Genomic DNA, 57,142 nt, shown 5'->3' on the forward strand with positions numbered 1-57,142 from the left:
AACGATCTCTTATAGGAACTCTATCGTAAAGTTTTGGTTCCTCACATGGTACGATCGTCGGTTGGTGTTATAACTATCGATAAGTATCTCTTATCGGAAGTTATTGTTTTTCGGCCGCAAATCATCGAGACTCCGCCCAACAGTCGCTGTGGGCGCCGCTCAGACCGCCGTCCGCAGAACGGAAAATGATGCCAAAACAATTATTCGCTGCGTGGCGTCGCCCGGTGCCGTTGGGCTTTTGCCAGCTCGACAAACCGCCGCTTGACCTCAGCGAACAGTGCCGGCGGCAAAGGGCCATAATAGCCGCTGTCACTGTCGACCGGCCGCATGTCTGGGCCCGGCCACACAAACCGGTTGCTTTCCGTCAACACGATCCACGAGCGCTCGTCATTGAGCCCCAGGCGCCGCTTGGTCGCCGGCGGGATCTCGATCGCATCGTCCGGATTTTTGGGCGGGCTATGAGTGATCGGCAAGACGCGCACCGCCGGCGTGCCGTCGTCGAGATGGGCCACGATCGCCAGCACCAGTGCCGGGCGATCCTTGTCACCCTCCTCGCGGCCTTCAACGAACTGCCAGTGCCAGAGATAGGAATAGCGAAACACCCAGCCAACTTTTGGCTCAGTCGGCAGCATGTTTGCCCGTCAGCAATTCGGCATTGAGATGATCGAGCGACCCGTCCATGTCCGAAGCCTCGATCGCGGCAAGATCGTCCTCTCCCAGCGCGGATGTCAGCTCAACGCGCCGGTCGCGCTTTGTCAGCCGCAGATAATCCTCATAGGCGATCAGCACCGTGCGCGGCCGGCCGTTCTTGGTAATGATCACCGGATCTCGGACGGCGGCATCCTGGTAGGCGCCAAAATTTTTGGAGACGGTTGCCGCCGTAACTGTGGAGGTCATGTCAAAACTCCTTTTTACGGAATATACGGAAATTACGGAAGTTTTGCAACGGCAGCCTGCCGTCGGCATATGCGTCGCCAGTCTGTGCCACGGTCGAACGCTCGTTATTGCGAGCACGTGTAGCGACCAACGTGGATTAGGAGAAGAGAATGCGTGTTTTCGTTGATGTCGATGAAGCAGCCGAGCGGCTTGAGGAATTGATCGAGCTTGCGCTCCGCGGTGACGCGGTCCTGATTTGCCGCTCGGGAAAGCCGGTCGCGGAGTTGACAGCAATTTCGAAGCCTGCTGACACTCTGGATGACGTCTGGGCGCTGGCAGCCGCAGGGCGCGCGAACGTACCGGCCGGCGCCACCTCCAACCACGACGAGTTCTACGACGAACAAGGACTGCCAAAATGAGTGCCGTCGATCGCCGCGCCCACGAACTGGATACGATCGCTGCCGTGCTACCGATAGAGCGGCGCGACGAACTCGCCGAGCTGTTGACTGACCAGGACGTCGAAACGCTTCGGCATCTGGTGAATGAAGGCATGGGCGAAAACACTCTTCGCGCCCTCACCTCCGATCTCGCCTATCTGCAGGCGTGGTCGCTGGCGGCCACGAAAAAGGCGCTGCCCTGGCCGGCGCCCGAGGCGCTGCTGCTAAAGTTCGTCGCGCATCATCTGTGGGATCCGCAAAAGCGCGAAACAGATTCCGAGCATGGGATGCCGGCAGAGATGGAGCAGAACCTTCGGGGCCAAGGGTTTTTGAAGGTGGTCGGCCCACATGCGCCTGACACCGTGCGGCGGCGGATGGCCACTTGGTCTACCTTGACGAAATGGCGCGGTCTGACCGGTGCGTTCGCCTCCCCTGCCCTCAAGTCGGCGATCCGCCTCGCCGTGCGGGCCACGCCGCGGCCGCGAAAACGCAAGAGCGCCAAGGCGGTCACCGGTGACGTGCTGGCCAAAATGCTGGCGACATGTTCAAGCGGTAGCCTGCGGGACATCCGCGACCGGGCGATCCTGATGGTGGCGTTTGCGTCTGGTGGACGCCGGCGCAGCGAGATCGCCGGATTGCGTCGCGAGCAGCTGACGGACGAGCCGCCGATCGTTGTCGAGAACGGCCCTCCCCTCCCCTCTCTCGCCATTCATCTCGGACGCACGAAAACGTCCGGTGCCGATCACGACGAGGTCGTTTATCTCACCGGCCGGCCGGTCGAGGCATTGAACGCCTGGATGGCCGCTGCCGGGATCAAGACAGGCTCCGTGTTCCGAAAAGTGGATCGCTGGGGCAATGTGTCGAAGCGGACGCTCGATCCGAAATCGGTCAACGATATCGTCAAGCAGCGGGCGGAGATGGCGGGGTTGGATCCTGGGGAGTATTCGGCGCACGGATTACGGTCGGGCTATCTGACCGAGGCTGCCAATCGTGGTATCCCCCTCCCCGAAGCGATGGAGCAGTCAAGGCATCGCTCGGTGCAGCAGGCGTCGAGCTATTATAACAACGCAAGCCGGCGCAGCGGCCGGGCGGCGCGGCTGCTTTGAAACTTTGCGGGAGCCTGAAAGTGCTGTCCTGCAAAATAGCAGGCGACGTCCAGCCCGCCCTTAAGGCTCTACAATTTGCCGCCTCTTAAACACATGCCATGGATGCCTCGTGTGCGAGGCCTGTCACGGGTAAGGACTGTGAGACGTCTCGATCGACTTCCCTTCTTGTATCCTCATCGAGAGGTGTTGGATCGATCCGATCGAAGAACAGCGCATTCCATCACGCCCGGAAATTAGACGCGTTCAGCCGCATATTGCCCACTTGTGATGATCCGTGACCTGCAAGGATCATTCCCTCTCCGGCACAAAAAAGCTATCCAAAACGTTTTGGAGTTGACTACCAAAACGTTTTGGATGATGTTTTCGACATCTCGGGAGGAGATATGGCCAATCTGAAGCAACTTGCCCAGTCTTTGGGACTGTCGATTACCACCGTGTCTCGGGCGCTGGATGGTTACGCCGATGTTTCGGCTGCGACCCGCGAACGTGTTCGGCAGGCAGCGGATCAGGCTGGTTATCGTCCCAATGCCTCGGCACGCCGGCTGCGAAAGCAGCGCGCCGAGCTTGTGGCCGTGACATTGCCAAGCGAACCTGGACATATCGGTCCTGCGCACTTTCTCGAAATGCTTTCCGGCTGCGCCGAGCATCTCGCTGCTGCCGGCCTAAACCTTGTTATCGCCCCGGTTCCGAGCGGAGAAAGCGAACTGGACATGTGCCGTCGCTTCGTCGACGGACAGAGGGTGGATGCCATGCTCCTGGTGCGCACCAAACGCCACGACGAGCGCGTCGAATTTCTGCAGTCGCGCGGCATACCCTTCGTTACCAATGGCCGTACGGAAGCTGCCATTCAGCACCCGTTTATCGATGGTGACGGCCTCTCCGGCTTTCACCGGGCAACCGTGCGTTTTTATGATGACGGCCATCGGCGCATCGGCCATATCGCCGGCCCGCAGGACTATTTTTTTGCGCATGAACGCAAGAAGGGTTGGGAAGCCGCAATGCACGACTGTGGCCTGTCGACGGATCTCTGCGTTGAACAAGCACCGACCGAGCAGGGTGGCTATGAGGCTGCTCTAACGCTGCTCAAACACACCGATCGACCAACCGCGCTGGTTTGCGCCACCGATGAAATGGCGATCGGCGCTCTGCAGGCGCTGCGGGAGGTCGATGGCGGCAACACAATCAGCCTTGTCGGCCACGATGATCTGCCGATCGGGTCGTTCACAAGCCCGACGCTTTCGACCATGCGCATGACCGGCGGCAATCTGGGCCGCAGCTTTGCATCGCTTCTGCTGCGCACCATTGCCGGTGAACCAGCCGAAACGCTTCAGGAACTGCACGCGATCGAATTCGTCGACCGCGAAAGCCATCGCCGTTCAGTGCCGGCGAAATAAGCAAGAACCACGACTGAGAAGAATAAGGAGGAGAGAAAATGAAGAACCTGTTGTCACTTGCGATCCTGGCGTCGACAGCCATCGGCATCGCCGCACCGGCTATGGCCCAGACCGTGTTCCTGTCCACCCAGTTGCGCCCGATCGAGGAAGCAACGGCCGTGCGCGAAGAGCTGCTGAGCGGCCTCGAAAAGCCGGCCGACTACGTTGTTGAAGAACCGCCGCAGTTTGCCGTGCGCATGGAGGCCGAGCGGCAGGCCGGCAAGCATACGATCAGCCTCGTCGGTGCCCTGCATGGTGAATTGTCGCCGCTCGCCGACAAGCAGGTTCTGGAGCCGCTCGATGATCTGGCAAAAAAGCTCGCCAGCGCGGGCATGCCGCAATCGCTGCTCGACCTCGGCAAGCTCGGCAAGGCCGAACAGCAATATATCCCTTGGATGCAGGCAACCTATGTGATGGCCGCAAACAAGGATGCACTACAATACCTTCCAGAAGGCGCCGACATCAACAAGCTCGACTACGATCAGCTGATTGCCTGGGGCAAGAAGATGGAGGAAGCCACCGGCGCGCCGCAGATCGGTTTTCCGGCCGGCCCCAAGGGGCTGATGGCCCGTTATTTCCAGGGGTATTTCTACCCGTCCTTTACAGGTGGCGTGGTGCGGACCTTCAAGAATGCAGATGCAGCTGCCGGTTGGCAGAAGCTCAAGGATCTTTGGGCCGTTGTCGCCCCGACCTCGACCAATTACGATTTCATGCAGGAGCCGCTCGCTTCGGGTGAAGTCATGGTCGCATGGGATCACGTCGCCCGTCTGAAGAATGCCATCTCCGCGTCACCGGATCAGTATGTCGTCTTCCCCGCGCCGGCCGGTCCGAAGGGACGCGGTTATATGCCCGTCGTTGCCGGGCTTGCCATTCCGAAGGGCGCGCCCGACAAGGCAAATGCCACTGCGATCATCGAGCATCTGGCCACCCAGGACGTACAGCTGAAGACCGCATCATTGGTCGGTTTCTTTCCGACGATCAACGTGCAGCTGCCGCCGGATCTCGATCCGGGCGTTGCCCTGCTCGCCGGTGCCGTCACCGCCACACAGAGTGCTCCGGATGCAGTGATCTCACTGCTGCCGGTCGGTCTTGGCGACAAGGGTGGTGAGTTCAACAAGGTCTATATGGACGCCTTCCAGCGCATCATCCTTCAGAACGAGCCGATCGAAGAGGTCTTGAAGGCGCAGGGTGACACCATGGCCAAGCTGATGGCCGATACCAACGCTCCATGCTGGGCACCCGACGCCAAGAGCGACGGCGCCTGCCCAGTCGAATAAGCCCAGTTCCTGCCAAGGCCGAAGGTGACCGGGCGTGAATGTCCGGTCACGCCGACACCACAGTCTCGTCTGTCCGAGCGGCTTACGGCCGACGGATTGCTGCGACGCCTGTCCCGCCATTCCCTTCCAATGACCGAGGTCTGCTTTTGGAAAGCGAGAGCCGATGACCCAAAACCGATCCTGGATCCCCTACCTTCTGATCCTTCCGACCGTTGTCTTTCTAGGCCTGCTGTTCGTCGTACCGCTGGTTCAGACGCTGTGGCTTGCCGTGTCCGACAATGGCGTGCCGTCGCTTGCCAACATGCAGACGATGGTGAGCGACATCAATTTCGGCCGCTCGATCCTCAACACGTTCCTGCTGACGCTAGCCGTCGTGCCGGTGCAGATCGCCATGGCGCTGGCCATGGGTACCATGGTGTCGAAGGTCAACGGCGGCCGCGAAACCATCTTATGGATCTGGACGATCCCGCTCGGCATTTCCGACCTTGCTGCAGGCATGGTCTGGCTGTCCATCCTGCAGAATACCGGTTACCTCAACACGTTACTGTTCAGCATGGGCCTGATCGAACGACAGACGGCCTGGCTCACCTATCAGACACCCGTTGCCTTGTTCATCGGCATTGCCATTGCCGAAATTTGGCGCGGCACCGCCATCGTGATGATCATCATCGTCGCTGGCCTCAATCAGGTGCCGAAGGAATACAAGGAAGCTGCCGAAATATTTGGCGCAAGCCCGTGGACGCGGTTTACCCGCATTACTCTGCCGCTGATCCGCCCTGCCCTGCAGTCGGCGCTGATCCTGCGCACGGTGCTGGCCTTCGAGGTGTTTGCCGTCGTCTATGCACTCGGCGGACGCAATTTCCCGGTCCTCGTCGGTGAAGCCTACAACTGGCAGAACCAGAACCAGAACTATGGCGTGGCTGCAGCCTATGCGGTGCTGATCATGGTGATCTCGCTGGCTGCCACACTGTTCTATCTCAAAGTCGTCAAGGTCGACCCGGAGCGCCTACCATGAGCACAGTCAGCAATACGGGCTTCATCTCTGCCCGCCGCCTCCTTCTGTGGAGCGGTATAGTGGCGCTCTGCGCTTGGGTTCTGGTGCCGATCTATCTGGTCGCGCTCGGTGCACTCGGCGGGCGCTCCGGCGTTTACCAATGGCCGAAGACGGTGTTGCCGACCGGTATTTCGCTGGAGCCGTTCCTCCTGTTCCTGAAGACGGAAGGCGTATTCCAGTCATTCCTCAACTCGCTCGGTGCCGCCGGCATTACGGTTGCTCTGTCTATCGCACTCGGCGCGCCGGCCGGTTACGCGCTGGCTCGCTACAATTTTCGCGGCAAGGACAGTTTTCGCCTTCTGGTGCTTCTCACTCGGGCCTTCCCCCTGGCGATCCTGGCACTTCCATTGACGGTGTCGTTCATTCGTCTCGGACTTTACGATACGGTCGTCGGCGTCGGTCTGATCCACACCGTCCTGGCGCTGCCGTTTGCAGCCTTGGTCACGCAGGGGATTTTTCTCGGCGTCCCGCGGGAACTCGAAGAGGCTGCCTGGGTGTTCGGTTGCACCCGTATCCAGGCGTTTTTCAAGATCGTCGCGCCGCTTGCCCTGCCGGGTCTGGTAGCCACTGCGGTCTTTGCCTTCGTCATCTCATGGAACGAGGTGTTTGCAGCTTCGGTGCTGACAGTGCGTCACCGCACCCTCACCGCCTATTTGCTGACGGTGCTGTCGGAAAGCCCGATGCACTATCGTTTTGCCGGTGGTCTGCTGCTCATCCTTCCTTCTGTTGTCTTCATCTTCGCGGTCAGGCGCTACCTCTTCGCGATCTGGGGCATTTCCTCCAAGTAACGGAAAAAAATCATGGCCAACATTGTCATCGACAATATCCGCAAGAGTTTCGGCGCCTTCCGGGCCCTCAAGGAAGTCTCGTTGACGATCAACGACGGCGAGTTCGTATCGCTGCTGGGACCATCCGGCTGCGGCAAGACCACACTTCTGCGCATCATCGCCGGTCTGGAAACCGCGACATCCGGCGACATCAGCATCGGTGGTCGCTCCGTCGTCAATCTTCCGCCCAAGGACCGTGGCCTTGCCATGGTATTTCAGAACTACGCGGTGTTCCCGCATATGACGGTTTATGAAAACGTTGCCTTCGGCCTGCGCATGCAGAAGGCCGACGATGCGCGCGTCAAGAGACAGGTCGAAAAAGCCGCGGGTCTGTTGCATATCGAGCCTTATCTCGACCGTTATCCGAACAAGCTGTCGGGTGGTCAGCGTCAGCGCGTGGCGGTTGCCCGTGCGCTGGCGGTCGAACCCGGGGTCCTTTTGATGGACGAGCCACTCTCCAACCTCGACGCGCTGCTGCGCCTTGAAATGCGGACCGAGTTGAAGACAGTTCTGCAGTCGGCAGGCACAACCACGATATATGTTACCCACGACCAGACCGAGGCTATGGGTCTGTCTGATCGCATCGCCGTCGTCCATGACGGTCGCATCGAGCAGGTCGGCACACCTGTGGAAGTATACAACCACCCGGCTACCCGTTTCGTCGGCGGGTTCATCGGCAATCCACCAATGAATTTCATCACCATGCCGGTCCTCGACGGGCACGTCTTGATCGGCAATGATCAGTTTGCGGTTCCAGCCAGCGGTCACGATATCGTACTCGGCCTGCGTGGTGAGACAGTGGAGCGTGCTGCCATCGGACAGGGACTGGAGATGCAGGTCCGGGTGGCCGAACCGATGGGCTCTCATCTGCTTCTAACCGGCAGCATCCTCGACCAGCCCGCCCGCGTCATCCTGCCCGCCACGGAAATAGTCAAGAACGGCGAGACGATCGGCCTCACCCTTGATGCCAAACGTTTGACCTGGTTGTCCCCACAGGACGGCATTTCCTATCCGGTAGCAGCCTGAAAGATCTGGAGTTTTGACAATGACCAAGCACTTTGACGAGGCCCTGCGCATCCTCGCGACGAATGACCGTGGCGGCTACACGGTTCCAACCGACAGGCTCTATCCATTCCAGTGGAATTGGGATTCAGCCTTTGTCGCCATGGGATTTGCCACCTATGACGTCGATCGCGCCTATCGCGAACTGGAACGCTTGATCGAAGGCCAATGGGCCGACGGTATGATCCCGCATATCGTCTTCCACCAGCCGAGCGACACCTATTTTCCAGGCCCGGACGTCTGGCGCACGAACCACACAATTCCGACATCCGGCATCACCCAGCCACCGGTCTTCGGCATGGCGCTTCGCGTCGTCCACGAAGCAGCGGAAAAGGCGGGCTCCGACCGCGCCCATGCCCGAACCACCGCGCTTTTCGAAGCGGCGCTGAAATGGCACCGCTGGTGGTATGCGGCACGCGATCCTGAAGGCACTGGCATCGTCGCACTGCTGCACCCATGGGAGAGCGGCAGCGACAACTCGCCGGCCTGGGACATCGCACTCGCTCGCGTGCCGACAACGACCGACACCGCGGTTGTGCGTAAGGATACCGGCCATGTCAACGCAGACATGCGCCCGACCGACGAGGACTATCGTCGTTTCATACACCTGGTCGACACCTATGCGGCCTGCGGCTGGAGCCCGGAAAAGCAGTGGGAAAAAGCGCCGTTCAAGGTGGCGGAAGTGCAGACCACCGCTATCCTGCTCAAGGCCGGGGAAGACCTCGAGCGTCTGGCCGGCCTTCTTGGCCTCGCAGAGGCGGCAAAGGAACTCGCCGTCTACAATGATCGCACGCGCCACGCGCTGCTGGCGCAATGGCGACCAAAGCTTTCCCGTTTCGTATCGCGTGACCTGATTTCCGGCGAGGATATCGAAGCGCCAACCCAGGCCGGTTTCATTCCGCTGTTGGCGCTTGATTTGAACGCCGGCATGGCCGATGCGGCGGCTGCCGAAATGAGTAGCTGGTCGGACGGCATGAAAGTGGCTTTCCCGACGACAAAACCGTTTGTCGAGAGTTTCGAAGCCAAGCGTTACTGGCGCGGGCCTTCCTGGGCAATCATCAACTGGCTGCTGATCGAAGGGTTAGCCCGCAACGTCAAGGTGGATATGGCCGACGCCCTGCGTTCAAGCACGGTCAGAGCCATCGAAACGGAAGGGTTTGCCGAATATTTTGATCCGATCACCGGTGAAGGATGTGGCGGTCTCGGTTTCTCGTGGACCGCAGCCGCTTATCTCTCGATGGCCGCCTGAACACCGGACTGACCGGCTGCACAACCGCGTAGCGGAGTGTGGCTGGTCAGACAATTGATAGACCGTGGTTCAATGACAGCGCCACCTATTTGGCGGGTAAGCCTGTCGTACCGGAAAACCATGACGGAAATATCGACCATGTTATGGAATGACCAGACTGTTCGAACCCTGCTGCGTCAGATGTTCGATGCGGGCGTCGAGAGCGCCGCTCCGTCTGCAGCTGTATTACGCAACCTGCCACCAAAGCCGACCGGCAGATGCATCGTCGTTGGTGCAGGCAAGGCATCGGCCGCCATGGCAGCCGCACTCGATGCCGCCTGGCCGGACGTCGATGTGTCCGGCGTCGTTGTCACACGATATGGACATAGCGTTCCGGTTAGCCGCATCCGGATCATCGAGGCGTCGCATCCGGTGCCGGACGAAATGAGCCTCGAAGCCGGCCGCGTCATATTGCAGGCCGTGCAGGGTCTTTCGAAAGAAGACCTTGTCATCGCCATGATCTCGGGCGGCGGCTCGTCCCTGCTTGTGGCCCCGGCCGGAGACATGACGCTCGCCGACAAACAGGCGGTCAACATGGCATTGCTCAAAAGCGGGGCGACCATCCGCGAGATGAACACGGTGCGCAAACACCTGTCTCGGATCAAAGGTGGACGGCTGGCGATCGCGGCGCAACCGGCGCGTGTCGTAACACTGGTGATATCCGACGTACCGGGCGACGAGCCGTCCGAAATTGCATCCGGCCCCACGGTTGCAGACGATACCACCATCCAATCCGTCCGTGAAATCGTTCAGCGGCGGCATATCCAGTTGCCTGCGCGCGCGCAGTCGGTACTCGAGGCTGGTCTCGAAACCCCGCGGCGTGAAGATTTCATCAGTGATGTCCGGGTTATCGCAGCCCCATCCCTGGCTCTTTCGGCTGCCGCACGTGTAGCAGCAGATGCCGGCGTCAAAGCCCTGATCCTTGGTGACGCTCTGGAAGGCGAGGCCCGGGAAATGGGCGCGGTCATGGGTGGGATTGCGCTTTCCGCACGAACCAAAGGCCAACCTGTCGAGGGGCCGGCGGTGATATTGTCGGGGGGCGAGGGAACCGTATCCATCGGCGCTGTTGCGCCCGGGCGCGGCGGACGCAACACCGAATTCCTGCTCGGGCTTGCCGTCGCACTCGCCGGCCGCGACGGAGTATGGGCAATCGCCGGCGATACGGATGGCATAGATGGTACCGAGGACGCAGCCGGCGCGATTATAACCCCGGACACTTTGACGAGATCAGGCCGGGCAGGCCTTGATGCGAGAATGTTTCTGGCAACACATGACAGCTATTCGTTCTTCGAGAGGATCGGCGATCTGGTCAAAACCGGCCCTACCCTCACCAACGTCAATGACTTTCGAGCGATTTTCGTTCTGTGAAGCTCGAATGAACGCCGCGATTGTCATCCGCCAAGATGATGACGGTGAGCTGGTCACATTCACGTTCGCTACCCAAGGTGAGGCGGACGCCTTTAATGGGTCAATCTAAACGCCTTGCGAGCGGCTGAGCGGAAATCCGGAGTGCATCCGGATTTTTTCGACGGAGCTAAGCAACCGAAAATCCCTCTATAAATCCGGCCCCGCAATTCGCGGCGATGCTTAGGATTTATGTGATCATGCCGACAAGATCACGTTCGCTCCCTCGCGTCGATAAATCCAAGCAGCAGGGCAATGGTCAATGCAGCCAGATATGACGTGGCACCGGTCTTGACGTCCAGCGGCGGATTGACTTCCACCAGGTCGAAACCAGCGATATCGAAACGCTCGGCAATCAATTCAAGCAGCGAACGCATTTCGGTAAACGACGGGCCATCCGGCTCTGCCGAGACACAGCCGGGGACAAGCGGTCCGTCATACGCGTCGATATCGATGCTCAAATAGATCTTGGCGCCCGCGGGAATATGTGCGATGGCAGCCGCCAGACCGTTCTGGCGTAATTCCGGCATTGTGACGATACGGCTGCCATCCACCTTGGCCTTGTGGAAATCTGAGGGATTGGTGCGATAACTGCGGATGCCGATCTGGGTCAGGCTTCTGACGTTCGGCTGTTCGTTGATCTGGCGAAATCCCTGCCCGTTTCCGTAGCGGAATTCGTCGTCATAGACACCGTAATCGATGTGGGAATCAAGCTGGATGACATGGATGTCTTCCTCGAAGGCCCGCACTGCCGGAAAGCTGACAGCGTGATCGCCACCCAGCATCACCGGGATGGCTCCCCTCGCCCGCAGTTTCTTCACCCTTTCGGTCAGGCCGAAAAATGTCCGCGACGGACTGCTGGGAACGATGTCGACATCGCCGGTATCGACCAGTCTTCCTTCTCGAACCAACCCTTTCAGGTACGATGTCTCCGTTGCGGGATCGAATATCCCGTCGACGCTGAAGCGCAGCGAATGTTCGCGGATCGCACGCGGTCCGAAGCGGGACCCCGGCAGGAACGGAGAACCCTCGTCATATGGAACACCGAACACTGCGAACCGGGCATCGACTTGATTGAGATCCGCGCAATAATTGCTGCGCAGAAAGGTGGGAATGCCCACATAACCGCGATTGAGGCGGCCATCTTCACCCAGCATGCTCATATTGTTCTCCTGCAATTGTCTCAGTTGCCGATCATACCGAGAAGGCTCTGCAGCCTTTCCGTTGTTGGCGCGCTCATCACATCCTTGGGCGGCCCGGCCTCGACGATCTCGCCCTTGTCCATGAAGATCAGGTGGTTGCCGAAATTGCGGATGAAACCCATCTCGTGGGTAACGCAGATCATCGTCATGCCGGCTGCGACCAGATCCTGAAGAACCGTCAGGACCTCCCGCACCAGCTCGGGATCGAGCGCCGATGTCGGCTCGTCGAGCAGCATCAGTTCCGGCTTCATCACCAGCGCCCGAGCGATCGACACACGCTGCTGCTGCCCGCCGGAAAGCTCGTTTGGATAGGAACCGGTCTTGGTACCGAGGCCGAGTTTTTCCAGCATCTCGGCTGCGGCCGCGCGCGCTTCCGCCCAGGATTTCCCCTGCACCCGCACCAGCGGCAGGGCGACATTGTCGAGCGCCGTCTTGTTGAGCCAGAGATTGAACTGTTGGAAAACGAAGCCGATGCGTGCCCGCAGCTGCGTCATCTCCCGTTCCGACTGCCGGCGCCAGCGACCCTCCCCTTGCGGCACGCGGCCGATGAACTCTCCACGCAGGTTGACCGAGCCGCTATCGATCGTCTCAAGTCCGTTGATGCAGCGCAGAAGCGAGCTCTTGCCGCAACCGCTGCGGCCGATGATGCCGACCACATCGCCCGGCCGGACTTCAACGCTCACGCCGTTCAGAACACGGGTTGGACCATAAGATTTGACCAGCGTGTCGATCGTCAGGATCGGGGCTTTCATATGCGCCTCCCGGCGTCGAGCGTCAGATATTTGCGGGCAACCGGGCTGCGATGGGCGGCCGCCAGCTCGGAGGAACCGAGCTTGTGTTCGGCCCGACGGAAGAGCTGGGCGATGATGGCCGTATAGATCCAGTAGAGACCGGCAACCGCGAAGAACACTTCGAAGGGTGCAAAGGTCATGCCCTGCACGATCAGGCCCTGATAGGTCAGTTCGGCCACCGTGATCGTGCTGAGGATCGAGGATTCCTTGATCGCCATCGTCGTCGTGCCGGCCATCGGCGGCAGCGCGAACTTCCACATCTGCGGAATGATGATGTCTCTCAGCGTCTGCCCCCAGGTAAAGCCCATGGCACGCGCCGCTTCCACCTGACCCCGCGGCACGGCAGCCATGGCGCCGCGAATGATCTCGCCATAATAGGCCGAGGCAAACAGCGAAAGCGCGATGGTCCCGGCAAATTGAGCCGGCAGCCTGATCCCGGCAAAGGGAAGCCCATAAAAAAATATGAAGAGCAGGATGACGAAGGGAATGTTGCGCAGGATCTCGACATAAACGGTCGCGGCGATCCGAAGCGCGCGGAACCGGCTTGTCCTGACCAGCGCAATGCCGAAGGCGATGACGAAGCCGATAAGGATGGCGGCGAGCGAGATCTGGATTGTCATCCAGATGCCTTTGGCGAATAGCGGCCAGTTGTTGGTAACGACGGTATAATCCATATCGTTCTCCTCAAACGCCGCGGCGCAGCGCGAAGCGGCGCTCGAGCCAGAGCCCGGTCTGACTGATGACAAGGCTCATGGCCAGGAAGACGAGACCTGCGGCAACGAACGTCTCGAACGGGCGAAAGCTGCTGGAACCGATCTGCTGGGCGGTACGAAACACTTCGACGACGGTGATAACGGCGAGCAAGGCCGTGCCTTTGACGACGATCGTGCATTCGTTGATGATCGCCGGCAGCGAGCGCATGTAGAGCTGCGGCAGGATCACCTTGATCCAGATCGCCCGCGATCTCAGCCCGAGCGATGCTGCCGCCTCGATCTGGCCGGGCGGTATGCTTGCCAGCGAACCACGGAATATTTCGGTCATGAAGGCGGCGTTGTTGGCGGTGATGGCAAGCACGCCCGCCGTGACCGGCCCAAGCTTGATGCCGATTGCCGGAAGCGCATAAAAGGCAAGGAAGATCTGGACGAGAAGCGGCGTGCCGCGGATGAAGCTGATGTAAAGCCCGATGACCATGTTGAGCGGCCTGACCTTGAAGGCCCGGATAATGGTCAGAAGCGTGCCGACGGTGATCGAAAGAAGGATTGTAAGCGCCGCCACTCGGATCGTTACGCCCGCCGCTGAGAGCAATGCCGGTATGGTTGAAAACATGAACTCAAAACTGAATTCCATGGCGTTGCTCCGCGATAGGCAAAAAGATGCAGGGGGCGAATGTGCAATCCGTCCCCTGCCCGAAAACTCACATCAGGATCACAGAGCGCCTTCCGGCAGATAACCGCTGTCGGGCGTATCCATCTTGAAGCCGAACCACTTTTCCTGCAGCTCGCCCATCTTGCCGCTTTTGTTGAGGTCGATGAAGAATTTGCTGACGAAATCGCGGAAATCACCATCTTCCGGACGCGCCACCCAGGCGAGATAGCTCTTCTGGTCGGTGAGCGGCCCCATCAGCTTGAAGATGCCCTGACGTTCCTTCACGAGGACGGCAAGCGCCGGTCCGGACTGGACGACGGCGTCGATGGAGCCGTTGGCGAGCGCCACGTAGGTTTCCGGATAGGAGGTGAACAGCTTGAGTTCAGCGAGACCTGGCTTGCCGGCAGCCTTCATCTTCTCGTCGAAACCGCGGGCGATAGGCTCGCTGGCGGATGCCATCTGCGTGCCGATGACCTTGCCGTTCAGGTCTTCCGGGGTCTTCAGCTTGTCTGCATCACCGACGCGGATCATCACCGTCTGAGCGGAGGTGGCGATCGGGCGGGTATAAGCGTAACGCTTGGCGCGTTCCGCATTGATGCCGACCGACGTCGCGACGAAATCGAACTGGCCGGCGCTGAGGCCAGGCAGAATGCCCTGGAACGGCAGGTCGAGCTGTTCCAGCGTGACCTCCTTGCCGACTTCCTTCGACAGTGCCTGGATCAGCAGGTCGAGCAGATCCTTGCCGTATCCGGTGATCTTGCCGTCCTTGACGAATTCGAAGGGAGGATAGGATGCCTCGGTGGCGACCGTGATCTTGCCGGTCTCCTTGATCTTGTCCAGCACCGGGCCGGCCAACGCGGTGACCGGCAGGGCCAAGAGAGCAGCCGCGACACCGGCCGCCTTCATGAATTTCGCAAATGCCATGATGTTCTCCTATGGTGGTTTGTCTTATCTTTTTTTCTTGAAGTATTCCGCCCGAACGGCCGTGCCGATCAGATTGAAGATGAACCGGCCGGCGGCGATCAGCGTGCGGCGGTTGTGGTCGCGGTCCGGTGCGATCTCGACAATATCCATGCCGACCAGGGTGCCCTTGTGGACCAAGCCCTTGATCAGCGTTAGCATCTGCGGATAGAGCAGGCCGCCGAAAGCCGGGCCGAGAACCGCCGGCATCAATGATGGATCCATGCCGTCCGCATCGACCGTCAGATAATAGTTCCCGCCGTCGGGGATGCGATCGAGAATGGCCTTCATCCCGAGGTCGTGCACTTCCTGCGCAGTGATCAGATTGGCGCCGTACTCGAGGGCTGCCTCATACTCTTCCGTACGACCGCTTCCTGAGGCGCGCAGGCCGATCTGGAAGATTTCGCCGATATGATCCATTTCCGAGGCGCGGCGGATTGGGCTCGACAGACCTTCGGATACGCCGTTGATTTCCTGGCGCCAGTCGAGATGGGCATCGACCTGGATCAGCGTGATCGGCTTGCCGAGTTCAGCCAGCGCCTTGAAGATCGGGATCGGGGTCGAATGGTCGCCGCCGAGCACGATCGGCATGGCGCCGGACTTGAGGATCTGGCGGACGGCAAGTTCCGCGTTTTTCTGATGGACCGTCGGGTCCGAGGGATGACCGGCGACGTTGCCGCAATCGACCATCTTGATCGGCTGGTTGTCGAGCAGCGTGCCGCCGAGGTCGAAATCGAAGTGATCGAGACCGCGCACGATCCGGTCCGTCGCCCGACGGATGGCATCCGGAAACTTGGACTGTTCGCTCGACACCGCGAACTGATCATAGGCTGCGCCGTAGGGAATGCCGAGGAAAGCGATGTCGGCATCCAGCTTTTCGATATTTTCGCAGGGCTGGGAATAGAGGAGTGTATCGTGGACGGGCGCAGTTTTTACGGTAAGCAAGGCAATCTCCTTCATAAGGCTGTCCACAGCATGAAGAGAATGAATAAACTTGCAAGTCGGCGGTCCCGGCGCCAGTTCGCCGATTGAGGCAGAAACCGATTAGATATTGTGTGAATAATCCCATGAAATATATGAATATAACGGAATTTCCGTTTGCATCGTCGCCTGTGGCACGGCGGCTTTCATGTCGGATAAAACCAGCTATATTGAAATCAATTCATTCTGTCTGCATAGTGGCTCGGCGTCTGCCTATTTTTTGGGACTACGATTTCCATGCAAATCTTCCGTGATTTCGACTTAGCCGATCTCGATGCGTTCATTGCCGTATGCGAGACGGGCAGCATGACCGAAGCCGCCAAGCGCCTTGGCCTGACGGAATCCGCCGTATCGCATCTGATCCGCAGATTGGAAAAGCGGATGGGGATCACGCTATTCGACCGTTCGGCGCGCCCCCTGAAACCCACCGTGCTTGGAACGCAATTGTTCAATCGCGGTCAGCGCCTGCTGCAGGATGCAAGCGGCATCAACCAGGAACTGAGGACCAAAGGCCAGGTCAGGCATGCACATCTGGGTATCGGTCTCATCGAAACGCTTGGAAACTGGTTTGCCACCAATCTCGTCGAACAGCTCGCAGCAAACTCCCATTCCTGGACAGTCGCCAGCGGCAGCAATGCCGAGCTTTGGGAACGCTTCTATGCACGCGAACTTTCGGCGCTGATCGTGCTTGAAGATGACGAACGCCGGGACGGCGCAACGAAATTCCACCTGATGACCGAGTCCGTCGTCTTGATCACCCCTCCTCTTCTCAGCCACCTGTCGCTCGTCGAATTGGCGAACGGCGTGCCGATGGTTGCGGCGCACAAGGATTCAGGTTTCGGCCGATTGACATCCGCCTATCTGTCACGCCTCAAGATCGATATCACGCCTGCCGCTACATTCGGAAGTCTGGACGCCGTGCTGATGATGGTGGCCCACGGCTTCGGATGGGCACTTGTTCCCTCGCTTCTGCTTCTCAGAGAAACACCGGAGCGGCATCAGGTAAACATCAGGCCGCTCGAAAAATCCGCGATCTCCCGCAGGATCACTTTAGCGACCCGACAATATGAGTTGGGTGCACTGGCAGACCTCATCCAAGGCAGCGCGAGAAACGTCGTCGACGAACAGCTCGTTCGAACGCGCCATCAGCATCCCGAGCTTTGTGCAAAGCTCAGCTTCAGTTTCGACACTTGATTTCGCCCGTTAAGCACGCTGCGAACCCATTAACTCCTGTGCATTGGCTGCACTTGCTTGATGATTACAAAGCTGACTGAGGGTCGCCAGACCTGGTCCAACTTGTTCCAGCATCGCCTGCTTTCCGGCCCAAGCCAAGGGTCAACAGTGGCTATTCAGCTGTTCGGACCCGCCAAGTTTTGCAAAGCTTCAAGAAGGCCGATGGTTGCCGCTTGCGAAACATCGCTGTCGCCGTCGTCATGCCGTCGAAGACCCCGTTCATTGGAGCCCGACACGACCAATGACGGTCTCCGTAGCAGTATTTGGCGGCCCGGACGACGATAGCTCTCATCTTTGGCCAACGTTCTCGATCTTCACCAACCATCCGATGGCAGTGGCCGATCGTAACGGCGATGATCCGCCCGCTCAATCGATTATCAGCCGAAGCGGGCAGTGGTCTGATACTTCAGGCTCGGTGACCACTGCGAACTCAGCGACGTTAACGTACTCATTGACCAGCATATAGTCGGCAAACCGTCCCGCCTTACGATAATGCGACGTACGGGTCCCGGTAAAACCTTTTCTGACGACCATGTCCGTCAGCCCTAGGCGTCCGAGGACATCGAATGTTTCACTGTCAGGCTCAACATTGAAGTCGCCGCAGACGATAAGCGCTTCCTTGTCGACGGCAACTTGCTTCACAAGGGTCGAGAGCCTTTCAGCCTGCTGACGGCGTTCAGGCGTATCATGCTTTCCGCCCAGATCCCGGAGGCCATGCATATGCGCGATGCAGACCGCTCTCTCAGACCGAAAGTCATAAACCCGAACAACATGCGCACTGCGAGATCTCGGATGATCGCCATAACCATGCGGCGAGAAGGTCTTGTGTACGAAGCCTTGGGACTGGGCAATCATCGACAGGGACTTGTGAACGAAGGTTGCTAATCCCCATTGGGACGGCACGGAGCGCTTACCGTCCCAAAGCAAGCCCTGAGCGGCCGGACAGAAAACTGCGTTGTGTGTTGGAAGCATTGAAGCGACCTCGCGAAATAGATTGGCGCGCTGTCGCAGCTTATGATCATTGTCGCGATAATCGAGCCACTCCGATTGGGTAGATGGAGTGTGAACGACCTCTTGCAGGCACAACACTTCAGGGGTCTCTTGCCTGATGTAGTCGTTCAATAATGGGCACAATTTCCCACCCCAAGCGTTGAGCGATATGATCTTCATTGACAGTCCCCCATTCCGCGGTTGTGTCAGACCCCATCAGCGGAAGCCGTCTCGAAATAGTGTGATCGACCATCGTGGTAGCCGCCGCCACTTGCAGCAAAGAAAAAATTTGCCACCGATGAAAGGGAAACCGCCGTGTGGCATGGGTCTCGCTAGCCCTTTGACGAAACCAACGATTGTCTCCACTTTCACAAAACGCCAAGCATCTGAGACAAGCGCGATCAACTTCTGATCCCTGGGTACGTCATCGGTTATCGAAAACCTTGTCAGCTGACAAGGTTTTCGCCCTCCCGTCGCGCATCACCAGAATTAGAGCGGAGCAAAGCCATCAACATCGGACCGAGAGAGAACTGCCCACCTTTGGTCCTCAGGGTTAAATCCCTTAAATATCCGCCGGCCGAATTTATGTGCCCGGCGCGCTCCAATATCGCCGCCATCGCAGTCGCCGCGTTTTCAGCCCCCATCACCTCGCAGGCATCCTGATACGCAGACGCACTGACGCCCAGCATCGACCGAACAACGATTGCTGCGGACATCAAATCCCGCCAATTTCGAACAATTCCGCCAGGTGCGTACGCCACCACCTCCGGGCAAGCTCGTAAAACCAATCCTAACGGGAATGCCTTAAGCGGCTCACTCCCTCCCCTTATGATCCGCTCAAATGTCTCCTCTGGCTCCTTTTCGGAGCAAGGTTCAAGTTCAGCGTAAGATTCGGTTTTTGAATTCTGTATGTGCTGACGGTTTTCGTTGTCATTGCTGCCGGTTTTTCCAGAAAGAAGCTGACTTTCCAACAAGTTGACTACACCTTCGCGCAAAAGGACCAGCTCATCGAGTATTGCTTCGTAATCGCTTGCGGATTTGGCATGGCGAAGCCTGCCGACGACGCGGACATACATCTCTTCCATAGCATTCCAATTGCCTGAAGCGCCTTCTTCAATGGCCGCGGAGATCAGCTTGCGAACATCTCTTCGCGTAATCGTCGTTCGTTCCTTGATGACTTTGAGATGTTGCGCCTGTTCGGCCACCCTTTGGGCCATGAGAGCCAACTCCTCGGCGCGCGCAAGCAATGGCATCAGACTGAAGCCGTAAGCTGTCTGGATGGTGCCCTCCCTGTCGCGCCGCACGTACCGTTTGCCGTTGGGACTATCATGACGATTGATCAGTCCCGCCTCGACGAGGACCGCGAGATTTTCTCTCAGGGTCGTACCCGCGATGCCGTTGGCCCGCGCGATCAATTGAGCATTGGAGGGAAAGACCGTCAGGTTCACGCCATGGCATAGATCCGTCTCGGGATAAAAAGACAGTAGGGCGTTCAGTACCGCAAGCGCACGGTCTCGCAGCCCCAGAAACTCTCTTGCCTCGCAAGCGTCTCTATAAACTTTCCATTTATCGACAGATTTACCTGGGCGAATTTCCGTAGCGTTGACTTGGGCTTTGACCAAGGCAAGCGTCATCGGCCGCCGCCCAAAGGGCGTCGTCACACTTCCAGTCTGCATTTCTCTCTTCCTTCAGTAGGAAAAAGAAATCCGCTCACCTAAACGGCGCCAAGACTCTTGACTGTGATTCCGGGAAGTGCGATTCTCGATTTGCTTAAGATCTGAGAGAGGCTTCCACGATGCGTCGTTTGGGGGCCTTTTTCTTTTTCTGTGTCGTCCTTTTCATTGGCTGCGATTGAAATCTTGTCCGCGGACAAGGCTCGTGTTCACTCAGTACGCCCAGCGAACTTCTTGATAAGCCCCGGCATCTCTTCCGTCAGGAAAGCGGCAAAATCCTCGCCTTCTGCACGTTCGAGAACGATGCGGATTTCCTTTCTGGCCGAGCGAACTCTGCCGAACAGTCGACCGGAATCATCTCTTAGCTCGTCGACGTTTCCGGTTTTTGTCTTCTTCGGTGATTTGACGCTTGCAAGAAGCGTTTTAAACCGTTCGTCCGATGAAAGGCCCAAAACCTTGTCAGCTGACAAGGTAACGGCGGCAGCTTTCACAGCATCACTTTCCTCAAGCATAGCCGCAAGTTCGAGCCAACGCGGGCGTCCAACTTTCGGAGCCCTGCCGACTGCCTCGATCAGATCGTCCGGAATGACCCTCGTGACCGACCGCATTTTCGCGAGTTCGGCATCGTCGATACCAAGTGCAGCTTTTATATCGCGCGACCTGATTTCTGCCTTGGCCATGCGTGCGGCAAAAATTGCGCGCTCGATCCATGAGAGATCCTGGCGGCTCGAATTCTCGATGCCTTGCGAGACGACAAGGTCATGGTCGCTCATCTCCATGATCAGCGCTTGAACCGGGCGGCCGAGCTCCTGAGCGGCTCGAAGCCGGCGATGGCCATAGATTACCTGGTAACGCCCATCCGCGGATGGATGAGGCCTCACCTGGATCGGGACTTTCTGGCCTTCCTCTTCAAACGTCTGGCGAAACAGAATGAATTCGGCGTCGTTATCGTCGGCAAGCCGGTCCGGGTATGGAGACGGATCGATTAAACCTGCATCGAGCTGGCGCGCGCCAGAGGTGCCGGCATCAAGCAACGCCCGAAGCTGATCACGCTCGTCTCGTATCTCACTGATGGCGCGCTGCGTTGCACCGATCACGCCCGCACCCACTCTCGGTGTGAGGGGCGGGGAGGGCTCGTCTGTCTCTTTGACCGACGAATTGAAGTTATCGGTTTTGATGTCGGCCGCCAGGGCTCCGAAACTTGCGATCAGTGATTTGCGTGCCGGCTTGCTCATTTGCGTCCCCAGCTGGTTTTGATCAGTTCGAGAATGGCTTCATTGACTGCATCCATCGCGTCGCGGGCGCGCTTTTGCGTGTCGCGGCCGATCTGCCCCATCTCCAATTCATAGAGGCTGCGCTTGGCGAGGCCGGCGGCTTCAACAGCTGTGCTCTCGATCGCAGTCGGCATAAGCACATCCGGGCCGAACAGGTGTCGGAGCATGGCAACCACCTGAGACTGGGGTTGGTCATTGGGATCGTGTCGGGTGATCAGGTAGTGGAAGAAGTCCTGTTTGAGGTGAGCGCCGTTTTCATTGAGAACCTGGATAAGGTCGCCCATCATCAGAAGAAACTGGCTCATCGATGCAACGTCGAGCATGGCCGGATGAACAGTGACGATCATGCCGGTTGCAGCATAGATGGCGGCAAGCGTCAAGAATCCGAGCGACGGTGGCGTGTCCAGAATGACGACGTCATAGTCGCTGTCGACTTCGTCGAGTGCGACACGCAAACGTTCGAAGAAGACACCGCCGCCGCCAACGGATCGCTGTGCCAGCACCCTTGGTGTTTCGTGTTCGAACTCCATGACCTCGAGATTGCCAGGTATGAGGTCGATGCCGTCGAAATAGGTCTTGCGAATAATATCGCGGATCGGCCGGCGCTCTTTATCATCGAAGCGCAAGGCCGCGTAAACGGTCTCATTGGCCTGTACGTCCACCTCTGGCTGTGAGCCGAACATCGCCGACAACGATGCCTGAGGGTCGAGATCGATTGCCAGAACGCGGTAGCCGTGCAGTGCCAAGTATTGCGCCAGATGCACGCTGGTCGTGGTCTTGGCACTCCCGCCCTTGAAATTCGAGACGGCAAGGACCTGGAGATGCTCGCCTTTGCGACGATGGGGAAGAAACTTCAGTGCGTCAGCGGGTTTCACTTCGGCGAAAACCGCGCGAAGCTCGTTGATCTGCGACAGCGTGTAGGCACGATGGTTATTTTCAAGGCGCGTCGGAACTGGCCCGCGGCCTTCATTGGACATCAACTTCAGCGTCGAGTCGGGGATGGACGTGAGTTTGGAAACTTCATTGGTCATGAAGTAACGAAGGCTTTTTTCGGCCTTGGGCGGATACATGCGCGCGCGCAACTGCTGAAGCTGATTGGACAGCATCGCCGCATGACGTACAATCTTGCCTGCGGCGTCTTCGCCTTGGGGATCGTCGTTCATCACTTGCTTTCCTAGCGCCATCGCATCCTCTTGTCGGCCAACACTCGTTTTATCGGCCACTGCCCGACAAGCTACGCCACGATTCTGAGATTGCCGCAAGAGATTTAGGGTTAACCAGATCTTAACGCCGGGTCGTCAGACGGTTGAAATTTCGCGCACCACCCCGGTTTACGCAACATTATCAGTTTCTTATCCGAAGTTTTGAAGAAGCGGATAAAATTGGGCACTAACACTTCTGCTAGTTTGGCCGGCGTCCCTATAGCCCCCAAACCTGCATGACGTCAGAGGCCTGGGAGAATCACCCGCTAGCAGTTTTGCTAGTAGATCGCAGGATCGACACGTCGCAAACCTCCTCGGGTGCCCACTCGACTGAGGATCGTCGCCAGATGAACGATAACCACAACCACGCACTATTCACACGCCAAGCCCCCTTGTCTGCGCAGGCGTAGGGGAGGGCGGTAGATGAACAACGCTCCCTCTCTCCCAAGACTTATCCGGAAACTCGAAGAAGCATTGGGCGATCAGATCTGCGCTGCGCTTGGTGATCAGACCGTCGTGGAAGTCATGCTGAACCCAGACGGGAAGCTTTTCATCGAACGTCTGGGCCATGGCATTGCCGCCGCCGGAAACATGTCAGCGAGCGCAGCTGAGATCGTCATCGGTAGTGTTGCCCATGTCCTTGATTCTGAAGTCGATGACCAGCATCCCATTGTCTCCGGTGAATTGCCGATCGGGGGCCATCGGTTCGAAGGATTGCTCCCGCCTATCGTTTCTGCACCATCTTTCACGATCAGGCGTCGCGCCTCGCAACTCATCCCCTTGGACGGCTATGTCGCGCAAAAGATCATGTCGTCCGAGCAAGCATCGGTGATCCGTAATGCAGTCCGGTCCCGGCTCAATATCGTCGTTTGCGGGGGGACGGGATCCGGCAAGACGACCCTTGCGAACGCGATCATTGCCGAGATCGTTGATCACGCGCCAGAAGATCGGCTGGTGATCTTGGAAGATACGGCCGAAATCCGTTGCGCGGCCAGCAATTCGATCGCGCTTCATGCGACCGATGAGGTCGACATGTCCCGGCTATTAAAGAGCACCATGCGGCTTCGTCCCGACCGTATCATTGTCGGCGAGGTTCGCGATGGCGCAGCGCTCACGTTGCTCAAGGCCTGGAATACCGGCCATCCTGGCGGGCTCTGCACGATCCATTCGAATACCGCCAACTCCGCCTTGCAGCGGTTGGAGCAACTCACGGCCGAGGCGAGCCAGCAGCCTATGAACAGCATCATCGGCGACGCCGTCGACCTTATCATCTCGATCGAGAGAACGCCGAGGGGCCGCCGCGTGAACGACATCCTGCAGGTTACGCGCTTTGCCTGCGGGCAGTACCAGACCGAATCCTACGCAGAGGGGTCCCGAAATGCGGCTTAATGGAATGATTACAAGGCGCACCGGACTTGCGCTGATCGCTCTCGCTTTCGCGACGCCGGCTTTGGCCAGTTCCGGGGGAAGCTTGCCGTGGGAAGGGCCGCTCGAGCAGATACAGGAATCGATTACAGGGCCGGTTGCCGGCTATATTGCTCTTGCAGCCGTTGCGATCGCCGGCGGTATGCTGATCTTCGGCGGTGAGCTCAACGATTTCGCGCGGCGGCTGATCTATGTCGTCCTTGTCGCCGGCATTCTCCTCGGCGCAACAACCATTGTCGGCCTTTTCGGAGCAACTGGTGCGTCCATCGGAACCCCGCTGCAGGCGCAGGATCGATGGACAGCCAGCGGACGGGAGAAGGCTAATGGTTAGCCAACAATCCAACCTTCAGCGTAATCGGATCCACCGTGCCCTGTCTCGGCCGAACCTGTTGCTGGGTGCGGACCGGGAACTTGTTCTGATCACTGGGCTTGCCTCGATCATCCTGATTTTTGTTGTGCTGACTGTCTATTCTGCCATTCTCGGCGTGGCACTCTGGATTTTCATCGTCGGAATGCTGCGCATCATGGCGAAGTCGGATCCGCTGATGCGCAGCGTCTATATCCGCCACATCTCGTACAGGTCTCATTACAAACCGACGAGCGCGCCGTGGCGCCGTTATTGAGGAACGATGATGGTTACCCTCAAACGTTTCCGCGCAACTGGACCGTCCTTTGCCGATCTCGTGCCGTATGCGGGACTGATCGACAACGGCATCATGCTCTTAAAGGACGGAAGTCTGATGGCAGGCTGGTATTTCGCCGGGCCCGATAGCGAAAGCGCGACCGATCTGGAGCGCAATGAACTTTCCCGACAGATCAATGCGGTTCTGGCACGAATGGGGTCCGGCTGGATCATCCAGGTCGACGCGGTCCGCATCCCGACGATCGATTATCCGACGCAGGATCGATCCCACTTCGCAGATCCGGTCACCCGTGCCATCGATGATGAACGGCGTGCTCATTTCGCCCGCGAGCAGGGCCATTTCGAAAGCAAGCACGCGATCATCCTCACCTACCGGCCCCTCGAATCGAAGGGGTCGTCGTTAAGCAAGTACATCTATTCCGACCAGGAAAGCCGGAAGCGCTCTTATGCCGACACCGCCCTGTTGATGTTCAAGAACGCGATACGGGAAATCGAGCAATATTTGGCGAATACGATTTCGATCCACCGCATGCAGACGGTCGCGACGCCGGAGAGGGGAGGGGAGCGTATCGGCCGCTACGACGAGCTTTTACAATTTGTCCGCTTCTGCATCACAGGCGAGAACCATCCAGTGCGTCTGCCGGATGCCGCCATGTATCTGGACTGGGTCGCAACGGCCGAGCTGGACCATGGCCTTACACCACGTGTCGAGAGCCGTTTCCTCAGTGTCGTTGCGATCGACGGACTGCCGGCAGAAAGCTGGCCGGGGATCCTCAACAGCCTCGACCTGATGCCACTTACCTATCGCTGGTCGTCACGTTTTATCTTCCTCGACGCAGAGGAAGCACGGCAGAAGCTCGAACGGACCCGCAAGAAATGGCAACAGAAGGTGCGCCCGTTTTTCGACCAGCTTTTCCAGACCCAGTCCCGCTCCGTGGATCAAGACGCCATGACCATGGTGGGCGAGACGGAGGATGCAATTGCACAGGCTTCCTCCCAGTTGGTGGCTTACGGGTATTACACGCCGGTGATTATTCTTTTCGATGAGGACCGGGGCGCGCTGCAGGAAAAGGCCGAGGCCATTCGGCGGCTGATCCAGGCAGAAGGGTTTGGCGCCCGCATCGAAACGCTGAACGCGACCGACGCCTATCTCGGCAGCCTGCCGGGAAACTGGTATTGCAACATCCGCGAACCGCTGATCAACACCAGCAATCTTTCCGATCTCGTTCCGCTCAACTCGGTCTGGTCGGGAAACCCGTTTGCGCCTTGCCCCTTCTATCCAGTGCATTCACCGCCGCTCATGCAGGTCGCAAGCGGATCAACACCGTTCCGCCTCAACCTTCATACTGACGACGTCGGGCATACCTTGATCTTCGGCCCGACAGGTTCGGGCAAGTCCACATTGCTGGCGCTGATCGCGGCACAGTTTCGACGCTACGAACACGCCCAGATCTTTGCCTTCGACAAGGGCCGGTCGATCCAGCCCTTGACCATGGCGGCTGGTGGCGATCACTACGAGATCGGTGGCGAGCGGGAAGGGGAGGGGGCGCCGTTAGCCTTCTGCCCGCTTTGCGAACTGTCGACGGACGAGGACCGGGCCTGGGCGTCCGAATGGATCGAATCCCTCGTTAGGATCCAGGGGGTGACAGTCACGCCCGACCACCGCAACGCCATCTCGCGCCAGATCATGCTGATGGCGCAGTCAAATGGGCGTTCGCTGTCGGACTTCGTCTCCGGCGTCCAAATGCGCGAGATCAAGGATGCCCTGCATCACTACACGGTCGACGGTCCGATGGGGCATCTGCTGGATGCCGAACAGGATGGGCTATCACTGCACGCCTTTCAGACCTTCGAGGTCGAGCAACTGATGGGGATGGGCGAGCGCAATCTTGTGCCCGTCCTGACTTATCTCTTCCGCCGGATCGAGAAGCGGCTCGACGGTTCGCCCAGCCTGATCCTTCTCGACGAGGCGTGGCTGATGCTCGGACATCCCGTCTTTCGCGACAAGATCCGTGAATGGTTGAAGGTGTTGCGCAAGGCCAATTGTGCCGTGGTTCTCGCAACACAATCAATTTCCGACGCGGAGCGCTCGGGCATTATCGACGTGCTGAAGGAATCCTGCCCAACCAAGATCTGCCTTCCGAATGGCGCAGCACGCGAGATCGGTACGCGGGAATTCTATGAGCGGATCGGCTTCAACGAGCGGCAGATCGAGATCGTCGCAACGGCGATCCCAAAGCGCGACTACTACGTTGCCACCCCCGATGGCCGACGTCTGTTCGACATGTCACTGGGACCTGTCGCACTCAGTTTCGTCGGCGCGTCGGGCAAAGAGGATCTGAAGCAAATCGCTCGGCTGCGCGGCGAGCATGGTGCCGCATGGCCGGCACATTGGCTTCATCAGAGAGGAGTGAACGATGTCCTATCGACAGGCAACGCCTAAACGGCTGGCATTCCTCTCCGCCACGGTTGTCGGCTTGCTATCCGTTTCCACGGCAAATGCCGGGACGGCGACAGGTGCAGCCACGGAATGGACCCAGTTGTTAAACAATGGCGAGCTCGTTTCGCTCGTTGGCCAGTCCGGCGAGCAAATCCAGAATCAGATTACCCAGATCACCCAGTTGGCCGAGCAGATACAGAACCAGCTGAACATCTATCAAAACATGCTGCAGAACACCGCCCAGTTGCCGACCCATGCCTGGGGCGAGATCGAAAGTGACCTCAATCAGTTGACCAGTGTGGTGAAACAGGCCCAGGGCATATCGTTCTCAATGGCCAATGCCGACGATATTCTGAAGCAACGTTTCAAGAGCTATGGCGACCTGAAAACCAATCTGCCGAGCAACGACAGCTTTGCGGCCACCTATCAAAGCTGGTCTGACACCAATCGGGATACGATCTCCGGCACGCTGTCCGTCGCCGGGCTGACGGCGGATCAGTTCGACAGCGAGGAAAGCACCATGAGCCGGTTGCGCTCGATGTCGGAGACCGCAGACGGACAGATGAAGGCGCTTCAGGTCGGCCATGAGATCGCCGCCCAGCAAGTCGCCCAAATGCAAAAGCTGCGCGGTCTTGTTTCTCAACAGATGACCTTGATGGGTACCTGGTTGCAGACGACGCAAACAGACAGGGACCTCGCCCAGGCTCGACGAGAGCAATTTTTCAAATCGACGGCGCCACCGACGTCGGGCGGTGAGGAAATGAAAATCGAATGGTGAAGACGAGACTCATCCTGACTTTGCTTATCGGCATCATTGCCCTTGGTGCTGCAGCGTCTTGGCCGTTCGTTTCGGAGAACCGGGCAGGCGAGCAACGCCGGTTCGATTTCTCTGCAACTCCAAGGCAGTCTCCGATATCAGGCGGCCAGACGATGAGGCCGGACTGATGACCGGCTCGAAGGACATCACCATCCGGATACTTTCGGTCACGGGTGTGGCCATTGCGATCGTCCTTGTCATCCAGGAAGCTGCGCACGCGCAACAGGGGGCCGTGCTGACGTCACTACAGAGCCAGATCTCGACGGCCGCCAAGGGGTGGGAGACCACCGTCATGGACGCGGCCAGGTCATTGTTCTGGATCCTCGCGACGATCGAAATCGCCATTGCCGCCGTCTGGCTTGCTCTTCAGACTGCATCGCTGGACAGCTGGTTTGCCGAAATCGTCCGCCGCATCATGTTCGTCGGCTTCTTTCTCTTTGTCATGACGCAGGGCCCGACCTTTGCGAAAGCCGTGGTCGACAGTCTGTTCCAGCTCGGTGCGGGTGGCGGAACAGCTTCTCCCGCCGACGTCTTCAACGCCGGTCTTTCGGTTGCATCCAAGATGTCGGAGAAGGCGCAGTTTGGTGTTTTCGAGGACAATGCTCTCGCGATCGCGGCGGTCTTTGCCATGATCGTTACCTTGATCTCTTTCTCGTTGGTTGCAGCGATCTTTGTTTCGGTCATGGTGGAAATGCATATCGGCCTTCTGGCCGGCATGATCATGCTGGGTCTGGGCGGCTCGTCCTACACCAAGGACTTCGCCATCCGTTATCTTGTCTATGCCTTTTCGGTGGGCATGAAGCTGATGGCGCTGGTAATGATCGCGAAGATCGGTTCCGAGGTGTTGATTGGCCTCGCCGACGAACCTGAACTCGGCGATCAGTTCCAGACGGCGCTTGCAATTTCCGGCATCGCTGTCGTCGTCTTTATCATCTCTATCTACGTGCCGAACATCATGCAGGGTGTCGTGCAAGGCGTTTCCGTCTCCGGCGGCATGGAAGCGATGCGACATGGGGGCCAGGCGGCATCCTTTACGGCCGGTGCCGGCTTTCTCGCGACGGGAGCGATGGGCGCTGGCTTCGCTGCAGGGCAGGCAGCGCGTGCGGCGGGGTCGTCAGTGGCCGGCGCTGTGTTGAAGGGCATGGCCGAGGGAGCAAGTACCGTTGGCAGGGCGACGGGCTCGGCCGCCAAGGAGAAGGCGATTGGATCCCCCGGCTCCTATGCCGGTTCCATCCTCGGGCTTGCAAATGCCAAGCTCGACCAGGGCCGCGCCGGCCACCATGTCCCGCCGCCACAGCGGAAGGATCTGTAATTTTCAGGAGTAGATACATCAATGGCCGCAAACCGCGCCCCAGAAAACCCTTATCTTGCCGCCCGCCAGGAATGGTCCGAACGGTATGGCAGCTACGTCAAGGCCGCCGCCGCTTGGCGCAATGTCGGTGTTCTCGGTCTGACCATGGCGGTGATCGGGTTCGGATATGCGCTTTACCTCAGCTCGCAAGTGAAGCTGGTTCCTTACGTGATCGAGGTCGACAAATTGGGGAATGCCGTCAACGCCGGCTTTCCTCAACAGATCGAATATGCTGATGCGCGCGTGGTGCGTGCCACGCTTAGCAATTTCGTCACGACGTTCCGCAGCATCACGCCGGACGCGGTCGTGCAGAAGCAATATATCGACCGAACCTATGCGCTGCTTCGAACGCCGGATCCATCGACAGAGAAGATCAATTCCTGGTTTCGCGCCAACTCACCCTTCGAGAAGGCGAGATCTTCGACTGTTGCCATCGAAGTCAACAATATCGTGGCGCTGTCGAACCAGACTTATCAGATCGATTGGACCGAGTATGAGCGCGACCGAAAAGGCAAGGAAACCGGAACCAGCCGGTTTCGTGGGATTGCGACGGTCGCGCTGACCGCACCGCAGGACGAGGCAACCATCCGGCTCAACCCGATCGGCCTCTACATTCGCGACATCGATTGGACTGCACAGCTTTAAGAGCAGGGGACTTCACATGCGCAGGATTGGACTATTGGCGGCCACGACCTGGCTGTCGGCGGTATCGCTCGCCGCCGCGGCGGATATGCAGGGTATGACTTCCAAGGAGGCGAAGGGCACAGCTCTGTCGCAGAAGTGGCGCGGGTCGACAGGGCTCGTCACGCGAGGCGCGGATGGTAAAGTCATCTTCCTCTTTGGCGAGACGCAGCCGTCGGTCGTCTGCTCACCATTGCAAGTCTGCGATATCGAGCTTCAAGGCGGGGAGATCGTTCGTGACGTGCTTGTGGGTGACTCGGTTCGCTGGAAGGTCGAACCGGCCACATCGGGCGCGGCCAACGGGCAGGCAATCCATCTCGTGATCAAGCCCGCAGAGGCAGCATTGGTGACATCCATGGTGGTCACCACATCGCGCCGAACCTATCACCTCCAGCTCAAATCGCATCCAACCCAATATATGGCGCGGGTCGGGTTCGAATATCCCGAAGACGCCTCGACAAAACTGGCGGACATCAATTCCAGGCTTGAGGCAGGCGGCAATGTCGGCGGCTCTCCCGACCGTCTGAATTTCTCCTACGCAGTCAGCGGCAGCGCTTCTTGGAAACCCAAGCGGGTCTACTCCGATGGCCAAAAGACCTACATCCAGTTTCCGCGCTCGATCAGCGGCCAGGATGCACCGGTCCTCTTCGTTGTTTCCGGCGGCCAGAACCGGATCGTCAATTACCGCATGAAGGACGACATGATGATCGTCGACTATGCCGTCGACAAGGCCATCCTCGTCTCCGGGGTGGGTTGGCATCAGCAAAAGATCACCATCAGAAGGGGAGGGTGATCATGCGCGTACGCTACCTGCTTCTTGCTGTGACATTGATGGTGGCAGGATGCCAGACCAGCGATGGCGATCTGTCCGTCGGCTCAACACCGGTCGCAATTTCCAGCTTAACGGCAAGTGCGATCGCAGGCGATCTGGCGAGCCGCCTAGCTGAGCAGGTGCCGCCTGCGACAACGGCAATCCGCCTGGGTGTCGACAAGTCAGACTTCGCGGTGGCTCTTGAAGCAGCACTGAAAGGCTGGGGTTACACCGTCGTGCCAGACGGTGGCACGAAAGGTGGCGCGGCGATCAAGCTGGCTTATTCGCTTCAAGCTGTCGACGGCCAGTTGTTGGCCCAGGTCTCGACATCGGCAATCGCGCTCGGCCGCGCTTACACTCCGTCCAGCACGGGTGCCGTGCCGGCAAGCCCTCTTTCTATCTTGCAACGGAATTAGGAGGCCCACCTTGGTGCAATCGCTGCAACTCGGCTCGTCCAATCAAGATGGTGGCGAAGGTGGCATGCGTCGCCTGAACCGGCTACCGGTTGTCACGGCGATCGTCTTCATAGTCATCTTCATTGGCGTGGTCGTCATCGGTCTTTCCTGGCGCGGTTTGGCGCTCAACCGAGACAATGGCATCGACAACGCCTTGAATTCACCCGCCACGTCATTCGGCGAGCAGCTGAAGCGCGGCGTCAGTGACGCCATTATTGGCGACACGCAGGATCGGGAGGTTTTTCAGCCAGCGCCGATCCCTCCGCCGTCAGAGACTGGAGCACAGATCACGCAGCGACCGGCGACCATTGATCGGCCGCAGCGAAACGCTGCATTGGAACCGGAGGATGCATGGAAGGAACGGCTGACGCGCGAACAGGAAGAGCAGGCCCTGCGGGAGAAAAATCGGCAGCGCATGGCGCGACTGCAAGCTCAGGCAACGGCTCTCGATTCCCCACTCAAAATCGATGTCTCCGAGATCCAGCAGGATGTGAAAGCGTCTGCGGCCGGAAATGCGCCATCAAGCTCCGCGACGAGCAGGTCTGATCTCTACGCTGCGGCGATGAAAGCGGGACTGCAGGGACAAAACGCCGATCCAAACGGACAAGCGTCAAAGGAGGATTTTTTCAATCAGGACATCAAGGATCTGGGCTATTTGCCATACAAAGTCGTCCCGCCAATGTCTCAGTACGAGCTGAAGCGCGGTTCAGTCATCCCGGCAACACTGATTACCGGCTTGGACTCTGACCTTCCGGGCCGGATTTCTGCGCAAGTGAGCCAGAACATCTATGACAGCGCGACAGGACATCGTCTTCTCATTCCACAAGGCACCAAACTGTTCGGTCGATACGACTCGAAAGTGTCGTTCGGACAAGAGCGGGTTCTGGTTGTGTGGACGGACCTTATATTCCCGAACGGTTCAACGTTGCAGATAGGCGGAATGGCCGGCACGGATTCTGAAGGTTATGCAGGCTTCAAGGACAAGGTCGATCGGCATCTGTGGAGAACATTCGGTTCCGCGACACTCGTTGCCATGATCGGGACTGGTATCGATATGGCTGTGCCTCAAAGCTCGACGCTTGCGACGCAGGACACCGCCTCGGATGCCGCGCGTCGAAACTTTGCCGAAACCTTCGGAAGGGCGGCAGAGCAGACCATCTCTAAAAACCTGAATGTCCAGCCGACCATTCGGATACGGCAGGGCTACAAATTCAATGTACTGGTTGATCAGGACATCATCTTCCCGGGGCTTTATCGCGGTTAGCCAGGGCCACACACCAAAACGACTGGAGTGGCAGAGTTCATCCAGCAACGGCGCTGACTTCCGGACAAACATAGTCAGATTAGGTGCAGGGATGTTGCAACGGCTGTTGCCTGGGAAAGTGACGTCGCTCCCAGAGACTGTTTTGCATTCCTCAGATGGAAACAAATGGTCCCATAACTAAGATCTTCCAGAATTGCGATTGCACGCATCGATTTCCCCTCAGCCGACCATCGCAAACATCTCAATTCGCTTTGCTTGAGATTGATGGTGTCCAGAGAAACCGGCTCGTACAAACTGTTCAGTCGTGAATGAACTTGTCCCACAGCGGCTGCGGCGGAAACCGGATCGAAACGTCCCTTGGACGAGGGATCCGCCTGATCCGAAATCAACGTCAGCACAGCGTAGTGACCAAATCCAATATTGTCGGCACGGATATTCCGGATCGAATACCGTATTGTGCTGCTTCCAACACAAACTGACGGGTCCGTTTCGAACGATGGTGCGCTCCATAGCTCCACGAAAACCCTTCAGGACGCTCCCGGATCTTGAAGAGAACAGGATCGATCCTGTGATAGCCCCTTTTCCGGTAGGTCTGCACCCATTCGACAGCGAGATTGGTGATGACAGTCTTTACCGTCGCACGCCGAACGAGATAGGCATATGCCTTGAAACCCGCTTTTCGCGCAAAATCCGCAAGTATGTCGTTTGCGGAAGCGTGGTCCTGCACAAGCGATATGCGTTCCACCAGTTGATCAAACAGCCTATTCAATTTGAACATCCCAGTTGCAGCGCTGATCGACAGGCACAACTGTCGACTTTCCAGCAGGGATCCTGCCAGGGCATTGGGCGCTGAGAGATTGCAATCAAGGTTGGAAAAGCGTCTGCCGACGCCGGTGGTCTAATCAGACGACGAAGGCTGGCGTTTCACCCAACTGGCCAAGTCTGTGTAAGGCGCGGGCGCATAGACATATTCAGCGGGCAGAGCGGGCTGAACCATTGCCATCAAATATTGGCGCAGCTTTTCCTCGCTGTTGCTGGCGGCAAGACTGTAGAAATTTCCGCAGCTCCACGTCACGACACAATGCGCAAACTGCGCATAGATTGCGTCGGCCATCTCCACCAGAGTGACCTCGCATTCGTGCATCGTATTGAGGACAAGCGTGGTTTTGCGTGCGATCTCCTCGGGGCCGAAATAATGCGCCTTGAAACCGTGATCTTTCTGGAATTCACGAGCCCGGTAGGCGTCGGGATCCGCTGACCGAAACTTCTCCAGGCTGAGGAAGATGCCATCGGGCCGCAAATGCTGCGAAACGAACTCGACCTGTTTGCGCCGGTTGGGCGAATACATCTGAAATGTCGTATCTTCAAAAACGAAATCGAACCCGTCGGCGAAACACGCGAGGGTGGCATCCGAGCGCAGACGATCTTTCGTCAACCTGTGGAACGGGCCGAGGAAAAAGCTAGCGCCAACAGGCTCACCGAACGCCATGAAGCACTTGTAATTGTCCTCATTCGGGCTGCAGGAGAGGGTTCGAATTTTCCCGCTGGTGATCTCCGATAGGGTTCTCGCCATGGTGCCTTCGGCAGTCCCGAGGCTGTAGAGCAACAACTGACCAGAAATCAGCTGGCTATATCTGAGGATGGCATGGGCCATGCGGCATTCCTCCTCGATGCGATAGGGAATGCTGGCGAGATAATGCTGGTCGAAAAAACCCTGGCGGCGGGAATGCAGTTCGATGAAATTCTGGAGCAGGATATCATGAGGCATAAGCCTCATGTCGACAGTCGGCTTTCTCAGCGGCATCCCACTCTTGCCTGCCGCCGTTGAAGTGAAGAAGCCGGTGAGTTGGTTCAATCGTGGCCCGCGGTCGCATTCCTCGAAGAATTCGCTAAAATCTTGCATGGCAATACACCTACTCAAATGAAAACAGGTGCGACGCCTTCGGGGGATCGGAAATTCGTTTGCGCTTCATATGCGCGCCCGACCGATCAGCTTTTTCGGCGTGCCCGGCCAAGCTAGGATGTCCAATTTCCGGACGCTTTCACTGGAGAGACGTCTTGTCACAAAAGTGCCATCATCGACCTACCGCGGGTTATTGACACATTGTCCGACAACTTGTGATGACGATAACTTCCGCGTCAGACCAGTCCACCACGCGCGAGGTTCCCCGATTTGAGGAAAGGTTACCGTTTCAAGCTCGATCAGGTCCGCCGGGCACAGGCTCAAACGCTGATGCACAAGCACGAAGACTGGGGAATGATAAAGGCCGATTTCGTGAGGCGAACGGGGCTCCTGCGTCAGGAAACGAGATTAACCCCCGACCGACATGTGTTGCTCATCAATCTTCGTGGAGAAGCCACGATCGGCGAGGATTTCGTTGACGGGCAAAGGGTCGCATTCACGCCCCGAAGGCCAGGGTCGATCGTATTCCTGCCGGCCGACAGCCAATGGAAAGGATGGGACGAAGGCGATACTGTCGGCTCATATCTTTTGGTGTCCCTCGATCGGGTGTTTGCGGAACGGATCATCGGCGCGACTGCGGTCCGGGGGCTAAAACCGGTCATAGGCTTTCGGGATCGCGTCGTCCAAACATGTCTGCAACAGATCGCGGCGGAGGTGATCAGCCCTGACTGGGTCAGTCCGATCATGGTTGAAAGCCAGGCAACTCTGGCGCTTATCCAGCTCGTTCGCCTCAACGCGCGCACCCTGGAGCTTGCGAAGGGCGGACTGTCGTCATTTGACCTAAAGCGCGCTCTGGCCATCCTCGAAGCCCCATTTACCGAGCCCCCTCAGCTCGCAGACCTTGCCCATACGGCCGGCGTCAGCCGCCGGCATTTCATCCGTGCCTTCAAAACGTCCACCGGGAAGACGCCGCATGCATATGCACGTCTTCGGAAACTGGAACAGGCAGCGGATCTTTTGCGCGCAACCGGGATGTCGGCCACCGACGTAGCCATGGAAACCGGGTTTGGCAGTTCAAGCTATTTTGCCAGGGCTTTTCGCCGGGAGTTTGGTTTAAGTCCGGTCGAGTACCGAAAGAACTGGAAGAGCTGAAGTCAATCCTAAGGATTTTGTCACTTTCGTACAAAAGCGACACGCGATGGAAAGCCAGGGGCTTGCCGGGGGCGTAGTTGCGGGCGGCCAGCCAATCTCGAACGGTTACCCATGGTCCGCAAAAGCCTTCATGCCAACATCGACGGGCTCCGCCAGCGCTTGTATCCGCTCGCCTGGTTTTATGTGAGCATGTTCGCGTCATCCGCTGGACGCGGTGGCTATGCTTTGGCCTGCGCATGGCTTCTCGTTGTTTCGGACGAGGGCAATCCAGCAGTCGCGGTCTTCATTGCGATCATCAGTGTAACCGAACTGCTCACCAGCCCCATCGCGGGGTGGATGACGGATCGGTTCGACAGGCGTCGCGTCTTTGTTATTGCCGAGTGTCTCCGCTTTGCATCAGCGATGCTGCTGTCCGCTGCCCTGACACTCTATGATATCCGTTGGATGATCTGGACCTCGGCAATACCGTTTGCCGCTTGCGACCGGGTCGCCCTGACGGCCTCGCAGGCGATGATACCGTCAGTAAACAAGCACTTTTCACTGGGGACCGCCAATTCGCTCTGCTTCTTCTTCATGCAGGCCGGAGGGCTGGCAGCCGCGATCGCAGTCGGTTTCCTGCTCCACGCGTCAACGATACCGGTCACCTTTTGCGTGATTGCGATCGTCTTTGCCGTCTCGGCAACCGGCATGTGCCTGGTTGCGCGAGACCGGTCGGGCGCGCCGGCATGTCGGGGAGGCCGCGGGCCAGATCTGACACTGCGAGCCGACGCCCAATTGCTTCGCCTTATTGCTCTCTATGCACTGCTCTACGGCGGTGGGGTGCTGGTCAGCATCCTTGGCCCCGGCTATGTGCTTGATGAGCTACGCGGCAACGCGCTTGATTTCGGGCGATTGGAAAGTGCCTGGTCTGCCGGCTCAATCCTGGGAGCGATCCTACTTATCCCGATGGCGCGGATTTCCAGACTTCCAGTGCTGCAGACGGTCCTTTTCATTCTCACGGCGCTGGCCTTTGGCGCGCTGAAATTTGTGACTTTTCCCTTGGTCCTTGTCGTGTTTGCGATCGCGGGAGCGCTATACAATCTTGAACGGGTGACAATCGAGGTCATGCTCCAGGATGCAGTTCCGGGCGAAACATTGGGGCGCGCGAAAGGTGTGCTTCATTGCGCGGGCGTTTCGATCGGGCTGATCCTGTTCGGGCTGGTGTCGTTCTTTGACGACGACGTCGTACCATCCACAATGTTCCTCCTGTTCGCTGTCCTGCTGCTCGCGGCGGCGACGGCACTTGCAACGGTAAGAGCTCGATAAGGGCAATCTCGCTCTGCTGTCAAAGTCCCCTTCCCGCAAGCCAGCGGGATGATCTGTTAATGCCGGTTTTCTCCGGAAGCCGCCGCTTTAACAAGCTGATCTAATTCACAATTGTCGCACCTCCCTCGTCACAAGGGACTGGCGAAACCACCTCTTATCAACTAATGTAAGCGATGAGGCAGTACCGTGCTGTCTTGGGGTGTGGAAACCCCTTCGTGAGACTGATGCTGGTCGTTCAGCATCAAACTCCTTGACCTTTCGGGTCGGGGAGCCTGTGGCGTATGTCCAGGTTCCTCGGAACTAAAGGCTATAGGACTGTTCACGAACAGTTTCCACCTCCCCGATCATTCGGAGGTTCAGTGAGTCATTCGCGGGGACGCACCGCGACAAACTCTCTCAACCGGGGAGTGCGAAATGCAGCACCGGAAAATCCCGCAGAAAGAGCGACAGCTCTGCCCGCCTCATCGCGAGGCCGCCCACGCCACGGACCTCCATTTCGGCCGCCGTGTGGCGCTTCTTCGCCTGGAGTTGCGGCTGACACAAGCCCAGCTTGCCGCCGGTGTCGGCGTGAGCGTCCAGCAGATCCAGAAATACGAAAGCGCTCGAAACCGGATCAGCGCGTCGATGCTGCACGGGATCGCGCTTTTCATGGGCATCCCGGTCAGCCGTTTGTTCGACGGATTGCCGGGGAGCGGGGAGGCAGGCGAGTACGATCCATCTCCTCCCAGTCTCCAAATTGCCTTCCTGGCAAGCCGCGAAGGCAGGCAGATGATTGACAGTGTGTTGGCGCTGCCGCCGCGGACGCGCCGCAGAATGGCAGCGCTGATCGATGCGCTCGCGCAGGAACTGTCCTCAGTCCCATCCATCGTCGACGAGAAGGGGGCCGATCGATGAAGGGCGAGGCAAGCGGATCGACGTTCAAACAGGGGACCTGCCGCACCAATATCCGCAAAGCCCGGTCATGGCGGGCGACACAGGCGGAACTGGTCAAACGGACCGGATTGGGCCGCGAGGAGACATCCGTTGTGTCTGATCGCCATATCGTCCTCCTCAACCTGCAGGGAAATTCGGAGCAGGGGGAATATTTCCTCGACGGCCGAAGAACCTCTTTCAAGCCGCGTAAACCAGGCGCGGTTCTGTTTGTGCCGGCCGGTTGCCAATGGAGCGGCTGGGAAGTCGGTGACGCGACGGCCGGATACCTTTCGATCTCCATCAACCCTACTCTTGTTTCGGATCTGTATTTGGCATCCGGATCACAAACCCTGCCACCGCTGTCCCCGGATCTCGGCTTTGAAGATCCCGTTATCATGAATGCGGCCCGTGCTATTGGCGTGGAAATGTCCGATCGCAGCCCTGTCAGCACGATGCTTGTTGAAGGATATGTTGCAACGCTCTTCGCGCAACTCCTTCGCATCCAGAATTATGTGCCCAGTGCTCGGACAAGGACCGGCGGGCTCGTCCCCGCCCACCTCAACCGGATCATCAGCGAGATCGATCAAAATCTTGCAACAGATCTGTCGCTCGCCGCTCTTTCGAGCCTGATCGGCGTCAGCATTCCGCACTTTTGCCGCGCCTTTCGACAAACGATGGGTTGCTCACCCCATTTGTTCATAATCCGGCGCAGGATCGAACGGGCCAGCGACCTTCTCCGTCACACCATGACGCCAATTACCGAGATCGCGCTGTCTTGCGGCTTCTCCAATCCGGGCCATTTTTCAAACAGCTTCCGCCGGGAGACGGGCATGACGCCGATCGCCTATCGCGCAAGCTGGCCGATGGCGGCCTCTGCCTGATTTCCGGATCAGATTGTGTAAGCAGATCAACCAACGGCAAGCATCCCACCGGCTACCGACGCATCGTCGGAAAAAACGGCCGAGGGGCACACATGAATATTCAGCACACCGCCGGCACATTTCCGCCGGTCGCCACGGACGCGCATATGGCGTTACGGGTCATCGACCTGAAAAAACGGTTCGGTCCCATCGAGGTCCTGAAAGGTGTCTCGCTCACCGCGCAGTGCGGCGATGTGATCTCGATACTGGGCAGTAGCGGATCGGGCAAAAGCACGTTCCTGCGCTGCCTCAACTTCCTGGACGTTCCAAACAGCGGGGAAGTCTGGGTCGCGGGGCAACACATCAAGATGCAGGTGGGGTTTGCCGGACGACGACAGATCAACGCCCTGCGTGCCAGGGTCGGAATGGTCTTCCAGAATTTCAATCTCTGGCCTCACAAGACCGCACTTGCCAACATCATAGAGGCCCCGACCCAGGTCCGTGGCCTTTCCCGACAGGAGGCGGTCGAGCGCGCCGAAGCTCTATTGGAAAAGGTGGGGTTGGCGGACAAACGGTCCGTCTATCCTTCCCATCTGTCCGGAGGTCAGCAGCAGCGCATCGCCATTGCGCGGGCATTGGCGATGGAACCGGATATCCTGCTCTTCGACGAGCCGACATCAGCGCTTGATCCCGAGCTTGTCGGCGAGGTGTTGAAAGTGATCCGTGCGCTTGCCGAAGAGGGGCGAACGATGCTGATCGTAACTCACGAGCTTGGCTTTTGCCGACAGGTGTCAGACCGGGTCCTGTTCCTCCATCGGGGTCGCGTCGAGGAAGACGGCCAACCCGATGCGATGTTTGACCATCCGTCGTCCCCAAGGCTCCGGCAATTCCTGTCGGCACATGCAGGAGCCTTCGCCCAATGACGATCATGCAAGGTTTCGGCGACCAGATTGCAATCGGCGCCCTGACAACAGTCCAGACAGCGCTGACCAGCCTCATCCTCGGCATCGGGTTCGGGCTCTGTGGTGCAATGGCCAAGCGCGCACGCTCCGGGATGATCAGGTCTCTCGCGGGTGCTTACACGACGATCATTCGCGGCATTCCGGAGCTTCTTGTCATTTTGATTCTTTATTTTGGCGGAACCGTCCTTCTATCGCATCTCTTCGGGAGATACATTGAAGTGAACGGATTTGCGGCCGGCGTGTGTGCGCTGACCCTGGTATTTGCGGCCTATGCAACCGAGGTGTTCAGGGCGGCCATCGAGGCTGTGCCGCAAGGACAGATCGAGGCCGCGCGTGCACTCGGACTGTCGAGTTTCCTCATCTGGCGTCTTGTCATCCTTCCCCAGATGTGGCGTTACGCCTTGCCTGGGCTTGGAAACCTCTGGCTGAGCCTGCTCAAGGACACAGCTCTGATATCCGTGGTCGGTCTCGATGACCTGATGCGGAAAGCGAGTATTGCCGCGGGGGTTACACACGATCCTTTCAAATTTTACGCGGTGGCAGCAGTGCTCTACCTGGCGTTCACCTCGGTCTCGCTTGCCGGACTGGCAATGCTTGAACGCCATGCTTGCCGTGGTGTGCGTTTTTCTGCGTGAGGAGAGAGACCATGAACCTTACGTTGATCGTGGATGTGTTGCCGCTTCTGGTCGATGGCATGCTGCTGACCGCTCAATTGACTGCGACATCGCTGGTCCTTGGCGCGGCGCTCGCAGTGCCGCTTGCGTTGATGCGAGCATCGACGTCGGCTGTGCTGTCCTACCCGGTGCTCATTTACACATTCCTGTTTCGCGGCACTCCGCTGCTCGTCCAGTTATTCCTGGTGTACTATGGCACGAGTCAGAGCGACTGGGTTCGATCAAGCGTCCTGTGGCCTGTCTTGCGGGAGCCATTCTGGTGCGCGCTGATTGTTTTTTCTCTCAATCATGCCGCTTACACGACCGAGATTTTCCGGGGAGGTATTCGATCGGTTCCCTTTGGAGAGGTCGAGGCCGCCAAGGCACTTGGCATGTCCTATAGCCTACGAACGCGGCGACTGGTCTTGCCTTCGGCTCTCCGGCTTTCGTTCCCCGCTTATACGAACGAACTCGTGCTGATGCTCAAGTCAAGTTCCCTTGCGAGCACAATCACGCTGATGGAATTGACAGGCACCGCCCGCAAGATCGTGGCCCAGACCTTCTCTCCATACGAAGTCTTTTTCTCGGCGGCGCTGATTTATCTCGCCATCACGCTCCTGATCACAACTGCATTCGGGTGGATGGAAAGACGGATGATGATCCATTCAAGGCGAGAGACACCATCATCACCTGGTCGGTTGGCAACAGCATTAAACAATATTAGCCCCCGGGTGCAGGAGGCTGGCTGATGAATACGATACTTGCCGGCCAACCGCATCCTTTTGAGGCGGATGGCTTCGCTGACGCCGAGCTACGTGGCAGTTGGTATGAGATCGACCTTGAGGCGGTGCGCCACAACTACCGTCAACTCCGCACGCATTTGAGTGGTCACGTCAAGATTTTCGCCTGCCTGAAACGGAACGGCTATGGATGTGGGGCTGGTCCGCTTGCCGGCGCGTTGGCCAAGGAAAACGTTGACGGATTTGCTGTGGGATCACTGCCTGACGCCATAGCGATCCGCCGACATGGCGTTTCCCGTCCCGTTTTACTCTATCCTGGCGCCTGTCTTGCCGCTGCCCGCACGATTGAAGCGCTCGACCTCACCGTCAGCATATCCAGCATCGACGAGTTGCAACAATGGCGATCAGCGACAACACGTCTGCGTGTTTTTGTGAAAGTCGATCTGGGCTTCTTTCGAGCGGGAGCGACACCAGCGACGGTGGGTCAGCTTCTCGCCGCGGCGTGCTGCGCTCCCGACATTCATGTCGAGGGGATCTATGCCCATATGAGCGAATTGCCGCCCGGCGGACCATCGCAGGTACATGGGCAGTTCCAGCGCATGCTTGCTGTCATTCGGGAGATCCAGGACCTTGGTCTTCGTCCGCCGTTGGTCATGATGTCCAGCACCGAAGGTGTCCTGAACCATCCCGAATTGGACTTCGATGCCGTCGATCCCGGCGCCTTGCTTGTTGGCGCCGCCGAGGGCACGAGGGCATCGAGACAGATGGCGCTTCGACCAGCGCTAAAATCCCTCAGCACACGCCTCGTGTCGGTCAAGCGCGTCGACGAAACACTCGGTGATGTGCCCGCCGTCGATGGGATTAAAAACGGAATGCTGCTTGGCGTGATTGCCATGGGATGGGGAGACGGTCTTCCTCGACGAATGGGAGACCGCACGATCGGCCTGGTGAGGGGAAAGCGTGCGCGATTATTGCCACCAGCGCATCTCGAACATGTTCGCATTGACCTCAGTGATGTCCCGGAAGCGCGATTTGGCGACGAAGTTGTGCTGCTCGGGAGCCAAGGAAATCAGGTCATTACCCATGACGAGGTCGCATCCTCTTGGGGCACCGACATTATCGGTCTTTACGGGCAACTGCGGGACCATGTCCCGAGAATCTATCTCTAGGATTTCAACTAAAAAAGGGGAACTTCAATGAACAAACTGATCCTTGCAATGTGTCTCATTTGCGTATCCGGGCAGGTGAGTGCACAGCCGGCAAAACCGGTGAAGATCGCCACCGAAGGCGCCTTTCCTCCCTGGAACGCGGTCGATACCGCCGGTCGTCCTGTCGGCTTCGATATCGACGTCGGCAAGGCCATTTGCGATCGAGCAAAACTTCAATGCGAGTTCGTCACACAGGCTTGGGATGGCATCATCCCGGCGCTTGCTATCGGAAAGTTCGACGCAATCATGGCCGGCATGTCCATCACCGAAAAGCGAAAGCAAGTCATCGCATTTTCGGAACCCTACGCGCTGACGTCGAACTATTTCGTCATTGCTGAGCGAGAGAAATTCGCGCCAATGGAGGAGGACGCGAAAGTTGATCTCACCGCTCCGTCTGACCAAGACAACACCGTGTTGCGCAATTTAAAAACCAATCTCATGCATCGGATCATTGGTGTCCAAGGCTCAACCAACGCCGAGGCGTTCGTCCAGGCGTATCTTGGTGATGACGTCGAAATCCGGACCTATGATAAACAAGACAGCCTCAATCTCGATCTCGTCGCCGGCCGTATCGATGCTGGACTGGCCGACTATTCCGTCTGGAAGGCCTTCCTTGAATCCGGTGAGGGGAAAACAGCCGGCCTCTACGGTCCGCGCTTGTCAGGTGGGATATTCGGTCCAGGCGTTGGGATCGGATTGCGGCAGGGGGACGACGAACTCGCCGATGCCTTTAACGACGGTTTGAAGTCAATCAAGGCTGATGGCACGCTGAAAGCCATCAGTCTCAAATGGTTTGGTGCCGATCTCGTCTCTGATTGAAGTGTGCCGATCTCGCCGGTGGTTGGCGGCGATGGAAATCAGCGCTCAGCATGGGATCGATGGAGTTGGGAATTTAACCTGCATCCCGGCCTTGCCATGTGAAAACGGAGATGCAGGAGCCAATCCGTGGAATAGCCTGGCCGTCTGACAAGAAAAGCCGAATGAAGACTCGCTCCTTTTGCACGCCACCGTCAGCTGTCCGGTTTTAATCATCCGACACTGGAGAATCCGTGCGAATTCTTCCTGCTTGACTCGGCGTCAATGTCTGTATTTTAATCAAGCCTGCGAATTAGGCAGCGCCTTGTTTGCATTTCACATGACTTCGATGTCGCTGGGCAGTTTCGCCCCATGACGCCCCGCTCAAGAGCGGGAGTTGCGTCATGGGGTTTTTGTATTTGGGCTATCATGATCGACGCGCTGAAGATCGGTATTCTCTATTCCACCACCGGCCCGTATGGGGCGATGGGTGTCGATGCGCGCGACGGCGCGATGCTTGCCATCGAAGACAACGCCAAGAGAAGCGGGCGCACCATTGAGCCGCTGCTTTACGATCCCCATGCCAGCCTGCAGGGCTATCTCGACGGCGCTCAACAAATGTTGCGCTCCGATTGCCGTCACATCGTCGGCACGATCACGTCGGCCGCCCGCAAGGAAGTCATTCCACTGGTGGAAAAACATGACGGCCTTCTCTGGTACATGTGTCCTTATGAAGGGTTCGAGGCCAATGAGAGCGTCATCTATCTCGGCGGCTGCCCCAACCAGCACCTGATCCCGGCATTCGAATACCTGATCCCCCGTTATGGCGCGCGGCCCTATCTGACCGGCGCCAACTATGTCTGGGGTTGGGAAATGAACAGGCTGGCGCGCGAGCTGGTCGCCAATGCCGGCGGGGAGATATTGGGCGAACGTTACCTGCCGCTGGAAGAAACGGCAGTGGAGCGGATCATCGCCGAAATTGCCGAGCGGCGGCCGAGTTTCGTGCTTAACAATCTGATCGGTCCGTCCAGCTATGCCTTTCTTGCGGCGATGAAGGCGCTCGGTGACAAGGATCCATTTTTCCGCCCGGAAAACTGCCCGGTCGTCAGTTGCGACCTGATGGAATGCGAGCTCGAACTCATCGCCAAGGGAGCCGCAATCGGACAGCTCTGCGCGGCCTCTTATTTCGATACGCTGAACACCTCCGAAAACAGCGACTTCAAGTCCCGCGCTGCGATACGGTATGGCCATGGGCGGCGCATTTCCAGCGTGTTCGCCAGCGCCTATGTAGCGGTCGATCTCTGCATTGCCGCGATACTTGATGCCGGAAGCGACGAGCCCCAGGCCGTCCGCCGCGAAGTCTATGGCCGCAGGTGGCCTTCACTGTTGGGAGCCCTCGAGATCGACAGACGGACCAATCATGCCGCCCTGCCGTTTCATCTTGGCCGGATTAGCGCCGATAACGGCTTCGATGTCGTTTCCTCCCGCCCGGCGCTTGCCGCCGATCCCTATCTCACCACACGTGGCACCGCCATGCCCGCCAAGCTGAGAGTGGTTTCATGAGCAGGACGCCGAATTTTACCGGCTGGAAGGCCGTGATCCTGCATCGCGAAGACAGCAATACCGAAAGGCTCGAGCGCCAGTTCGGCCTGCTCGGTATCCGTTCGACCCGTCGCTGGGAACCGCTCGTCACGTGGGACGACGCCGATCTTGTCCTCGTCGATGCCGATCAGGGCTGGGACGATTTGCTGCCGCAGGCAGATAACATCTCGGGCAGGCCGCTGGTTGCCGTGCTCGGATCGGAAGCCCCTGGCCGCATCGCCTGGGCGATGGAAAAGGGTGCGAGTGCGATCATTGCGAAGCCGGTTGCTGCGTCTGCCATTTTCCCGGCTCTGGTGATGGCCGTCTCGATCCATCGGGAGCGCCTCGCGGTCGCCGACCGGGTGCGCCGTCTCGAAGAGCGTGTCCGGATGCGGCCTCTCGTTCATGCAGCGGTTGAAAAGCTGAGTGCCGCACGCGGACTTGCCGAGGACGAAGCCTACAGCGCTTTGCGCGACTGCGCCATGCAACGCCGCCTGACGATGGAACAGGTGGCCGCGATCGTGCTCGGTGGGGTAGAAGCCCTGCCGGAGGTCGGCTGATGGTCATCGTCCGTTTGCTTCTGCGCCAGCCGACGGCTGTCTTCGGGCTTGTCATTGTCATCGTGGTGGTCGCTCTGGCATTGGCCGCACCTCTGATTGCGCCCTTCAGCCCCGATGAGCAGATGTTCGACGGCCTGACCCTGGAGGGCGCGCCCATGCCGCCCGGCGGACCATTTGTGTTGGGCACTGATACGCTCGGCCGCGATCTTCTATCACGCATGCTGTTTGGGGCGCGCACATCGCTGATCATCGGTCTTGTCGCCAACGGAATCGCGGTTGCGATCGGATTGTTCATCGGTATCGTCGCCGGATATCTGCGCGGCCTGGCCGGCAATATCCTGATGCGCTTTACCGACCTGATGATGGCCTTTCCGGCCTTGCTGCTCGCCATCGTCCTGGCGGCACTGCTGAAACCCAGCCTCTGGATCGTCGCGATGGTAATCGCGCTGGTCAACTGGGTGCAGGTGGCGCGCATCGTCTATACCGAGACGCGCGGCCTCGTCGAACGGGATTTCATCATGGCGCAGCGCTCGCTCGGCGCCGGCCATGGTCGCATCCTGTTTCTTCATATCTTGCCGCATCTTGTGCCGACGGCGATCGTCTGGGGCACGCTCGGCATAGCCACCACGGTTCTGCTCGAAGCGACCTTGTCCTTCCTCGGCATCGGCGTGCAGCCGCCCGAACCGTCCTGGGGGAATATCATCTTCGAAAGCCAGAGTTATTTTCAGGCCGCGCCCTGGCTGGTGTTCTTTCCCGGAGCGGTCATTCTCCTGACGGCGCTTGCCTTCAATCTCGTCGGCGATGCCCTGCGCGATATTCTCGACCCGACGCAGCGGGGGAGGGGCTGATGGCCTTCATGCTTCTTCGTCGCCTCGCCCAGGCCTTCCTTATCCTGATCGGCGTGGCCGCCGTCACCTTCGTTCTCCTCTATGCGCTGCCGGCCGATCCGGCGCGGATGATTGCCGGCCGCAGTGCCACGGCGCAGACGGTTGCCTCCATCCGCCGCGAACTCGGCCTCGATCAACCGCTTCTGATCCAGTTCTGGACTTATCTTTCCGGCCTGCTGCAGGGCGATCTTGGCCGATCCTATGCCCAGAAGACGGAAGTCTGGACGCTGATCGTCGCGCGCCTACCGGCGACGCTGACACTCATGGCAGCCGGAATTTTCGTCGAGGTCGTGCTCGGCATCACATTCGGCACGATTGCAGCCGTGAAACGCGGCGGTATGGTCGACCGCGTGGTGATGATGGCCTCTTTCGTTGGCGTGTCGGCACCGCAATTCGTCGTGGCGCTGCTGCTGCTTTATGTCTTCGCCGTCACGCTCGGCTGGTTTCCGATGAGTGGCTACGGAAGCTTTGCCCATGTGGTCCTGCCCGCGGCAACGCTCGGCGTGCTCGGTGCCGGCTGGTATGCGCGCATGGTGCGCTCGGCGATGATCGACGTCCTGAATCAGGATTACGTCCGCACCGCCCGTGCCAAGGGACTGTCGTCGCGCCGGATCATTTTCCGTCATGCGCTGCCCAACGCCATCCTGCCGATCGTCGCGATGATCGGCATCGATATCGGCCAGTTCATGGGTGGGGTCGTCGTGGTCGAGGCCGTTTATGGCTGGCCGGGCATCGGTCAGCTCGCCTGGCAGGCGATCCAGCAGGTCGATATCCCGATCATCATGGGCGTGACGCTGACTTCGGCGCTCGCGATCGTCGCCGGCAATCTCATCGCCGACATGATCGCACCACTCATCGATCCACGCATCCGAACATCCTGACCAAAGCCAAAAGGGGACCTGAAATGCTCAAGAGCTGGTTACTTGGAACAACGACTGCAGCGGCGATCCTGCTCGCACCTCTCGCCGCGATGGCCGAGGGCAAGGATATCGTCGTCACCTACAAGGACGATATCGTCACGCTTGACCCGGCTATTGGTTATGACTGGGTCAACTGGTCGATGATCAAAAGCCTTTATTCGCGCCTGGTGGACTACGAACCCGGCACCGCCAATCTCGTTCCCTCGCTCGCAGAAAGCTTCGAGGTCGCACCCGATGGCCTCACCTATACGTTCAAGCTGCGCAAAGGCGTGAAGTTTTCGACCGGCCGCGACGTAATCGCCTCCGACGTCAAATATTCGATCGAACGGGCCGTCGATCCGAAGACCCAAGGCCCGGGCGCCGGCTTTTTCGGCGCGATCAACGGCTTCGAGGATCTGACCGGAGGCAAGGCAGCCGGCCTTTCAGGCATAGAGACACCGGATGACGGCACCGTCATCTTCAAGCTTTCGCGCCCGGATGCGACCTTCCTGCATGTGCTGGCGATCAATTTCGCCTCCGTCGTGCCGAAGGAAGCCGTCGAGGCCGCCAGTGGTGACTTCGGCAAGCACCCGGTCGGCTCCGGCACGTTTACCCTCAAGGATTGGGTGATCGGCCAGAAGCTCGTGTTTGAAAAGAACCCCGCCTATTACATCAAGGATACGCCAAAGATCGACAGTTTCACGGTCGAGGTCGGCCAGGAACCGCTGGTGGCGCTGCTGCGCCTGCAAAAGGGCGAGGTCGATATTGCCGGCGACGGCATTCCGCCGGCCAAGTTCCTGGAAATCAAGAACTCGGCCGATGGCGCACAGATGATCGTCGATGGTGAGCAGCTTCACACCGGTTACGTGACGCTGAACACCAAGGTGAAACCCTTCGACGACCTGAAGGTTCGTCAGGCGGTGAACCACGCGATCAACAAGGAGCGCATCGTGCGCATCCTCAATGGCCGCGCCACGCCTGCCAAGGAAGTGTTGCCACCGCTGATGCCGGGCTATGACAAGGATTATGCCGGTTATGCCTATGACGTGGCAAAGGCGAAGTCGCTGCTCGCCGAAGCCGGCCTGGCAAACGGCTTCGAAACCGTGCTCTATGCCACCAATACCGATCCGCAGCCGCGTATCGCCCAGGCGATCCAGCAGGATCTGGCGGCGATCGGCATCAAGGCCGAGATCCGCGCGCTGGCGCAGGGCAATGTGATCGCCGCCGGCGGTACGGAAGGCGAAGCCCCGATGATCTGGTCCGGTGGCATGGCCTGGATTGCCGACTTCCCGGATCCGTCCAATTTCTACGGCCCGATCCTCGGCTGCGCCGGTGCGGTACAGGGCGGCTGGAACTGGTCCTGGTATTGCAATGAAGATCTCGATAAGCGGGCGACGGCGGCCGATTCCATGTCGGATCCGGCAAAGTCGGCGGAACGTGTCGAAACCTGGAAGAAGATCTTCACCGACGCGATGGCCGACGCACCGTGGATCCCGGTCACCAACGAGCGCCGTGTCGTTGCCAAGTCGCTGCGCATGGGCGGCGAGAACAACGTGTATATCGATCCGACCCGCGTCATCAACTACGATGCGATCTTCGTGAAGTAGGATCGTCTGCACTGAAGGCAGCCCCTCATCCGGCTGCCGTTCCCTCTCCCTGCGAGTGGGGAGAGGATCAGGGTGAGGGCAATTTCTCGGAGCATCCATATGTGCAGCATCTGCAATCACACCATCCATCAGGCCCAGCATAATTTCGGCTGGAACCGCGATTTTCCGCCGGCACTGACGGCAAAGCCGGGCGAGACCATCCTGTTCGAATGCATGGATTCGTCCGGCGGCCAGATCGGCGCCGATGCCACGCTTGCTACGCTTACCAATCTCGATTTCGGCAAGATCAATCCGGTTTCCGGACCGGTCTATGTCGAAGGCGCCAAGCCCGGCGATGCGTTGAAGGTGACGATCCGCAAATTCCACCCGTCGGGCGTTGGCTGGACAGCGAATATTCCAGGCTTCGGCCTGCTCGCCGATCAGTTCAAGGATCCTGCCCTGCATGTCTGGACATACGACAGCATATCCATGGCGCCGTCGGCCTTCGGGCCCGGCGGCAAGGTGCCGCTGAAGCCATTTACCGGCACGATCGGGGTTGCGCCTGCCGAACCCGGCCTGCATTCCGTCGTTCCGCCGCGCCAGGTCGGTGGCAATATGGACATTCGCGATCTGAGCACCGGGGTCATACTCTATCTGCCGATCGAGGTGGAAGGCGCACTGTTTTCCGTCGGCGATACCCATGCGGCCCAAGGGGACGGTGAGGTTTGCGGCACGGCGATCGAAAGCCAGATGAATGTCGAACTGACACTTGATCTGGTGAAGGGCGCCAACCTGAAGACGCCTCGATTCACAGTGACAGAGCCGGTCACGCGCCATCTCGACGGCATGGGTTATGAGGTGACGACGGGCATCGGTCCGGACCTGATGACGGGCGCTCGTGAAGCCGTCATGCGGATGATCGATCTTCTGACCGCCGAACACGGTTACAGCGCGGTCGATGCCTATATGCTCTGCTCTGTCTGCGGCGATCTGCGGATCAGCGAGATTGTCGACATGCCGAACTGGGTCGTCTCGTTCTATTTTCCGCGGATCGTTCTTTCGTGACGAAGGTGAATGGTCACGAAAAGCCGGTGCTGCGGATCGAAAATCTCTGCGTCGACGCGCGCACGCCGGACGGGCTGAAGCGCGTCCTCGATGATGTCAGCTTCGATCTCAGGGCAGGGGAGACGCTGTGCCTTGCCGGCGAGAGCGGATCGGGCAAGTCCGTCACCTCTCTGTCGATCATGGGGTTGTTGCCGAAGGCGTCGCTGCGTGTCACGTCGGGCAATATCATTTTGGGTGACCGGGATCTGACGCGGCTTTCCAACAGCCAGATGCGGCATATCCGCGGTGGCGAGATCGCGATGATCTTCCAGGAGCCGATGACATCGCTCAATCCGGTGATGAGCATCGGGGGGCAGCTGACGGAGGCGATCCGCGAACACCAGCAGGCGCAGAATGCCGAAACGATTGCCCGACAGATGCTGGAAGCGGTGCAGATCGCCGATCCGACGCGGCGGCTAAAGCAATATCCGCATGAGCTGTCAGGTGGCATGCGCCAGCGCGTGATGATCGCCATGGCACTCTCCTGTCGTCCAAAAGTGCTGATCGCCGACGAGCCGACCACCGCGCTCGACGTGACCGTGCAGGCACAGATCCTCGACCTGATGCGGGAGCTGAAAGGTGAATTCGGTACTTCGATCGTGATGATCACCCATGACATGGGCGTTGTGGCAGAGATGGCCGATCGCGTTGCGATCATGCAGAATGGAAGGATCGTCGAGCAGCGCAATTCGCTCGATCTCTTTGCAAGTCCTTCGGAGCCCTATACGCGCCGGCTGCTGGCAGCTGTACCGAGGCTCGGCGCTTTTGCGGGCACAGACGGTCCGCCCCGGGTTTCGGAGGCTGCGCTGCAACCTAAGGAAAGAGCGACGGCACCGATCCTCAACGTCCGCGACCTGAGCGTCAGTTACGGTCATGGGTCTGGCTTGCCGTTCCGCAGGCAGGCGGCGCCGGCGACGGTACGCAACATTTCCTTTGAGATCATGCCGGGTGAGACGATGGGGCTCGTCGGCGAAAGCGGCTCCGGAAAATCGACGACGGGCAAGGCAGCCCTCGGACTCATTCCGTTCTCGGGGTCGGTAGAGATCGATGGTTATGACATCGCCCGCCTGTCGCAGCACGAGATGCGGCCCGTGCGCCGCTCGGCGCAGATGATCTTTCAGGATCCCTATGCCTCGCTCGACCCCCGCATGTCCGTCGGCAAGGCGATCGCCGAACCGATGACCATTCACAGTATCGGTACACCCTCACAGCGACGCGAACGGGTGGCCGACCTGCTGCGACGGGTCGGGCTAACGCCGGATGCTGCTTCGCGCTACCCGCATGAGTTCTCCGGCGGCCAGCGACAGCGCATCTGCATCGCCCGCGCGCTTGCGCTTGAACCCAAGCTGATAGTCGCCGACGAAAGTGTGGCAGCGCTTGACGTGTCGGTCCGCGCACAGGTGCTGGACCTGATGCGGGAATTGCAGGAGACGATGGGCCTCGCCTATCTCTTCATCTCGCATGACATGGCCGTCATCGAGCGCATGTCGCACAAGGTCGCCGTTATGCATGGAGGTGAGATTGTCGAGGCAGGTACCCGTCGAGAGATTTTCGAGTCGCCGCGGGAAGACTATACAAAGGCACTCATGAAGGCCGTTCCGATACCGGACCCGACATTTTACAGGCCTCGCGGTAGCTCTACAGGATAGGAAATATCTGATCCTCGCTTCAGGCAAGTAGCCTGCTCTATCCAGTGTTTACTCAATCGTCTGGGCAATGCCGCCGGCGGCGCACTTCTCACGTTCGACAACGTCATCTTGAAGAATGACGTCTGGGAGGCATTTGCCGTCCATCTCAATTCCCGGCAAGCGAACGTCCTCAACCGGCTGCGGAATGAGATCTGGAGGACGAGCTTTCATCGGCAAAACGGTCAACGCGGACGAACTCATCCAAGGCATAGCGCCATGCGCTATTGTCGACCTCGTGACGGCATTCTTCGCAGAAGCAAGGGGGTGGCCGTAGCACGGTTTGCGAATTGATCATTCATTTCCCGATAAACCATGGCCACCAATGCGAGTGAGATCTATCCTGATGCCCGCGAGGTCGGGATTGGCATCGTTCACAACTCGATTGTCCGGCATCGGCAATACCCGCGAACTGGCTATCGGCGCTGCATCATCGACACTGACGCCCTTAAGATCTGTGGCATCCTCGGCCTTGTCGGCAGGCCACATAATTCGCCGCATCTTGACCGGCTGCGGATCTTCCGCCTGAAACACGAGAGTTCCCTGAAACTCTCCGGTCTGCCATGCGACCACGGCGTCATCGAAGATCTGCGGCAGCTTTTCTATTTCCTGCGGATCACCATACCACTTCGCAACGATCCGCATGATCTTGGCGAACATGGCGGTCCCATTGCGAAGGTTTTTACAAGGGTTGACAAGGGCATCATCGATCTCGGAGGCATCCTTGACGCCGACGCCCGCCGGATACTGGGTCAGCCCAACGCGGACCACACCCTTTCCGACAGAGTGCCGAACAATTGATATCGCCTCCTTGGCGGATCGAGGCCGCGGCACGAGAATCCGCCGGCCATCGGACGTCACGCTGATCGCAAGGGGATCGCTCGATCCGGCTTGATCGATGAATTGCTCGATCACTGCCGGCTTGAGCGAGGGATCGGCGCATTCTTTCAGCAGCTCGGCGTCCATTGGGTGTCTCCAGGTCAAGTATTGAAGGACATCACCACGGGCTTGTCGAACAGACGCGCCCAGGCTTCGACGTTTGCACGTTGAATGGCGATGATGGAGGTGCCAGCCGTCCACCAGCCATTGCCGGCGGCGACGATTACGTCCGGATCGAAGAGCATCGACTGGAGGATCGGCCAGACGAGCAACTGCTCGTAACAGATCAGCGGCGCGGCACGACGCCGGTCGATCTCTACAACGGGATTGGCAAAGAACGCAGCCCGCGCGCCGCCCGTAGTGCCGGTGAGCGGAGCCCAAGGTTGCCACATCGATCCAGGAACCGGCATGCGCTCCCGATAGACAACCTCTCCACCGGCGGGTGTCACGCGAACGAGCACGTTGTCATAGCCCGTAGCGGTGACCACCGCGGCGCCGGCGAGCACGGATATGCCGCTGCCTTTCAGCTGGTTGCTCCACCACCGCTCGGTGGTCGGGGTCCAGAAACCCAGCGCGCTTTCGGGAAGAACGACGAGCGATGCGTCTCGAGGCCGAGACGTGTCCACTTTCCTACTCAGCGCGGCATAGCGGGTCAGAGAAACGTTCCGCCCGAGGCTACGGCCATATTGCAGGTCGACACCGTGCCAGGACTGATCTAGGATTCCAGGTGTCCAGCACGCGGCGGACGAGAGCCATAGAACCACGGCGACTATGGCTGCAGCCGGCCGATATCGGGTCGTCAAGATCGCAAGCCCGGCTGCCATCACGGTAAGCCCAGACCAACCCCATCCCGGCAGGAGAATGCCTGCCGCCGTGATCGGATGAGCCCAGCCGACGATGCCAAACGGGGGCAGGGCCATGAGCAGCATCGCCAGGAAATAGCGGAGCGGCCGAGACCACCCCGCGCGCCGCGTCCAGAGCATCGCGTGGACGAAGACGAACCCGATCGAGGCCGTGATCCAGAGTGCCAGCCCCGGCAATAGGTCGGACTGGTAAAAGGAAGCGACGCCCTGCGGCAGGCCCCGAGACGCAGCCAGAAAATAGCCCGCGGACACTGCGGCGGACGACCATCGGTTTGGAGATATCGACCACAGGATCGGAAAGGCGAGGCTGGCGGGGAGTGCCAGCGCGAACCCGCTCCAGCCGATCAGACCTGCCACTGCCGAGAGAGTGGTCAGCACGGCGGAAAACGCAAGATCACGGCGCATAGGTCAAAACCCCGCGGGCCAGGCCGAGGATGCCGGAAGCGGGGATCGGGCCAAAATATCGGCTATCCCAGGAGCCGGCGAACGGCGAGTGGAGAAACACCTGACCGTTGGGGATCACACCCCCGGGATAGGAGACAAGCGGTCTCCCCTTGCCATCGATTTCGACAACACGGGAGTTGGCGAGCGCAATCCCATCGATGGCGACGAACCCGTCCACAGTGATCTTTTCTCCGGCGACCGCCACGACCGTTTTGATCAACGGGCCGGTCCCGTCCGGGCACAATCCAGGCCGAAGATAGCCCCTCGCTTTTCCGATCGCGCCGCTGGCATTTTGTGGCATGCAGACGAAGACGAGATCGCCCTTCTCTGCGGGCCGGTCGAGCGGCGTGATTTGCCACAGGCCCAGCGGCTCGCTTGGGGTCGTATTGATCCGCAACCCGCCCCATAAGCCGACAACTCCAATGCCAACACAGGCGATCGTTGCAACCATCAATATCCGCATCGGGCCACGCGATTGACGCGTTACTTTCTGAGCGTCTGAGAGAAAGGGGGTCACTTGAGCGATAGCCCCGTCGTCTTCGCCTGCCGCATCGCCTCGGACTGTTTCAAGGCAGCGACCGAGCGCTCATGGGCGGAGAGCTGCTGGACCGTGCGCATGTGATCCCAGGCCACCTTGACCTCGGCTTTCTGGCCAGGCGCCATGCTGGCCGTCATACGCTGGAATGCTTCGCCATCGTTGCTTTTGGCTGCGATCCCGAGGAATGTCCTCTCGCCAAAGCGCTCGGAGACGGCACGGGCAAAACCCTCCAACTCGGCCTTCACCATTTTGTCGGACAGCGCATATTCGAGCCCCGCCGGCAGGTCGTTGCGATCAATGGCGTCGCGGACCCGTTCGAGCACGGACTTCGCATTCGCCGACAGAGCCGGGATGTCGATCGAGAGCTTCGCGCGGACGTCACGTTCCTCGGCCTCGTGTTTGTGCTCGGCCTCGGCACGTGCCTTGAGATACTGTTCGAGATTGCGGGCCAGAGCCGATACATTGAGGAATGCGGTGTCGCGGTCGTGCTTGTCGGCCTTGCCGGCAAAGATCCCGGTTTTGCCCTTCAATGCCCCGAAGCTCTCCGGCTCGTTCGCCACCTTGAACAGGGTGTTGGCGGCGGTGGACTTCTCTGCCAGCATGGCATCGACATTAACAGCCTTGAAGGCCGATTGCGGATCGGCATAGACGAGATGGAAGCGCATCGAGACATCGTCCCATTGCTTCCTTAGTCCGGGATCGGCAGCCAGCTTGTCCTCGACCGCCTGGTCGATCGATTTCGGGAAGGTCGTGATACCTGCGACCATGGGCTTGGCCTCCTTTGCGGTGGCTTGCGCGGGCGAATGGGACTGGGATGAGGAGAGACCGATGCGGGCCCCGATGGCCACGAGCCGGCCGGCCAGATCGGCCAGCCTCTGCTTCTGCCGCACCGTCCACTCCATCCTATCCCGGGCAACGGTCCGCGCGACGTTGACGAGATGCAGACCGCGAGCCTCGGCAAAGCGAAGCGCCTGTCGGTAGAGCGACCCACCCGCGTAATCGAGCGTCGTTTCCTTGGAATTCTTACGCGACAGCAGCTCGACGAGGCCGCCGGCCTTGGCGAAGGAACGGGTACCGTAGTAGACGCCGAGATCCTCGCGATGGCGGGTCATGGCGACATAGGTGAGATGGCGGTCCAGCGACAACGAGGCCAGCACCTTCACCCGACCGACAGTCGCACCCTGGCTCTTATGGACGGTCGTCGCATAGCCATGATCGATATTGTTATAGAAGCGCTGCTCAACGGTAATTCGCTTGGCGTCAGCGCCTTCGCCGATAACGGCGGTAAGGCGACCGGGTGCGGCTTCGACCACCTTGGCCAGCATGCCGTTCTTGACCCCGAGCGATCCCTCGTTCTTTAGGAAAACGATCTGGTCCCCGGCCGCAAACATCCTGACACCGTCGGCGGTCTTGAAGGGCGATCCGCCCTCGACCAGGCCCCGCTCAACGAGCTTAGCGCGCGCGAGCTCGTTGAGCATACGGACGTCACGGCGCAGGTGAGCGAGGATCAATGAAGACTTTTCCGGATCATAGTCGCGGTTCCAGTCGGCGATGAGGTTCTGGACCGCATCCGTCTTTAGCTTCGCACTGATCATCTTCCCGTGGGTTTCGTAGGCGGCGACTGCCTTTCCGATGCGGCCGCGCGCGAGATCGAGCGATGCATCACGCATCCACTGCTCGCGCTGGCGATAGATGGTTTCCAGCTCGGCATAGCCGATACGATCGGAAATGGCACGGAAGGCGGCACCCGCTTCAATCGGCTGCAGCTGTTCCGGATCGCCGACCAGGACGAGTTTGGCGCCAGCACTCGTAGCGGTTTCGACCAACAGCGCCATCTGGCGAGACGAGACCATGCCGGCCTCGTCCAGAACCATGACCGTCCTGTCATCGAGCTGGTTTCTGCCCTGGCGCCATCGAAGCTCCCATGACGACAGCGTCCGCGACGCAATACCTGCTTCCTTCTCCAGACCTTCGGCCGCCTTGCCGGCAAGGGCGCTGCCGACCACCCGGTAGCCCGCAGCCTCCCAGGCTTCGCGGGCTGCCTTCATCATTGTCGTCTTGCCGGCTCCGGCTCGGCCGATGACAGCGGCGATTCGCGCGGGTCCCGCGACATGCTCGATTGCCGTCCTCTGCTCATCCGACAGTCTGGAATGACGGGCAAAGACAGCCTTGAGGGTCTTCGCATCGACCATGTGCGAGGTTCGCTGTGACAGCCAGATAGCGCGATTGGCCATCTCGGCTTCAAGCCGGATCAGCTCGCGCGTGGTGTATTTGGCCGGCGCCCTGATGCCCGTGGTGAAGTCGATCCGCTCGCGGTCGAGACGCAGCGTCTGCGGGCTTTGCAGAATGCGCGCCATCAAGCTCTGGAACAGGCCCGCATCGTCGATATAGCGATGCAGGATTTTTGCGACATCGCGCTCATCGAAGACGCTTTTCTCGCGCGTGATCAGGTCGAGGACAATTTCGGGATTGCGCTGGATCCGGCGGGAATTCTCGGCGCGACGCTCTTCCTGCAGCGCCAGCCGCTCGAGCGAAACTTCCTGCTCCCGTTCCCCCGGTCCACGCCCTTCCGCCTTCCGCTCGATCGCTTTCGTCCCGACGCCCAAATGGATGGTCGGCGTCAGCTCGATCCCCTGCTTCTCGAAGGATCGGCCATCGATACGGATGTCGAGCCCAGCCCGCGCCAAATGCAAGTTCTGGCAGGCGAACCAGCCGTCCCGAAACGCGTTGAAATCATCGGCGCCGCCCGCCCAAAGCTCATAGACGAGCTTGCCGCCATCGTTGCGGACCGGGTTCCCGTCAAGGCCCATGACAGCAATCTTCTTAGAGCCGAAACCGTCTTCCGTCAGCGGACGCAATGTCATCATCAGGTGGACATGCGGGTTGCCGGGTGCATCGTGGAAGACCCAGTCGGCTACCATCCCATTCGCGATGATGTCCCTTGCCACGAAATCCCGGATAAGCTCGATATTCTGCTCTGCCGACAGCTCGATTGGCAGTGCAATGGTCACGTCCTTGGCCAGTTGCGCGTCGGAGCGTTTCTCGAAAGCCTCGACCGCGTTCCAAAAGGCTTCCGAAGCACCGGACACCGAACGATGCGAAACCATCACCTTCAGCCAGTCCGGCGCATCGGCCGGTATCGCGAACTCCTCATGCCGCAGCCCTTGCTTGCGGCTAAAATCGATCGTTCTCGCTTCCCGCTCGAACTCCATCTTGGCACAGTGCCGGTAGGCCGCCGACAGCACCGCGCTGCGGCCGGAGCCGCGAGCAACGATGCTGACTGAAAAATGCGGGACGGCCACGA

The 57,142-nt window shown here is 59.0% G+C and carries 56 protein-coding genes; 37 read left to right on the plus strand and 19 right to left on the minus strand.

What is annotated here, in order from left to right; all coding sequences use genetic code 11:
- Positions 1-200 precede the first annotated feature (200 nt).
- Together AC2GXZ_RS28185 and AC2GXZ_RS28190 are read right to left on the minus strand one after the other, a co-directional pair.
- Positions 201-632 carry a plasmid maintenance toxin (PemK-like) gene (locus AC2GXZ_RS28185; RefSeq protein ID WP_483762572.1) on the minus strand — a complete coding sequence of 144 codons (432 nt, stop codon included), beginning with the start codon at positions 630-632 and terminating at the stop codon, positions 201-203.
- Positions 619-897 (minus strand): type II toxin-antitoxin system Phd/YefM family antitoxin, encoded by a 279-nt coding sequence (locus AC2GXZ_RS28190; protein WP_483762573.1) that lies wholly within the window; start codon positions 895-897, stop codon positions 619-621. The genes AC2GXZ_RS28185 and AC2GXZ_RS28190 overlap by 14 nt, the downstream gene beginning before the upstream one ends.
- A gap of 149 nt (positions 898-1,046) precedes the next feature.
- Here AC2GXZ_RS28190 and AC2GXZ_RS28195 point away from each other — a divergent pair, with 149 nt between their 5' ends.
- From AC2GXZ_RS28195 to AC2GXZ_RS28235, 9 genes are all read left to right on the plus strand, one after another.
- Positions 1,047-1,295: a type II toxin-antitoxin system Phd/YefM family antitoxin gene (locus AC2GXZ_RS28195; protein ID WP_483762574.1), complete on the plus strand. Its 249-nt coding sequence runs from the start codon at positions 1,047-1,049 to the stop codon at positions 1,293-1,295.
- The gene (locus AC2GXZ_RS28200) at positions 1,292-2,419 is read left to right on the plus strand and encodes a site-specific integrase (protein ID WP_483762575.1); all 1,128 of its coding nucleotides are present in this window, start codon (positions 1,292-1,294) and stop codon (positions 2,417-2,419) included. Before AC2GXZ_RS28195 ends, AC2GXZ_RS28200 begins: the two co-directional genes overlap by 4 nt.
- Before the next feature lie 383 nt (positions 2,420-2,802).
- On the plus strand, positions 2,803-3,813 hold the full coding sequence (locus AC2GXZ_RS28205) for a LacI family DNA-binding transcriptional regulator (RefSeq protein WP_483762576.1): 1,011 nt from the start codon (positions 2,803-2,805) through the stop codon (positions 3,811-3,813).
- Positions 3,814-3,851: 38 nt separating this feature from the next.
- Positions 3,852-5,129: an ABC transporter substrate-binding protein gene (locus AC2GXZ_RS28210; RefSeq protein ID WP_483762577.1), complete on the plus strand. Its 1,278-nt coding sequence runs from the start codon at positions 3,852-3,854 to the stop codon at positions 5,127-5,129.
- Positions 5,130-5,292: 163 nt separating this feature from the next.
- Positions 5,293-6,144: a carbohydrate ABC transporter permease gene (locus AC2GXZ_RS28215; RefSeq protein ID WP_483762578.1), complete on the plus strand. Its 852-nt coding sequence runs from the start codon at positions 5,293-5,295 to the stop codon at positions 6,142-6,144.
- Positions 6,141-6,971, plus strand: coding sequence for a carbohydrate ABC transporter permease (locus AC2GXZ_RS28220; RefSeq protein WP_483762579.1), 831 nt, complete (start codon positions 6,141-6,143; stop codon positions 6,969-6,971). Before AC2GXZ_RS28215 ends, AC2GXZ_RS28220 begins: the two co-directional genes overlap by 4 nt.
- 12 nt (positions 6,972-6,983) lie before the next feature.
- On the plus strand, positions 6,984-8,036 hold the full coding sequence (locus tag AC2GXZ_RS28225) for an ABC transporter ATP-binding protein (protein ID WP_483762580.1): 1,053 nt from the start codon (positions 6,984-6,986) through the stop codon (positions 8,034-8,036).
- 19 nt (positions 8,037-8,055) lie between these two features.
- A complete protein-coding gene (locus tag AC2GXZ_RS28230) occupies positions 8,056-9,321 on the plus strand; it encodes an MGH1-like glycoside hydrolase domain-containing protein (RefSeq protein WP_483762581.1) in 1,266 nt (421 codons plus the stop codon).
- A gap of 138 nt (positions 9,322-9,459) precedes the next feature.
- Positions 9,460-10,728, plus strand: a complete 1,269-nt coding sequence (locus AC2GXZ_RS28235; protein WP_483762661.1) for a glycerate kinase type-2 family protein — start codon at positions 9,460-9,462, stop codon at positions 10,726-10,728.
- Positions 10,729-10,976: 248 nt separating this feature from the next.
- On the opposite strand, the gene AC2GXZ_RS28240 is transcribed toward AC2GXZ_RS28235, so the two are convergent.
- The 6 genes from AC2GXZ_RS28240 to AC2GXZ_RS28265 all read right to left on the minus strand — a co-directional run bounded on the left by AC2GXZ_RS28240 (position 10,977) and on the right by AC2GXZ_RS28265 (position 16,027).
- Positions 10,977-11,927 carry an arginase family protein gene (locus AC2GXZ_RS28240; protein WP_483762582.1) on the minus strand — a complete coding sequence of 317 codons (951 nt, stop codon included), beginning with the start codon at positions 11,925-11,927 and terminating at the stop codon, positions 10,977-10,979.
- Between the two features lie 20 nt (positions 11,928-11,947).
- Positions 11,948-12,718, minus strand: a complete 771-nt coding sequence (locus AC2GXZ_RS28245) for an amino acid ABC transporter ATP-binding protein (RefSeq protein WP_483762583.1) — start codon at positions 12,716-12,718, stop codon at positions 11,948-11,950.
- Positions 12,715-13,431 carry an amino acid ABC transporter permease gene (locus tag AC2GXZ_RS28250; RefSeq protein WP_483762584.1) on the minus strand — a complete coding sequence of 239 codons (717 nt, stop codon included), beginning with the start codon at positions 13,429-13,431 and terminating at the stop codon, positions 12,715-12,717. The genes AC2GXZ_RS28245 and AC2GXZ_RS28250 overlap by 4 nt, the downstream gene beginning before the upstream one ends.
- 10 nt (positions 13,432-13,441) lie before the next feature.
- Positions 13,442-14,104, minus strand: coding sequence for an amino acid ABC transporter permease (locus AC2GXZ_RS28255; RefSeq protein WP_483762585.1), 663 nt, complete (start codon positions 14,102-14,104; stop codon positions 13,442-13,444).
- Positions 14,105-14,182: 78 nt separating this feature from the next.
- Positions 14,183-15,046, minus strand: a complete 864-nt coding sequence (locus AC2GXZ_RS28260; protein ID WP_483762586.1) for a transporter substrate-binding domain-containing protein — start codon at positions 15,044-15,046, stop codon at positions 14,183-14,185.
- 24 nt (positions 15,047-15,070) lie between these two features.
- Positions 15,071-16,027 (minus strand): agmatinase, encoded by a 957-nt coding sequence (locus AC2GXZ_RS28265; RefSeq protein ID WP_483762587.1) that lies wholly within the window; start codon positions 16,025-16,027, stop codon positions 15,071-15,073.
- Positions 16,028-16,300: 273 nt separating this feature from the next.
- On the opposite strand from AC2GXZ_RS28265, the gene AC2GXZ_RS28270 reads away from it, so the two are divergent.
- Entirely contained in the window at positions 16,301-17,257 is a 957-nt protein-coding gene (locus AC2GXZ_RS28270) for a LysR family transcriptional regulator (RefSeq protein WP_483762588.1), read from the plus strand.
- 405 nt (positions 17,258-17,662) lie between these two features.
- Here AC2GXZ_RS28270 and AC2GXZ_RS28275 read toward each other — a convergent pair whose 3' ends face one another.
- From AC2GXZ_RS28275 to repA, 4 genes are all read right to left on the minus strand, one after another.
- A complete protein-coding gene (locus AC2GXZ_RS28275; RefSeq protein WP_483762589.1) occupies positions 17,663-18,466 on the minus strand; it encodes an endonuclease/exonuclease/phosphatase family protein in 804 nt (267 codons plus the stop codon).
- A 266-nt stretch (positions 18,467-18,732) separates the two neighbouring features.
- Positions 18,733-19,962 carry a plasmid replication protein RepC gene (gene repC / locus AC2GXZ_RS28280; protein ID WP_483762590.1) on the minus strand — a complete coding sequence of 410 codons (1,230 nt, stop codon included), beginning with the start codon at positions 19,960-19,962 and terminating at the stop codon, positions 18,733-18,735.
- 206 nt (positions 19,963-20,168) lie between these two features.
- Complete coding sequence (gene repB / locus AC2GXZ_RS28285) at positions 20,169-21,194, minus strand: plasmid partitioning protein RepB (protein ID WP_483762591.1); 1,026 nt, start codon at positions 21,192-21,194, stop codon at positions 20,169-20,171.
- Complete coding sequence (gene repA / locus AC2GXZ_RS28290; RefSeq protein ID WP_483762592.1) at positions 21,191-22,396, minus strand: plasmid partitioning protein RepA; 1,206 nt, start codon at positions 22,394-22,396, stop codon at positions 21,191-21,193. The genes repB and repA overlap by 4 nt, the downstream gene beginning before the upstream one ends.
- A 462-nt stretch (positions 22,397-22,858) precedes the next feature.
- Between repA and trbB the strand changes: the two genes are divergently transcribed.
- From trbB to trbI, 10 genes are all read left to right on the plus strand, one after another.
- A complete protein-coding gene (gene trbB, locus AC2GXZ_RS28295) occupies positions 22,859-23,824 on the plus strand; it encodes a P-type conjugative transfer ATPase TrbB (protein WP_483762593.1) in 966 nt (321 codons plus the stop codon).
- Complete coding sequence (locus tag AC2GXZ_RS28300) at positions 23,814-24,191, plus strand: TrbC/VirB2 family protein (RefSeq protein WP_483762594.1); 378 nt, start codon at positions 23,814-23,816, stop codon at positions 24,189-24,191. The genes trbB and AC2GXZ_RS28300 overlap by 11 nt, the downstream gene beginning before the upstream one ends.
- Positions 24,184-24,483: a conjugal transfer protein TrbD gene (locus AC2GXZ_RS28305; RefSeq protein WP_483762595.1), complete on the plus strand. Its 300-nt coding sequence runs from the start codon at positions 24,184-24,186 to the stop codon at positions 24,481-24,483. The genes AC2GXZ_RS28300 and AC2GXZ_RS28305 overlap by 8 nt, the downstream gene beginning before the upstream one ends.
- A 9-nt stretch (positions 24,484-24,492) precedes the next feature.
- A complete protein-coding gene (locus tag AC2GXZ_RS28310; protein ID WP_483762596.1) occupies positions 24,493-26,946 on the plus strand; it encodes a conjugal transfer protein TrbE in 2,454 nt (817 codons plus the stop codon).
- Entirely contained in the window at positions 26,921-27,721 is an 801-nt protein-coding gene (gene trbJ, locus AC2GXZ_RS28315; protein WP_483762597.1) for a P-type conjugative transfer protein TrbJ, read from the plus strand. Before AC2GXZ_RS28310 ends, trbJ begins: the two co-directional genes overlap by 26 nt.
- A 166-nt stretch (positions 27,722-27,887) precedes the next feature.
- Complete coding sequence (gene trbL / locus AC2GXZ_RS28320; protein WP_483762598.1) at positions 27,888-29,072, plus strand: P-type conjugative transfer protein TrbL; 1,185 nt, start codon at positions 27,888-27,890, stop codon at positions 29,070-29,072.
- 21 nt (positions 29,073-29,093) lie between these two features.
- Positions 29,094-29,756, plus strand: a complete 663-nt coding sequence (locus AC2GXZ_RS28325; protein WP_483762599.1) for a conjugal transfer protein TrbF — start codon at positions 29,094-29,096, stop codon at positions 29,754-29,756.
- A gap of 16 nt (positions 29,757-29,772) precedes the next feature.
- On the plus strand, positions 29,773-30,585 hold the full coding sequence (gene trbG, locus AC2GXZ_RS28330; RefSeq protein ID WP_483762600.1) for a P-type conjugative transfer protein TrbG: 813 nt from the start codon (positions 29,773-29,775) through the stop codon (positions 30,583-30,585).
- Positions 30,586-30,587: 2 nt separating this feature from the next.
- The gene (trbH, locus tag AC2GXZ_RS28335; protein WP_483762601.1) at positions 30,588-31,019 is read left to right on the plus strand and encodes a conjugal transfer protein TrbH; all 432 of its coding nucleotides are present in this window, start codon (positions 30,588-30,590) and stop codon (positions 31,017-31,019) included.
- Between the two features lie 10 nt (positions 31,020-31,029).
- A complete protein-coding gene (trbI, locus tag AC2GXZ_RS28340; protein ID WP_483762602.1) occupies positions 31,030-32,322 on the plus strand; it encodes an IncP-type conjugal transfer protein TrbI in 1,293 nt (430 codons plus the stop codon).
- 74 nt (positions 32,323-32,396) lie between these two features.
- Here trbI and AC2GXZ_RS28345 read toward each other — a convergent pair whose 3' ends face one another.
- The 3 genes from AC2GXZ_RS28345 to AC2GXZ_RS28355 form a co-directional block, all read right to left on the minus strand.
- Positions 32,397-32,720: a LuxR C-terminal-related transcriptional regulator gene (locus tag AC2GXZ_RS28345; protein WP_483762603.1), complete on the minus strand. Its 324-nt coding sequence runs from the start codon at positions 32,718-32,720 to the stop codon at positions 32,397-32,399.
- Positions 32,714-33,130 carry an autoinducer binding domain-containing protein gene (locus AC2GXZ_RS28350; RefSeq protein WP_483762604.1) on the minus strand — a complete coding sequence of 139 codons (417 nt, stop codon included), beginning with the start codon at positions 33,128-33,130 and terminating at the stop codon, positions 32,714-32,716. The genes AC2GXZ_RS28345 and AC2GXZ_RS28350 overlap by 7 nt, the downstream gene beginning before the upstream one ends.
- Positions 33,131-33,220: 90 nt before the next feature.
- Positions 33,221-33,976, minus strand: coding sequence for a class I SAM-dependent methyltransferase (locus tag AC2GXZ_RS28355; protein WP_483762605.1), 756 nt, complete (start codon positions 33,974-33,976; stop codon positions 33,221-33,223).
- Between AC2GXZ_RS28355 and AC2GXZ_RS28360 the strand changes: the two genes are divergently transcribed.
- The 17 genes from AC2GXZ_RS28360 to AC2GXZ_RS28440 all read left to right on the plus strand — a co-directional run bounded on the left by AC2GXZ_RS28360 (position 33,968) and on the right by AC2GXZ_RS28440 (position 51,078).
- Positions 33,968-34,150: a hypothetical protein gene (locus tag AC2GXZ_RS28360; protein ID WP_483762606.1), complete on the plus strand. Its 183-nt coding sequence runs from the start codon at positions 33,968-33,970 to the stop codon at positions 34,148-34,150. The genes AC2GXZ_RS28355 and AC2GXZ_RS28360 overlap by 9 nt on opposite strands.
- A 666-nt stretch (positions 34,151-34,816) precedes the next feature.
- The gene (locus AC2GXZ_RS28365) at positions 34,817-35,377 is read left to right on the plus strand and encodes a helix-turn-helix domain-containing protein (RefSeq protein WP_483762662.1); all 561 of its coding nucleotides are present in this window, start codon (positions 34,817-34,819) and stop codon (positions 35,375-35,377) included.
- 111 nt (positions 35,378-35,488) lie between these two features.
- Positions 35,489-36,682 (plus strand): MFS transporter, encoded by a 1,194-nt coding sequence (locus AC2GXZ_RS28370; RefSeq protein ID WP_483762607.1) that lies wholly within the window; start codon positions 35,489-35,491, stop codon positions 36,680-36,682.
- A gap of 414 nt (positions 36,683-37,096) precedes the next feature.
- On the plus strand, positions 37,097-37,576 hold the full coding sequence (locus AC2GXZ_RS28375; protein WP_483762608.1) for a helix-turn-helix domain-containing protein: 480 nt from the start codon (positions 37,097-37,099) through the stop codon (positions 37,574-37,576).
- Positions 37,573-38,475: a helix-turn-helix domain-containing protein gene (locus AC2GXZ_RS28380; protein WP_483762609.1), complete on the plus strand. Its 903-nt coding sequence runs from the start codon at positions 37,573-37,575 to the stop codon at positions 38,473-38,475. Before AC2GXZ_RS28375 ends, AC2GXZ_RS28380 begins: the two co-directional genes overlap by 4 nt.
- A 92-nt stretch (positions 38,476-38,567) precedes the next feature.
- Complete coding sequence (locus AC2GXZ_RS28385; protein ID WP_483762610.1) at positions 38,568-39,377, plus strand: ABC transporter ATP-binding protein; 810 nt, start codon at positions 38,568-38,570, stop codon at positions 39,375-39,377.
- Between the two features lie 5 nt (positions 39,378-39,382).
- A complete protein-coding gene (locus AC2GXZ_RS28390; RefSeq protein ID WP_483762611.1) occupies positions 39,383-40,051 on the plus strand; it encodes an ABC transporter permease in 669 nt (222 codons plus the stop codon).
- 11 nt (positions 40,052-40,062) lie between these two features.
- Positions 40,063-40,818, plus strand: coding sequence for an ABC transporter permease (locus tag AC2GXZ_RS28395; protein ID WP_483762612.1), 756 nt, complete (start codon positions 40,063-40,065; stop codon positions 40,816-40,818).
- Entirely contained in the window at positions 40,818-41,978 is a 1,161-nt protein-coding gene (gene alr, locus AC2GXZ_RS28400) for an alanine racemase (RefSeq protein ID WP_483762613.1), read from the plus strand. Before AC2GXZ_RS28395 ends, alr begins: the two co-directional genes overlap by 1 nt.
- Positions 41,979-42,005: 27 nt before the next feature.
- A complete protein-coding gene (locus AC2GXZ_RS28405; RefSeq protein ID WP_483762614.1) occupies positions 42,006-42,836 on the plus strand; it encodes a transporter substrate-binding domain-containing protein in 831 nt (276 codons plus the stop codon).
- A gap of 405 nt (positions 42,837-43,241) precedes the next feature.
- Positions 43,242-44,375 carry a transporter substrate-binding protein gene (locus AC2GXZ_RS28410; RefSeq protein ID WP_483762615.1) on the plus strand — a complete coding sequence of 378 codons (1,134 nt, stop codon included), beginning with the start codon at positions 43,242-43,244 and terminating at the stop codon, positions 44,373-44,375.
- Entirely contained in the window at positions 44,372-44,953 is a 582-nt protein-coding gene (locus AC2GXZ_RS28415; RefSeq protein WP_483762616.1) for an ANTAR domain-containing response regulator, read from the plus strand. The genes AC2GXZ_RS28410 and AC2GXZ_RS28415 overlap by 4 nt, the downstream gene beginning before the upstream one ends.
- Positions 44,953-45,801: an ABC transporter permease gene (locus AC2GXZ_RS28420; RefSeq protein ID WP_483762617.1), complete on the plus strand. Its 849-nt coding sequence runs from the start codon at positions 44,953-44,955 to the stop codon at positions 45,799-45,801. The genes AC2GXZ_RS28415 and AC2GXZ_RS28420 overlap by 1 nt, the downstream gene beginning before the upstream one ends.
- Positions 45,801-46,721, plus strand: coding sequence for an ABC transporter permease (locus AC2GXZ_RS28425; RefSeq protein WP_483762618.1), 921 nt, complete (start codon positions 45,801-45,803; stop codon positions 46,719-46,721). The genes AC2GXZ_RS28420 and AC2GXZ_RS28425 overlap by 1 nt, the downstream gene beginning before the upstream one ends.
- 23 nt (positions 46,722-46,744) lie before the next feature.
- Entirely contained in the window at positions 46,745-48,346 is a 1,602-nt protein-coding gene (locus AC2GXZ_RS28430; RefSeq protein ID WP_483762619.1) for an ABC transporter substrate-binding protein, read from the plus strand.
- 99 nt (positions 48,347-48,445) lie between these two features.
- Positions 48,446-49,390, plus strand: a complete 945-nt coding sequence (locus AC2GXZ_RS28435) for an acetamidase/formamidase family protein (protein ID WP_483762620.1) — start codon at positions 48,446-48,448, stop codon at positions 49,388-49,390.
- Positions 49,387-51,078 (plus strand): ABC transporter ATP-binding protein, encoded by a 1,692-nt coding sequence (locus AC2GXZ_RS28440; RefSeq protein ID WP_483762621.1) that lies wholly within the window; start codon positions 49,387-49,389, stop codon positions 51,076-51,078. Before AC2GXZ_RS28435 ends, AC2GXZ_RS28440 begins: the two co-directional genes overlap by 4 nt.
- Positions 51,079-51,408: 330 nt before the next feature.
- Here the strand turns inward: AC2GXZ_RS28440 and AC2GXZ_RS28445 are convergent, their stop codons facing one another.
- The 4 genes from AC2GXZ_RS28445 to traA all read right to left on the minus strand — a co-directional run bounded on the left by AC2GXZ_RS28445 (position 51,409) and on the right by traA (position 57,140).
- Complete coding sequence (locus tag AC2GXZ_RS28445; RefSeq protein WP_483762622.1) at positions 51,409-52,194, minus strand: TraH family protein; 786 nt, start codon at positions 52,192-52,194, stop codon at positions 51,409-51,411.
- Positions 52,095-53,261 (minus strand): conjugal transfer protein TraB, encoded by a 1,167-nt coding sequence (locus AC2GXZ_RS28450; protein ID WP_483762623.1) that lies wholly within the window; start codon positions 53,259-53,261, stop codon positions 52,095-52,097. Before AC2GXZ_RS28450 ends, AC2GXZ_RS28445 begins: the two co-directional genes overlap by 100 nt.
- Positions 53,251-53,751 carry a conjugative transfer signal peptidase TraF gene (gene traF / locus AC2GXZ_RS28455; protein ID WP_483762624.1) on the minus strand — a complete coding sequence of 167 codons (501 nt, stop codon included), beginning with the start codon at positions 53,749-53,751 and terminating at the stop codon, positions 53,251-53,253. The genes AC2GXZ_RS28450 and traF overlap by 11 nt, the downstream gene beginning before the upstream one ends.
- Positions 53,752-53,813: 62 nt before the next feature.
- Positions 53,814-57,140 carry a Ti-type conjugative transfer relaxase TraA gene (gene traA, locus AC2GXZ_RS28460; RefSeq protein WP_483762625.1) on the minus strand — a complete coding sequence of 1,109 codons (3,327 nt, stop codon included), beginning with the start codon at positions 57,138-57,140 and terminating at the stop codon, positions 53,814-53,816.
- Positions 57,141-57,142: the final 2 nt, after the last annotated feature.

The organism is Aliirhizobium sp. YIM B11859, from assembly GCF_057163345.1.

Bases quoted from the DNA above. Each gene is read 5' to 3' on its own strand.
- AC2GXZ_RS28185 (WP_483762572.1), bottom strand. From the start codon at position 632: ATGCTGCCGACTGAGCCAAAAGTTGGCTGGGTGTTTCGCTATTCCTAT.
- AC2GXZ_RS28190 (WP_483762573.1), bottom strand. From the start codon at position 897: ATGACCTCCACAGTTACGGCGGCAACCGTCTCCAAAAATTTTGGCGCC.
- AC2GXZ_RS28195 (WP_483762574.1), top strand. From the start codon at position 1,047: ATGCGTGTTTTCGTTGATGTCGATGAAGCAGCCGAGCGGCTTGAGGAA.
- AC2GXZ_RS28200 (WP_483762575.1), top strand. From the start codon at position 1,292: ATGAGTGCCGTCGATCGCCGCGCCCACGAACTGGATACGATCGCTGCC.
- AC2GXZ_RS28205 (WP_483762576.1), top strand. From the start codon at position 2,803: ATGGCCAATCTGAAGCAACTTGCCCAGTCTTTGGGACTGTCGATTACC.
- AC2GXZ_RS28210 (WP_483762577.1), top strand. From the start codon at position 3,852: ATGAAGAACCTGTTGTCACTTGCGATCCTGGCGTCGACAGCCATCGGC.
- AC2GXZ_RS28215 (WP_483762578.1), top strand. From the start codon at position 5,293: ATGACCCAAAACCGATCCTGGATCCCCTACCTTCTGATCCTTCCGACC.
- AC2GXZ_RS28220 (WP_483762579.1), top strand. From the start codon at position 6,141: ATGAGCACAGTCAGCAATACGGGCTTCATCTCTGCCCGCCGCCTCCTT.
- AC2GXZ_RS28225 (WP_483762580.1), top strand. From the start codon at position 6,984: ATGGCCAACATTGTCATCGACAATATCCGCAAGAGTTTCGGCGCCTTC.
- AC2GXZ_RS28230 (WP_483762581.1), top strand. From the start codon at position 8,056: ATGACCAAGCACTTTGACGAGGCCCTGCGCATCCTCGCGACGAATGAC.
- AC2GXZ_RS28235 (WP_483762661.1), top strand. From the start codon at position 9,460: ATGTTATGGAATGACCAGACTGTTCGAACCCTGCTGCGTCAGATGTTC.
- AC2GXZ_RS28240 (WP_483762582.1), bottom strand. From the start codon at position 11,927: ATGAGCATGCTGGGTGAAGATGGCCGCCTCAATCGCGGTTATGTGGGC.
- AC2GXZ_RS28245 (WP_483762583.1), bottom strand. From the start codon at position 12,718: ATGAAAGCCCCGATCCTGACGATCGACACGCTGGTCAAATCTTATGGT.
- AC2GXZ_RS28250 (WP_483762584.1), bottom strand. From the start codon at position 13,431: ATGGATTATACCGTCGTTACCAACAACTGGCCGCTATTCGCCAAAGGC.
- AC2GXZ_RS28255 (WP_483762585.1), bottom strand. From the start codon at position 14,104: ATGGAATTCAGTTTTGAGTTCATGTTTTCAACCATACCGGCATTGCTC.
- AC2GXZ_RS28260 (WP_483762586.1), bottom strand. From the start codon at position 15,046: ATGGCATTTGCGAAATTCATGAAGGCGGCCGGTGTCGCGGCTGCTCTC.
- AC2GXZ_RS28270 (WP_483762588.1), top strand. From the start codon at position 16,301: ATGCAAATCTTCCGTGATTTCGACTTAGCCGATCTCGATGCGTTCATT.
- AC2GXZ_RS28275 (WP_483762589.1), bottom strand. From the start codon at position 18,466: ATGAAGATCATATCGCTCAACGCTTGGGGTGGGAAATTGTGCCCATTA.
- repC (WP_483762590.1), bottom strand. From the start codon at position 19,962: ATGCAGACTGGAAGTGTGACGACGCCCTTTGGGCGGCGGCCGATGACG.
- repB (WP_483762591.1), bottom strand. From the start codon at position 21,194: ATGAGCAAGCCGGCACGCAAATCACTGATCGCAAGTTTCGGAGCCCTG.
- repA (WP_483762592.1), bottom strand. From the start codon at position 22,396: ATGAACGACGATCCCCAAGGCGAAGACGCCGCAGGCAAGATTGTACGT.
- trbB (WP_483762593.1), top strand. From the start codon at position 22,859: ATGAACAACGCTCCCTCTCTCCCAAGACTTATCCGGAAACTCGAAGAA.
- AC2GXZ_RS28300 (WP_483762594.1), top strand. From the start codon at position 23,814: ATGCGGCTTAATGGAATGATTACAAGGCGCACCGGACTTGCGCTGATC.
- AC2GXZ_RS28305 (WP_483762595.1), top strand. From the start codon at position 24,184: ATGGTTAGCCAACAATCCAACCTTCAGCGTAATCGGATCCACCGTGCC.
- AC2GXZ_RS28310 (WP_483762596.1), top strand. From the start codon at position 24,493: ATGGTTACCCTCAAACGTTTCCGCGCAACTGGACCGTCCTTTGCCGAT.
- trbJ (WP_483762597.1), top strand. From the start codon at position 26,921: ATGTCCTATCGACAGGCAACGCCTAAACGGCTGGCATTCCTCTCCGCC.
- trbL (WP_483762598.1), top strand. From the start codon at position 27,888: ATGACCGGCTCGAAGGACATCACCATCCGGATACTTTCGGTCACGGGT.
- AC2GXZ_RS28325 (WP_483762599.1), top strand. From the start codon at position 29,094: ATGGCCGCAAACCGCGCCCCAGAAAACCCTTATCTTGCCGCCCGCCAG.
- trbG (WP_483762600.1), top strand. From the start codon at position 29,773: ATGCGCAGGATTGGACTATTGGCGGCCACGACCTGGCTGTCGGCGGTA.
- trbH (WP_483762601.1), top strand. From the start codon at position 30,588: ATGCGCGTACGCTACCTGCTTCTTGCTGTGACATTGATGGTGGCAGGA.
- AC2GXZ_RS28360 (WP_483762606.1), top strand. From the start codon at position 33,968: ATGGGCCATGCGGCATTCCTCCTCGATGCGATAGGGAATGCTGGCGAG.
- AC2GXZ_RS28355 (WP_483762605.1), bottom strand. From the start codon at position 33,976: ATGGCCCATGCCATCCTCAGATATAGCCAGCTGATTTCTGGTCAGTTG.
- AC2GXZ_RS28370 (WP_483762607.1), top strand. From the start codon at position 35,489: ATGGTCCGCAAAAGCCTTCATGCCAACATCGACGGGCTCCGCCAGCGC.
- AC2GXZ_RS28375 (WP_483762608.1), top strand. From the start codon at position 37,097: ATGCAGCACCGGAAAATCCCGCAGAAAGAGCGACAGCTCTGCCCGCCT.
- AC2GXZ_RS28380 (WP_483762609.1), top strand. From the start codon at position 37,573: ATGAAGGGCGAGGCAAGCGGATCGACGTTCAAACAGGGGACCTGCCGC.
- AC2GXZ_RS28385 (WP_483762610.1), top strand. From the start codon at position 38,568: ATGAATATTCAGCACACCGCCGGCACATTTCCGCCGGTCGCCACGGAC.
- AC2GXZ_RS28390 (WP_483762611.1), top strand. From the start codon at position 39,383: ATGCAAGGTTTCGGCGACCAGATTGCAATCGGCGCCCTGACAACAGTC.
- AC2GXZ_RS28395 (WP_483762612.1), top strand. From the start codon at position 40,063: ATGAACCTTACGTTGATCGTGGATGTGTTGCCGCTTCTGGTCGATGGC.
- alr (WP_483762613.1), top strand. From the start codon at position 40,818: ATGAATACGATACTTGCCGGCCAACCGCATCCTTTTGAGGCGGATGGC.
- AC2GXZ_RS28405 (WP_483762614.1), top strand. From the start codon at position 42,006: ATGAACAAACTGATCCTTGCAATGTGTCTCATTTGCGTATCCGGGCAG.
- AC2GXZ_RS28410 (WP_483762615.1), top strand. From the start codon at position 43,242: ATGATCGACGCGCTGAAGATCGGTATTCTCTATTCCACCACCGGCCCG.
- AC2GXZ_RS28415 (WP_483762616.1), top strand. From the start codon at position 44,372: ATGAGCAGGACGCCGAATTTTACCGGCTGGAAGGCCGTGATCCTGCAT.
- AC2GXZ_RS28420 (WP_483762617.1), top strand. From the start codon at position 44,953: ATGGTCATCGTCCGTTTGCTTCTGCGCCAGCCGACGGCTGTCTTCGGG.
- AC2GXZ_RS28425 (WP_483762618.1), top strand. From the start codon at position 45,801: ATGGCCTTCATGCTTCTTCGTCGCCTCGCCCAGGCCTTCCTTATCCTG.
- AC2GXZ_RS28430 (WP_483762619.1), top strand. From the start codon at position 46,745: ATGCTCAAGAGCTGGTTACTTGGAACAACGACTGCAGCGGCGATCCTG.
- AC2GXZ_RS28435 (WP_483762620.1), top strand. From the start codon at position 48,446: ATGTGCAGCATCTGCAATCACACCATCCATCAGGCCCAGCATAATTTC.
- AC2GXZ_RS28450 (WP_483762623.1), bottom strand. From the start codon at position 53,261: ATGCGCCGTGATCTTGCGTTTTCCGCCGTGCTGACCACTCTCTCGGCA.
- traF (WP_483762624.1), bottom strand. From the start codon at position 53,751: ATGGTTGCAACGATCGCCTGTGTTGGCATTGGAGTTGTCGGCTTATGG.